Here is a 40,525-nt window from a genome sequence, read left to right as displayed (position 1 = left end):
CACAGGTGGACTGGTAGAGAATACCAAGGCGCTTGAGAGAACCACATTTAAGGAACTCGGCAAAATACCTCCGTAAGTTCGCGAGAAGGAGGCCCGGTTTTTACGCAAGTGAAGGCCGGGGGCACAAACCAGGGGGTGGCGACTGTTTACTAAAAACACAGGGCTCTGCGAAGCCGTAAGGCGACGTATAGGGTCTGACGCCTGCCCGGTGCCGGAAGGTTAAAAGGAGATGTGCAAGCATTGAATTGAAGCCCCGGTAAACGGCGGCCGTAACTATAACGGTCCTAAGGTAGCGAAATTCCTTGTCGGGTAAGTTCCGACCTGCACGAATGGCGTAACGACTTCCCCGCTGTCTCAAATGTGGACTCAGCGAAATTGAATTGTCTGTGAAGATGCAGACTTCCCGCGGTTAGACGGAAAGACCCCATGCACCTTTACTACAACTTCGCACTGGCATCAGGATTGCGATGTGCAGGATAGGCGGTAGGCTTTGAAGCGGGGACGCTAGTCCTCGTGGAGCCATCCTTGAGATACCGCCCTTCGCACTCTTGATGTCTAACCGCGGCCCGTTATCCGGGTCCGGGACCCTGCGTGGTGGGTAGTTTGACTGGGGCGGTCGCCTCCCAAACAGTAACGGAGGCGCGCGAAGGTTGGCTCAGACCGGTCGGAAATCGGTCGTTGAGTGCAATGGCAGAAGCCAGCCTGACTGCAAGACTGACAAGTCGAGCAGAGACGAAAGTCGGCCATAGTGATCCGGTGGTCCCGAGTGGAAGGGCCATCGCTCAACGGATAAAAGGTACGCTGGGGATAACAGGCTGATGATGCCCAAGAGTCCATATCGACGGCATCGTTTGGCACCTCGATGTCGGCTCATCTCATCCTGGGGCTGGAGCAGGTCCCAAGGGTATGGCTGTTCGCCATTTAAAGAGGTACGTGAGCTGGGTTTAGAACGTCGTGAGACAGTTCGGTCCCTATCTGCCGTGGGTGTTGGAGACTTGAGAGGAGCTGCCCCTAGTACGAGAGGACCGGGGTGGACGGACCACTGGTGGACCTGTTGTCGTGCCAACGGCAGTGCAGGGTAGCTATGTCCGGACAGGATAAACGCTGAAGGCATCTAAGCGTGAAGCCCCCCTCAAAACAAGGTCTCCCTTGAGAGCCGTGGAAGACCACCACGTCGATAGGCCGGAGATGTAAGTGCAGCAATGCATTCAGTTGACCGGTACTAATGGCTCGATAGGCTTGATTTGATCCGGTAGAAGCAAGATCCGCGTCCTCGAAAGACGACGCAGACCCCTTCTCCAAAAGGCATCCTTGGACAACTTCACCCTGCGCAAGCAGGGCGACGCTGAGCGTTTCTTTCCTGGTCTGGTGGCCCTAGCGCGAGCAAAACACCCGATCCCATCCCGAACTCGGCCGTTAAGTGCCGCTGCGCCGATGGTACTGCGTCTTAAGACGTGGGAGAGTAGGTCACCGCCAGACCTGGTAAGAAACGCAACATCTCTCCGAACGACGCAAACACCCCAACAGGACAAAAATGGCGCGGGGTAGAGCAGCCCGGTAGCTCGTCAGGCTCATAACCTGAAGGTCATAGGTTCAAATCCTATCCCCGCAACCAAAAATACACGTAATAACAATGCCCTACGCCCCGCCCAACAGCGGGGCTTTCGCATGCCCGCAAAACAACTCAACGCCACATCAACGTTTGGGGAGGCCTCCGGAAAAGTATGGGGGCTTTTGAAATGGACCACGCGAAAGAATTTAACGACGTGCAGATTGCATTTATGAGTAAATGCCTGACGTGTTGCTGGCCGCACGGTGTCTAGTCCGATGAGCGTATCGAGTTTGCATGCGGCCAACCCCTGCAGACCACGGCGTGCAGCAAGCTCTGACGTTGTATGCGCATCCTTCCGGGGTGCCGGCACTACAATGGTACTGACTCCGGCGATGCGCCTGTCCATTTCCGAACGATAGAATATCCTGTTCGTGGCGCGGGCTGTGATGGGGACGGCAAGCTGGTTCAAGACTTGCCCTGCATCGCAGCCTGCCGCTACCTTTGACCTTGATATGCCCAATCTTGCCTCCCCATGCGTTTGGTCGATGGTTCAGCGGTTCGGGCTGACTGTCCTCAGCCCAGTCAGGGATGGCCGGTTGAGACTGGAATGTCGTCTTGTGATGCAGGGGGTCTGCAATGCGGGGCGTTTAGCGATTGCAGAGAGGTCGATCCGGACATGACAGTGCCATTCGAACATGTTCAATCCCTCAGACTACATCTCTGTCACTACCTGGGGGTCGCCGTCGTTGCAAGCTTTGCCCTGTTTCCGGCAAGCGCCCGCGCACAGGACGCCGACGATGTCGCGCCGGCGGAGCAGGCGGTTGCCATCGAACCGGTCGCGCGTGATGACGCGATCGAGAACCGCATCGCCCGCATCCTCGGCGCGGCCGGTTGGTACAGTGAGATCGTGATCGACGTGGACGAGGGCATCGTCTTCATCGACGGCATCGCCGGTTCACAGGAGCAGAAAACCTGGGCGCGCGAACTGGCGGCGCGCACGGAAGGCACGGTGGCTGTCGTCAACCGGCTGGAGGTCCGCGAAGAAATCAGCTGGAACTTCGCCCCAGCTTTTGCCGAACTGGAAGCGGTGGCCCGCCGTGCCGTGGTCACCCTGCCCTTGATTATCCTTGCAGTGGTAATCCTGCCGCTGGCCTGGTGGCTATCGAATGCTATTGCCGCCGGCACGCGCATGTTGCTGGCGCCCCGGGTTGAGCACGATTTCCTCCGCGGCGTGATCGCGCGATCGATTGCCATTCCCGTGCTGCTGTTGGGCGTCTATCTGATCTTGCAGGTGGCGGGGTTGACTGGGCTTGCAGTGTCCCTGCTTGGAGGGGCCGGCGTCATCGGCATCGTTCTGGGTTTTGCCTTCCGCGATATTGCCGAGAACTTTCTCGCAAGTCTCATTCTCAGCATCCGACGCCCGTTCCGGCAGGGCGATGTCATCGGGGTCGTGGAGTTTGAAGGGGTGGTGCAAACGATGAACACCCGGTCGACCGTCCTCCTCACCATTGATGGCAACCACGTCCAGATCCCGAATGCCACGATCTTCAAGAGCACCATCGTCAACTACACCGCCGGGGCGGCGCGGCGCGTAACGGCCGATGTGGGCATCGGCTACGAGGCTTCGATCGGCGAAGTGCAACGTCTGATTGTTGAGGTGCTGCGCGACCATGACGCCATTCTGAGCGACCCACCGCCCACGGTGCTGGTGGACGAGCTTGGTTCGTCCACGATCAAGCTTAAGGCGCATTTCTGGATCGACGGCAAGACGGTCTCCTTGAACCGAGTGAAGTCCTTGGCCTTGCGTCTCATCATGCGGGTTCTGGTGGATAACGGCATATCCATGCCGGATGAAGCCAGAGAGGTCATATTCCCGCAGGGCGTTCCGATGGTGCCTTGGAACCAGGACGCGCGACCTGAAATTTTGGCCAACCCGGCGCCAAGGGCGATCCCCACCCGATCGCAGGACAGCTCAGAGGTTGCTGACGCAGAGGCCACATCGGCAGAAGGCGGTCTTGGTAACGAGATCACCGAACTGCCGGATGATGTGACCCAAGCCACGATCCCCGAAGCTGCGTCGCGCAGCCTGTTGTCAGAAAAATAGAAGTGTCTGCAAGTGACCTGTTACCCAAGGGCAATCGGACCGGGCCACGCCGATGAACAGCAGTTCGGATTTTATCCATCAAGCCAACGGAGGAGAGTGGTTATTTGATCCCGGAACATGTTTCCGCTGCGAAAAATTACCGCAATTGTTTCATAATTAGGTGTTCAGTCCCGGCAACACGTTGGTCCTTATCTCGCCCATGCTTTCACCGGCACGCCCGCGCCTGTTCGCGCATGACGGAGTAATTGCTTAGCATCGCTACCACGACCGCGTTGGCGGGCAAAACCTCGACCTCGTCGGCCGCTCGTGTCTGTTTCGCGGGCGAGTATTCCACCATGGGCGGACAGGGCGGCCATGCATCAGAACCGACCGTCGCGCAGCCGCTCAGCGAGAGCGTTGCGATCAGCGGGACGGCGGCTGGCAGCGTCGAGCATCTGACGTTGGACCATAGGTTCTCTCCGATGTTGAAAGGCGCTCGGCCAGCGCCCGGCGCGCTCACCGGCGCGGCGGAGGTTCAGCACAAACAGTGCAATAGTGAAGGCGGCCAGCAGGACACCCGATGCTTTGCTCACTGCGCCACTAGCGAGACGGGCGGTGATCCGGCCCATCACCTCTGGCCCCGCTTCCAGTCATCGATCCGGGCATGGATCGCGACCGCGATACTGATCAGCGCGACGGCAATGAACACCCAGCGCAGGGTGTCGAGATAGGGCACCAGGGGCAGGATGGCAGATTGGGTTTCGGTCAGGACCTCCTGGGCCACGTCCACACCGGCTGCACCGACAGTGGCGATGCCCGCCGCTCCTCCGCCTTTCAGTGAACGGTTCTCAGACAACACCTCTCGAGCCGGCGCGATATCCGGTGCGAGGGCCGTTGCAAGTATAGGGCTTCTCTATTAATGCGTTTCTGTTTTGACCTGATACGTACCCTGCCGCGTGGAAGTGGTTTCAACACTCATGGCGCCGGAATATGCTGCAGATGTCACCAAGGTCCGCAAAGTCGCACAGTGCGTGAGTTGTCTCAAACGGGCGCGGGTGTTGTCGTTAAATGCCGGTGCCGGTGACGGTGCGCTGCCGAAAGTTCAACAAAACGACGGCGCTCAATCGATCCGCCCTAGAGCGTTTCTGCAGAACCCTGAATTATGGGATTTCAAAAGGGGTCTGATTGTGATCCATCCTCCCAATAAGGCTGAATCGCAAAGTCAGATGAACATGAAGATGACACGAGGCTCTGATGCCACCCCGGGCCTCGTTGTGCTTTTCAGTTCAGGGTGAAACCTGATGGTCGTGCTTCGCGCCATTTTCATCAAGGGCCACGGCACGAAGACGGATGAGGCGGTCTCGCAGCTGCGTCCTGGAAAAGGGTTTTTGAAGTCTCGGACAGTCATCGTATGGCGCGTCGATCTCCGCATATCCAGTGGACAGAAGAAGCGGGATGTCCAGCAGGGTTAGTCGGTCGACGATCGGGTAGCTCTTCTCGTGTCCCAGGTTCACATCGAGCACGGCAAGATCGATCTGCTCCATTTCAATCAGAGCGAGTGCCTTTGACACCGTCGCGGCAGGACCGACAACCTTGCAGCCGAGCTCCTGCAGCATGAACTCGATGTCGAGACAGATCAGCATCTCGTCCTCGACCAAGAGGATGCGGGCATCCTGGAGGATGTTGTTCATGCGGTCATCTCCGGAAGGGGCATGCGGATCTCGCAGATCAAGCCGGCGGGGTCGTGGACGATCTTGACGGCGCCGTCCAACTCGTGGGCCAGGCCACGCTCCAACAGGAGTGTCCCGAAGCCTTTGCTATTGGGTGGCGCGACGGCGGGCCCATCTTTCTCGACCCAAGTGATGCAGAGCGTGTTGTCGCCGATGTCGCGCCACCGGATTTCGATTTTCCCGACATCATTCTTCATCGCACCGTATTTAACCGCATTCGTCGCGAGTTCGTGAATGCCCATGCCAAGGGCGAGCGCCAGCTTTGGTGTCAGCTGGATCGCCTCGCCTTCAAGAAGAACTCTGCCGCTCATGGCGATCTCCCCGAGAAAGGGAAGCAGGCCGGTGGACACGACAGCCTCCAGGCTGACGTCCTTCCAGTTCTTCTCCATGATCAGGCTGTGGCTCTTGGAAAGAGCCAGCAGGCGACCCTCGAAGACGTTCCTGGCGGTGTCAGTTGCCTCTCCGCGGAACGTCTGCGTCGCAATGGAGCGTACAGTGGCAAGCATGTTCTTGACGCGGTGGTTGAGTTCCTGGGCCAGCAGCTTCTGGTGAGCCTCTGACCGCTCACGTTCCGCAATCTGCCGCTGCGCTGCGGTGAACAGGTTGGCGTTGTCGATCGCAATGGAGGCTTGCGCGGCGATCGACGTCACGATCCGCTCACTGCGCTTGCTGAAAATGCCTTGTTCCGCATGTCCGAAGATCAGCGCACCATGGATTTCCCCGGTCCGCGAGATAACGGGCACGGCAAGATAGCTGGTCACGGGCAGATGCCCGGACGGCAGGCCATTGAACGGGAGGTTTAACCCGTAACGCGGGTCACTTCTGACATCGTCGAGCCGGATGGCTGTGCCGCCGACGAAGGTGGGCCCGAAGATTGCCGTGTGCCGAGGCTGAGGGAATGCCGAGAAGGCCTCGCGAGGAGCGCCGGAGAGAGTGTAAAGGTGCATCGCTTCGCCCTCCCTCACCGTATTGTAAAAAAACGCGCCGAATTGCGCGCCGGAAAGCTCGGTGGCGGCGTCGGTGACGGCTTGAACGATCTCTTCAAGATCAAGGGTTCCGGCAAGCATCGATCCTGTCCGGTTCAGCGTCTCCAGCGTCCGTGTTTCCTCCTCGAGGGCTCTGTGGGCCGCGAGCTCCGCGCTGATGTCGCGGACCTCAACCACCGTTCCTACAACCACGCCGTCGCGCTCGAGCGGGCTGGCCGTGTATGCGACGTCGTAGAAGTGGCCGTCCCTGTGGATGAAGACGTCGTGCCCGCGTTGCCTGCAAGACTCGGGGAAGGCGCGATCGATCGGGCAGTCTTCTATTGGGTAATGGCTACCGTCAGGATGGGTGTGGTGGATGAAGTCGTGAAGCGGGCGCCCCTGAAGCTCTTCCAGCTTGTACCCCGTGAGCTCGACGGCAGCCGTGTTCATGTAGATGCAGCGCTGCTTTTCGTCGAGAACAAACAGCGCGCCGCTAGCGTTCTCGCACACCGCCTGGAGCAGACCGATATCGGAAGGTCCATTTGACTCGGTTTCTCTGGAGTTGCTTATGCCGTCGTTCGCCATCTTTATTCGATACTGCCTATGGCTGTTTTAAAGAATGCATTTTAATGAAAATACCAGCCTCGTCGACACTGCTCGAGACTTTGACCCTCAGGTTTGTATCTTCGCCAGCTTTACAGAGCTTAATGGACTATCAACGGCGTCCTGGGTAAGTACCCTCGGGAACTGGGAGGTTCGGTCAGCAGCCAATTTGTGCGGTGGGGCCGGATATACTCAGAGGCAGCTGAGAAAGCTGAGCCGTATTTTCAAAGATAGAATATGCGAACGCTGGAGGCTCTGGAAGGGTAGGTTTCAGTTCAGTAGCACTAAAATAGCGCGCTATATCAAAGCTACCGTCTTCCTTAAAAATAGGGCCGAAAAGGCTCAGTTTTTTAAATAGATCAGCGTTGATGAGTGTCATGATATTCGCCTCAACATAATCAATTTTAGGTTGATCACCCACAGATTGTAGTGGGTTACATACCCCTGTTCCTGCCTGTGTAGTACTGATTCTTGCACAAATTATCATTTATTATAGGGCATAGTTTGTAAGTTACTGCGCTCGAGAAATAATTTGCACGATGTGCATCGACGACTTTATTATGTATAACGCAACCATGACGCGAAACGAACCCCCGACGCCGTTCGGATGGATGAGTAAGCCCATTTAAAAAGCGGATCTGGATCAAGTCCTGCAATTAGTGCAAATGAAATCTGTCTGAGGACATGGTTGTTCTAGGCGTTTGAGCCCCGTATTTCGATGGTGCAGATCACGCCGTCGGGTCGATATTCAATCGAGACTGAATCAGGTTTACTGAACAACAGATCCTTTAAAAGGGAAGAACCCATACCGGATCTCTCTGGCGCGCTAACCACAGGGCCGCGCATTTCCTGCCAGACGATGTGCAGAGAGCTGTCTGCCTTATAGCTCCAGCGCACTGATACTTCTCCCTCGGTTACGGACAGGGCGCCATACTTCAACGCATTGGTGCAAAGCTCATGGAATGCCATCGCGAGAGGACGCATGTGTTCGGTCACGGTGACATCGTCGGGCCCCTCGAAATTGAACGGATTGTGGCCTGCCGACTTGTATGGGTCAGTGATCTCGGACAAGAGATGCTTCAGAGTTGCCCTCTCCGGGTCGCTTCCCGCCGAAAACATCAGATCGGTTGCCTTGCCGATCGCGCGGAGCCGGGTCAGAAAGTCATCCTTCGCGTCGCGAGAATTTTTCGGCCAGGACTGGCGCGCTAATGCGCTGATGACAGTAATTGTATTCATCAATCGGTGCCGCAATTCGCTCGCAACCGTCGCAATGCGGGCCTCCTGCTGCTTCACTCGGGTGATGTCGGCTACGACACCGACGACACGTGTCCCAGTATTGGTAGAGTTGCGGCCAACCTGCCCCCGCATCAACAGCCATTTTTCTGTTCCGTTTGGCCAAATATGCCGAATTTCGGATTCCAGATTTGTGTCGCCTTGGGCAATTCTTTCCAAACTCTCTTCTCTGACCCGCTCGAGTTCTCCGGGCGCGTACCGTGATCGAAGCTCGTCCAGATTTGGAGTGCTGTCTTCTGGAAACCCGTAAAGCCTGTTCAACTCCGGCGATCCGATAACGGTGTCGGTCTCGACATCAACTTCCCAAACGGCCAATTGCCCTGCCTCGATCGCGAGTTTCAAACGCGCCTCACTTTCGGCAAGTTCGACTGTGCGCGTGGCGACATCGCTTTCAAGCATGGCGGCGTAAGCCAGTCCCCTTTGCCGGGCGCGGTAAAGCAATGACAGGATCACCGTGCTAGCCAGTCCGATGGCCACGCCGAAAGCGATTGTCCATGCTATCGATGCCGTCCAGCGTGCAACCATCGCGTCGTAAGACACGCCTACAATCATACGGCTGCCGTATAGTGGCGAGTCGCTCCAGAAGTAGAGGCGTTTAGCATCACCTTTCGACACGCCCATGATTGGCGTCTGAACTTGCGTAGTACGGTCAGCTCTCACTTCCGGTCCATGTTGAGGCCAGCTTTCGGATCCAGGCGGCATTCGTTCATCCAGCTCATCCGCCGGTATTGCTGGCTCGCGGATGAGCGCACGGCCGTCCGGCCCGATCCACCACAAGGAGGCGTCGAACCCGAGGTCGACTTGTTGGAACGTTTGGCCGATCGATGCGGGATCAAGTGACACCTGCACGAAACCGCGCATGGACCCATCTGCGTTCGATAGCCTCCGGCTGGTGTTGATCAGCAGCGCCTCTGCTGCATACTGGTTAACGAGCAAGTTTCCGACATATAGGCGATCGGGATCGTCGCGGACGGTCAGATAGTAGTCTCGGCTAGCCCCGCTCAGATCGGGCGCGGGAAACTCGCGCGTTGTCAGCACGGCCTGACCCTCAGCGTCGCCAACCCATATCGAAGCAATCGTCGGGCTGATGTCGATCAGACTTCGCAGATCATCATAAGCAGCACGATCGACATTGAGCGGACCTGAGGTACCTAGAACGCGCTCGGCCTGTTTGCGCACCAGATCCGCAGTAACGAGCAACCCGTCGGACTGTTCCGCCAAGAGGCCAGACACCGTGGTTGATGTCGAGTGCACGCTGCCCATAAGTGCTTTCCAGTCGTCACGGGCAATCAGCGTGAGCAAAGCGCCAATCGCGATCCAGACAGAAAGCCCGATCGCAACGACCACTCTTTGGTCCCGCGTGAGCCGCGAGGAAAAATATCCCGACTTACTCCCGGCTTCCAGACGGTTCTCCGGATCCTCGCTTGCCTCAGCTGCGGTCATGGTCGTTGCTTCGGTTGTGCTTGTAATGAAACGCTGAGAACCATTGGCCCATCTCTGTTGTTCGACACCGCTTTGGACAGGCTATCGTTGGAAAGTCTGTTCAAATCGGTAAAACATTTTTCACCAACATGTCAGCCCCCCTTTGAGCGGTGCATGGCACGCAGATCGGACGTCGGCGGCGCCCTTTCGCGTCGCGCTGTGAAAGGGTCTTCCGGGAACTGGTCACATTCCGCTGGTTGTGGGGGCACTGATAATGCGACTGCCCCCCGACGGCATCGCTGTGGCACGGTGGATCGACGAAGATCCACAAAAGAGGACGGTCATGTTCGAGATCCAAATGAATACGCTTTGCCCCGCACGTGGGGTGGAGCTGAGGGTAGTGTGACCGGTCCAAACGTCCGCTTCGGCCCGGTACTGCGAACGCTGTGCCACCCCCGCATCGGTTCGGTGTTCCGCCCACCACGTCAATCTAGGCTAAGAATGCTAAGTGACGTCCAAGGGTCCGCTCCGGCCAGATACTGAGAGTGCCCTGCCGCGTCTGCATCGGGCGGCTCCCCGCCCAAGGTGTCGGACTTGCCCTCGCCTAGCTGGGTCAGGGCTCCAGGATCGTATAGCAATGTCTCATGCTTTAGCGGCACGTCCGCGCTTGATCGCGCAAGACCGCGTAATCGCTCAGCATGGCCACCACCGCGGCGCTCTCGGGCAAAGTTTCGACCTCGTCGGCCGCTCGCGTCTGCTCCGCGGCTGAATATTCCACCACGGGTGGGCAGGGCTGCCGTGCATCAGAACTGACCGTCGCGCAGCCGCTCAACCAGAGCGTTGCGATTAGCGGGGCGGCGGCTGGCAGCGTCCAGCATCTGACGTTGGACTTCATAGGTTCTCTCCGATGTTGAATGGCGCTCGGCCAGCCGCCCGGCGCGTTCACCGGCGCGGCGGAGGTTCAGCAGGAACAGGGCAATAGTGAAGGCGGCCAGCAGGACACCCAATGTTTTGCTCACTGCTCCACTAGCGAGACGGGCGGTTATCCAGCCCATCATCGCTGGCCCCGCTTCCAGTCGTCGATGCGGGCATGGATCGTCACGGCGATGCCGATCAGCGCGGTGGCGATGAATACCCAGTGCAGGACGTCGAGATAGGGCACCAGGGGCAGGATGGCAGACTGGGTTTCCGCCAGGACCTCCTGGACCACCTCCACACCGGCGGCACCGACAGTGGCGATGCCCGCCGCCCCTCCGCCTTTCAGAGAACGGCTCTCAGACAACACCTCTCTGGCCGGCGCGATATCCGGTGCGAAGGCCGTTGCACGTATAGGGAAGGGCTGGCCCCAGTGGCGCGCCGGTCCGAGATCGATGTGCATGAAGCCAGAGCGGGGATATGTCCCGAACCCGAGAAAGCCGACTTCGCGAGCCGCTTTCGCGAAGGCTGCCGGGTCATGGTTCAACATAGCGATGTCGAACGCTGTCCCCAGCATGTGCTTGGACGCCGGGGCGCCGCCAACGGCGCGGTTGTGGCTCGGGCTGCGATAGGCGGAGCGGACGATCAGCGGCTTACCAAGGCGATCGCGTAGCGCCTGCAGCTTATCCAACGCTTCGGTATTGATCTTGATCGCCCCCGTGCCACGGCATGCGATCTCGGCGGGGGAGAAGTTGGGCCAGCGCCATGCGGCTTTGGGGACATCGCGGAAATGGGCATAGGTTGTGGTCGTCATTCTATCGGTCTCCGGACATGAAAAAGCCCGCCAAGTGGCGGGTTGGGGGTGGTCTGAACGGGGGGCGGCAGCCGTTATGGCCGTTGGAGGAGTTCCCGCAACAAATCGTTGGACTCGCGCCCCTGCTGTTTCAGCTCATTGATCGAAGCGGAAAGCGCATCGAAGCGCACATCCTGGCGGGCGGCGCTATTTTCCAGCGCCCGTATGCGGGCCTCGAGCTGTGCAGAGCTGGCGCGGTCGGCAACGATCACCTCGCGGGTCTCCATGAGGGCTGCGGTGAGGCGCTCGGTCGCGCCCTGCAGCGAAGCGAGGGTTCCGCCGCCCCACCAGATCAGCCCGGTCACGGAGACCAGCATGGTCCAGGCGAGCGCCTTGTTGACGGTGATGCCGCGGTCGGTGTTGTCGATCATGGTTCCTGCCTGACTATTGTCTGTCGGTGTGCGGTCACGCCACGCGCAGCCAGACGGCGGTGGCCGCTGCGGTGTTGATCTCGGAGGTGAGGTGTCCCCACGAGGCGGGTGCGGGGACTGCAAAGGTCAGCCTTCGGCGCAGGATCTTGCGGGCGGTGGTGACCGGGGCGCCGAGATGTCGAAACCACCGGTTTCCAGCAGTAGCCATCCGGCTGGTCGGCTCATCCGCCATGGCTCTGCCCCTCATTTTGTCCTGGCTCGTAATTCAAGCATCTTTCGGATCAGCCGAGGGGACTGCAACTGGCCGGCACTGGAAAGCTGAACTGAGTTGCCAGTGAACGGAGCGTCCCGCCCTCGTTGGGATCACGCCCCTGAACAAACGGATACCAGACACTGCCTGCGCTCGATGCGTAGGTCGGCGCGTCGGTGTCCGGGTGGTTCGCCCAGACACCATCCTTACCGATCCACAGGCCGCGCGTCGCCGGATCGAAGGCAATCATGAGCACGGCGCCCTTTCCGAACGTCGGACGGGACAGCAACTTGCGCGTACCGGTCGCGGAACTGTCGCTTGACCAGATATCGCCGTTGCCCCTCCACCCGATGGAGCCAAACTGGATCGCATTTCCCGCACCCGACTGCGCCACCTGTTCCCCGCTCGCGACCCCCATGTAGCCGTTGTAATTCGCGTTCGCCCCGTATTCCCCGGCGCATTCGACTTCCCAATATCGCCTCCCGGATGAAAACGACTTCTCGGTCGGCACAAAGCCTTGGTAATCGATCCCCCCGACCGAATTGACGACCGTCATCCCCCCGCGCCAGGCCGCATAGCCTGCCTGAGTCCTCGAGGGGTCAAGGCGCCAGGCCCCGGGCGGTAGAGCAACCTCTGCCGGAGGAAACGGCAGGAACTCCACCGACCAGAAGGTCGCGTTCCATGTCCCCGATGCGCCAAAGCGCGCATGCACGCCGCGCTCGAGCGCATTCTCTGCCAGGAAGCCCGCAAAGCGCCTTGCCGTGCTGGAGGGCGTAAGCAGGTGATAGGGCGCGGTCACCGAGATGACGCCTTCTCCGCCGAGCAGGCCCGAAAGCAGGAAGCCCACGCCGGAGGTGTCGAGATCATAGAGCTGAGGCACAGCCCAATTTGATGCAAAAGCGGCAGCCCACAAGGTCCTGGCCACGCGGCCTACGTTCCGCGCCCCTCGCAGGGCGATGAGAAACCCGTAGGCCCCGGTCCAGCTGATGGTTTCACTTGCGGAGGTCGCGAGCTTCGTCTGCACCCGGAACCCGCGCCAGCCGCTCGCCGAGGTGCCCAACGAGACCCCCGACACGGCCTCGGTATAGCCATCAAGAAGGGCCGGCGGGGCATTGAGCTCCCGGTTCGCCGTCACGGCCACGATCATGTCACCAGGCTGGTGGGTATTAAGGGTCAGAGTCTGAACCCCGTTAGCCGCCATGTTGGACAACGCCACGCCATCCACGAAACTCACCGGCGTCTTGGGTGGGTCCGGCGGTGCCGCTCCAGCGCCGCCGCTAAACAACGTGGAAAACAGCAAGGGCATCACGCGAGGCTCCCAGCAATGGTCATGGAAATACCGGCAATGGCGCTATCGGCGACAGAGGGCGCCACGAAGCGCACCACGTCTCCTGCCGCAAGCACCGCGAAGGCGCCGCCTGGTGTCGCGAAGCTGAAGGCGCCGGCGGGACTGATCGTGATGGTGCCGACCGAAAACCCGTTGCGCGTCAGATCGATGGTAAAGGCGTCCGCAGGATTTGCGTCGACATGCCCGACAGACCCCGTCAGGTTGGCTGGCAGGATCATGGCACGCGGAATGATGACCTTCTCGAGTGTTTCCGAGGCCCCGGGCGTGGGGAAGGTCAGCATCCCGAAGTCGTAGACCTGCGCTGCCGGAGCGGTCGATAGCCCTGCCACGGTAACCCCGCTGCCCGAACTGTAGAACACACTCTCGCTGCCAGGCGCGAGGGCCGCCGTCGCGCCGGTCGCGTTTTTGACGCTCACCTGCCGCGATGTGGTGTTCCTGATCAGCAGCAGCCGCGGGACGGTCGGCAGCACCAGGCTGACGTCGGCCGCCGGCGTGCCGGTGAGCATCAGCCGCACATTGCGCCGCGCCTGCTGGGCCGTGACCGAGACCGACCCACCAGCCGAACAGTCGACGCTGAGCGAGGCGGTCATCGCCAGGTCAAGCGCGTCCGTTGCGTCGTTGATGGTCACCTCTTTCTGGTTCTGGGCGGCGGCCACGTGCGGCGCTGCAAGGTTCGGACTGTGTGTTTCGGCGTGCAAAACTGACCCCCTTGGCGGGGTAATCGGCGTCCAATTTTGACCCCCCTCGGGTTTCATCTGACCATCCGTTGCGAGGCAGCGGATGGAGGGGGAGTTGAAGCGAGTGGATACGATAGCGCGGGTGCGTCGGGCGTTTCATGTGCAGGGCTGGTCGATGAAGCGCATCGTCCGGGACCTGCATGTGTCGCGCAACACGGTGCGCAAGATCCTGCGGTCAGACGAGACGGACTTCACCTACGAGCGTGACCATCAGCCGATGCCGCGGGTTGGGCCCTGGCAGTCGGAGGTGGATCGGTTCCTGGTTGCCAATGAAGGCAAGGCGTCGCGAGAACGGCTGACCCTGATCCGGATCTACGAGGAGGTCCGGTCACTCGGCTACGAGGGCAGTTACGATGCAATCCGGCGTTACGCCAAGACTTGGTCGAAGGCGCGCGGATCAGCGGCTGCCGAAGCCTACGTGCCGCTCTACTATGCGCCCGGCGAGGCCTACCAATTCGACTGGAGCCATGAGGTCGTGCTGATCAACGGCGTGACGACGACGGTCAAGGTCGCGCATGTCAGGCTCTGCCACAGCCGCATGATGTTCGCCCGGGCGTATATGCGCGAGAGCCAGGAGCCTCAGCCATCGGGCTCAAACCGATGGCGCCGCGGTGGCTTCGATGTTCGACGCGCATGACCGGGCCTTCGCCTTCTTCAAGGGCACTTGCACGCGCGGGATCTACGACAACATGAAGACGGCGGTCGAGGCGGTCTTTATCGGCAAGGAGCGGCTCTACAATCGGCGCTTTTTGCAGATGTGCAGCCACTATCTGGTTCAGCCGGTTGCCTGCACGCCTGCGTCGGGCTGGGAGAAAGGCCAGGTCGAGAACCAGGTTGGCCTTGTGCGCGAACGGTTCTTCACCCCAAGGCTTCGGGTCAGGAGCCTGGACGAGCTGAACGTCTGGCTGCTCGACAAATGCATCGCCTATGCGAAGGCGCACAAGCACCCTGAGCGCAGCGATCAGATGATCTGGCAGATGTTCGAGACAGAGCGCGCGACCCTCGTCCCCTATGTCGGCTCGTTTGACGGCTTCCATTCCGTTCCGGCCTCCGTCTCCAAGACCTGCCTCGTCCGGTTCGACAACAACAGGTATTCCGTGATCTCGACGGCTGTCGGACGGCCCGTCGAAGTCCACGCTTATGCCGAGAAGATCGTCATCCGGCAGGACGGGGTCATCGTGGCAGAACATTCCCGCTGCTTTGGCAGGAACGAGACGGTCTACGATCCCTGGCACTATGTGCCTGTTCTGGCACGCAAACCCGGCGCCTTACGGAATGGTGCCCCGTTCCAGAACTGGGTGCTGCCGACCGCGATAGCGACGGTGCGCCGCAAGCTCAAGAGCATGAATGACGGCGACCGACAGATGGTGGCAATCCTCGGCTGCGTCGCGACCGATGGCCTCCTTGCTGTGGAAGCCGCGTGCCAGGAGGCCCTCGCACAGGGCGTCTTTTCGGCGCCGGTCATCATCAACATCCTCGCGCGCAGCCGGGACCCGGCACCACCTCCATTGCTTCTCACCCCCACCGCGTTGCGGCTGACCCACGAGCCCGTGGCTGATTGCGCACGCTACGACAGCCTCAGGAGGACAAACTACGATGGAACGCACCCAGGTTCTGGAATTGATGGCCACTCTCAAGCTCTACGGGATGCGCAGCGCCTATGACGAGATCATGGCCACCAGTATCAAGCGCCAGTTCGAACCGCCCCGTATTGTCGGTGATCTGTTGCAGTCAGAGATCGCCGAGAAGCAGGCCCGATCGATCAAGTATCAGCTCACCGTGGCAAAGCTGCCGCTCGCGAAGGATATCGAAGACTTCGACTTTGCCGACACACCGGTCAACGAGGGCCTGGTGCGCGATCTTGCGACTGGCACATTCGTGGCCGACCAGCGCAATGTCGTGCTGATCGGTGGCACTGGCACGGGAAAGTCACATCTCGCCATCGCGATCGCTCGCGCCTTGATACGGAACGGCACCCGAGGCCGCTTCTTCAACGTGGTCGATCTGGTGAACAGGCTCGATACCGAGAGCCGCAGCGGTAAACAGGGGCGCACGGCCGAATACCTGACCCGTCTCGACTTCATCGTACTCGACGAACTGGGATATCTTCCATTCGCTCAGGCAGGCGGCCAGTTGCTGTTCCACCTGATCAGCAAGCTCTACGAGCGCACGTCCATCATCGTCACGACGAACCTTGCCTTCGGCGAATGGCCGGCCGTCTTCGGCGATGCCAAGATGACAACGGCCCTGCTCGACCGCCTCACGCATCACTGCGAGATCCTCGAAACCGGCAACGAGTCCTGGCGCTTCAAGAACCGCGCCTGATCAGGGTCTGTCCCGCCTCCGCAACATGATCAGCTGCGTCGGGACAGACCCTGATCACCACACAGCTAAGGGGTCAAAATTGCACGCCGAAAGGGGGTCAATATTGGGCGCCGATTGACAGAGGGGGCGAGCCCGAGCGGAAGGACCCCTTTCTATAGAGCCGTGGAGGCGCCATCGGCGACCTCGTAGATAATGTTTGGGCCTTCCGCTTGGGATTTAGGATCTCGTCTTAAGGACGGTGAGGGCGGCAACTTGGCCGACCCTGTATTTGCTATGGGAGAGACCATTTCTTGACGGCGGAGCCCGCTTGGGCGAACATCTTCAGGGCATCCGGTCGCTCGGATGCCCCGTGATCTGACGCCCTGAATGGCAAATCCGTCCCAACATAGGCCGTTATCTGTAAGCACCTTGGTGATCCTCATCGGCGCGGCGCGTTCCAGATCGCGCGAGACAAACGGCGGGCGTTGGCAGCGGTTTTGGCTGGGTAGATGCGCACGAAGACCCACCTCGTGGCGCGGTCGATGGCCACGAACAGATACCGGCGGCGGCTCTCGTCGGCCATCTGCGGCAGGTATTTTACGTCGACATGCACATAGCCCGGCTCGTAAGCCTTGAAGGCCCCGTGCGCAGGTCGTGGCAAGGCAGGCTTCAAAGCGCGCAGATTGCCCACGCCATGCCGGCGCAGGCAGCGGTCCAGTCCGGAACGCGAGACATGAGGGTTCAGGAACTCCCGCACCACCGACAGCAGATCATCCAGCGGCAACAGCAGCGACTTGCGCAGGGACACTGCCACAGCTTCCTGTGCCGGCGTGAGCGTCGACTGAAGCCTGTGCGGCGTGTGGGATCGGTCATGGACGCTGTCTCGGCTCCGCCACTTCCAGACGGTCTGCATGGAGATGCCGTAGCGCTCCGCCACCATCCAGGCCGGTTCCGTGCTTGCCTGGATCGCGGCTCGTATCTTCGGTGTCGTCGCTGCCTGTTTGTGAAGAGAGATCAGCATCCTCGCCTCCCGTCCCGAAACTCGCCCAAGATCGATCTTGCCACGAAAAATGCGGTCCGGCGAGGGTCTATGTGATCATCCGGGATGGGACACCTAGGTACGGCAAGCCTTACTATGCTTAAATTTCTTGTAGATCGCGCCTGATTTGGACGTGAGCGGCATCATCGCAGTTATTGATCGCAAACTACCCCGTTTCGTGCAGCAACCAGAATAGGTAGAGCGACACGGTATAGAACAACGTCGGCCAGTTTTGCTGCAATATCGTCTCCCGTGCCCATAGCTCACCAACTACCGGCAAGGACATGAAACAGGCAAATGAGACAAGAAAGATGCCCAAAGCTATTGAGCGGTAAGTTTTTTGAATATTATTATATATAACCGTTGGCATGATAACGGTTATATAGCCAGCCGGATACATTTTTATTCAAGATTGATCTAAAAAATATTGCTCGCCAAGAGTTAGGGCCCTGTCCTCCAAAACTAGCCTCATGTTGCCCGGCGAGATAATTCTGGAAATCCATTTTTGTTGACATGCACTTTGAGTATCCGGCGAGAATATCTCCGGGCCGATCCCTTACCCTAAACCAATTTTTGGAAAAGAAACTCATAAAATTCGTTCTAAGAATAATGTTCTCGACATGATATTTCAGATTCTCGTAGTTTGGATCATGCATGCTTAGTAAGTAATCAATAGTGAATTTGGGAGGGGTCTCACCGGGGTCAAACAGGATGCGAACTAAAGGCCTCAAAAGGCAGTCATCATAATATGGATGTAGGATCCTAGCTCCAGTTGCCTGATTGTATAGCCTTTCGCCTCGGTCCCCATTGCATGCGCAAGCTGGTACCAAATTAAATGCGAGGAGAGCATATTCGGGATATTTTTGCTTCGTCAGGTAGTGATCGAGTGTCGTGGGATTTTCACCTCCGCACATCGGGCAGGTTTCTCCGGATAATGAATCCCTTAGACTATTTAAATAGGGCAGTCCTAAAGGAGGTTTATCGTATAGGTAGAGTATTGCTTCCTTTTCATCTGCCGAAAGCTTTGTCGCTTTGATATCATTTGGATTTCCGCCAAAATTATCATAATGCCGAGCTAGGCGTTCGGTGCGATTGTAAAACTTTATCAATTTTGGATATGTTTTTTTTAGCTTCTTATTTCGGCACGCCACTTGCAGAAGATCTGAATGGCTGCTTTTAGGTCTATCAATTTTCTTCATGAGCGTTAACAATTCTTGAAATAAGATCTTCAGATGCAATGTTTTTTAATGAATCTCTTATTGTCATGGTGTTGTCATCACGGTTGTTGTGAAAGCGCTCTGCGCGCGTCAGAGTTGTCGCCATTTCATCCTCACCAAAAACAAATAGAGATATCATGCCGACATCGGCGCCAAATGTCTTCATTCGTGGCTTCTGTACTTCGGTTGGTTCGGATAATCCACCTCGGAGAATATGTACAAGTTCCTCTTCAACGCATCGCACGATGTAAGCCGAGTGAGTCGCCACTACTGCAACTGATCCAGTGAGTTCAAGAACCTTGTGCAAAGATCCCATAAGAGCGTCGATGAACTGCGGGTGCAAATAGACCTCCGGTTCATCTAGCAGAAGTAGTGAACCATTTTCGGTGTGAGCGGAAGCGAATACGGAAAAACGAATGTAAGCCTCTTCACCAGAACTAAAATCTCCCGGAGATCCCTTAAAGAGACCCTTCTTAGAATCGATAGAGGCCACGAAGTCCCGAGGGAACTGATCGATCCGTTCCCCCAGTGAGGTTGCGAAAGTGATGGTCCCAGATTCAGGGTACGGTCTTGCGATAGTCAGTATATTTATCGGCCCATAGTCATTATGATACACGCAGATCCGCGAACGATTTTCAGCCTCTTTAATAATATCTTGAAAAATTACAAACCTGGAGAGGTTTGCTATCTCAGTATCTTTCTCGATCATACTTAGCAGAACCGAGATTACGCTACTATTCGACGTAGAATCTTCATGCGCGAGGTTGTGAACTTTGTATCCAGATATCCGCCTAGACAGTGTCTGTGGTGGGTAAATTTTTGATACTCTCGATCCGGTATAAAATGCAAGTACTCGACTCGGCGTAAAGTTTCCATGCCAATTCCCTTTGGAGACTGTGAGCGCACTCTTCGCTATGTGTCGGAGTGTTTGACTTTTACCCGACCCATTCTTTCCGATAAGTATTGCTGCTCTTCTTCCTAGATCGGTCGTTTGACCGAAGTTAAATTGGAATTGATACGATTGTCCTGAACAAAGTTGGAAGCCGCAAGAAAATTCTGGTCGAGCATGGTCTATTGCTGCCCGCTCGGTATCGTCAAGAATACTCCTCCCATGGTCTATCAGGAATAATTGCTCTGAGTTAGTGGCAAGGGACTTTAATAAACGTTGCTGTAAACGCTTGTTTCTAATGATTGCCTTGTTGGGTTGGTATTCTTTAGTGGCGAGGATGTCATTTGTTGCTAAGAGAGCTTCAATTCCAGCCTTTACGCCGATCCTTGAAATGATCTGTCTATAACTATCTGAAGTCAAAGCTAAGCTCGCAAACGTGAAGCCTACGGTTTTTTGATCATAGCTTAGCAATTCTTTTTCTTCCGTGGCTTCAACGACAATTTTATAAGCACTCTCGAAGCTCAATAGTGAATTTTTTTCAGCATCGCGCATAAATGCGATATTTATTCTTGTAACGTACTCGTCCTCATTCCAAAACTGCTCCCGTCGACCTTGACGACTTGTGTGAATGTAGCTGCGGCACACCCCATTTTCAGACAGTGAGATCAAGATGAATTTGTCAAGGTTGCGTATTTTTGATCGAACGGCTTCAAGGTTTGAGATTGTGAAAAATACAGGAAAACTAGACATAGAGGCTCCCAAATTCAGCTAGTTCGTTATAAGAAGATCGCCTATGCGCTCGCTAGAAAGTTGGTTTTAGTCATCGTACAGAGATCGCAAATTTTTCATAATGTTTCGAGAACACATTGTTGTATTGATCGGGCCTTACTACTAGTCAGCGATATCATCAAAAGTCAGACTAATTTATTCTTCGATAGTCGTTTCGCGTGACGGACTTTAGGTTAGAACTTTGCGCTTTACTAGTCTATGATAGATAAAGAAGCGATCGGACAAGAGACTTTATTTATATTTTTTAGCGTGGACGAAAAGGAGCTGAATACCTTCCGTTCTCGCAACGATTAAGCTTGCTCTTGCTAGCGGTGCAACTTCATCCGCACCGCCGAAACGCTGTGCCGTTTTTGGACCATGCTGGCGCACCATCGTTCCAGCCGGTCCCATGGCGCTGAGCTGGCCCGCGTTCTTGGCGTGGATGGCAAAACCGTGTGGCCCTATCTCGACCTGCTGGTTGTTCTAATGCTTGTCCGCCGGTTGAAGCCGTGGCGCGCCAATATCGGCAAGCGGCCGGTGAAATTTCCCCGCATCTATGTCCGCGATATCGCATTCTCCAAACTCTTCTGGGGCGGCAAACACTGGAGGACGTTCTGGTGCATCCTGTCGCCGGCGCAGGCTGGGAGGGGCTGGTTATCGATACTGCGCATGCCACAATCCCTGAGGGCACGCAGGCGCAGTTTTAGCGCAGTGGGGCAGGGGCCGAGGTGGATCTGGTGCTGACGCTGCCCCAGGGTGCGCGGTGGGCCATCAAGATCAAACCCAGCCTGTCACCAAAAATCGAACGAGGCTTCCATCACGCCTGCGAGGATCTGGAGCCAATACGACGTATTGTTTCCTATCCCGGCACTGATCCTTTACCGCTGACTAACGGGATAGAGGTCATGTCGCTGCGCCACTTGCTCAGGAACTGGTGACGGAACAATAGCCAGTCACCGCTGTGCCATGACGCGATACATCCTGCCATTGTAGCGCGCGAGATTCGACAAGCCTGCAGCCCGCCACGCGCGGATTTCCTGCCCTTCGGGCACGACAATGAACACTCGATTTTGGCCCTCGACAAGCGTAATACCAAGCCGGTCCCGAAAATGGCTGAACCTTTCCAGCTCAGCCTGAACGGCGTCGCGCTCGGTGGAAAGGGCTGCAAATTCCGCCCCGACATCCTCACTGCTACGCTCGACCTCGGCCTGCTGCGCGGCAAGCTGCTGGTGCAGCTCGGCTATTGCGCGCTGCCCCTCCTCGCGTGCGTCCGTCAGTTCGTCAACATTCGCGGTTCGTATCGCATCCGCTTCCAGCCTCGCAGCGTCAATAAGGCTGGTTGCTGCCCAACCCGCCAGCAAGACAATGACAACGGCGGCAAGACACGCCCCGCCAACTGCCGTCCACGCCCACCGAGCCTGCCGCCGAAGTGCCACTTCGTTGGCTTTCAGCACTCGTCTCATCCCCTCGCTATCCTGCCGCAACCGAGTTGATGCATTGGTGGCGTCGCGGATCTGTGCGCCGACACCGGATTTGAGATCATCAATCCGATCCATCTCGGCAGCCAGAGTGACCTTGATGCCGTCCGCGTGGTCCGAGAGCATTGCTTTCAGCCGAACCAGCTCCTCATCGGCAGCCTGCGCTCTTGCCTGTTGCCGTTGCTGAATTTCGGCCATTCTAGCGCCAAGTATGTCAGTCAAGGCTCAAACCCTCCTTGCGGTCTGGGCGACGGGGGATCGACGCGCTGCACCAGTTCGGATACTCGCGTTCTCTCGTCTACATGTTCGACAGCCGTGAGCCGTCCCTTCAGGCGGTCCCATAGCTTTGCCACCGTCGAAACCACATCGCGCAGAGCGGTTCCGATTTTCAGTGCCTGTGCCCGGTCGCGCAAGGCATCGTCACGGATGTACCAGCCCGCGCCATCGGGCTTCATGCCAACGTCTCCGTTCAAGACTCCTGCAATTAGGCGAACGGCGACAACAGCTGCCTCTTTCGAGATATGCTCTGTGATCGCCGCTTTCTCTGTCTCAAAGGCGCGCCGTGCATTAAGAAGTTCTTGGGTCATCTGTGTCGCCTTGCGCTCTGCCTGTGTCAAAGCGGTGTTGGCCCGGGTGGCGGTTTGCGCGGCGAAATCTTCTGCGATAGCTTTAATTTTCTTCGCCTCCTCCTCCGCAGCGGCCCTGAGAGCTGCCGCCTCAGTAGCCTGCGCCTTTACGAGACGTGCCACACGGGCCCTCTCCTGATCGGCAAACGCCTTGTCAGCTTCCGCTTGAGCGTAAAGTATCTCTGCCGCATCGAGCTTTGCCACGATGTCCTGGGCCTTGATTTCGACCGACTGGTTCAGGGCATCCTCCCGCTCTGCCAGTTCGATCGCCTTTTCTTCGATCTGCTGCATGGTCAGGGCGGTCCGCATCGCATCGCCCTTTCGGGCGCTCCATTGCTGCCGTGACAGCCGCTCACGCTTCGGCCCGGTGCGGGTTAGGCCCGACGCAAGCCCCACTTCGTCATAGTACTGGTCTTGGAGCTCACGAGCCTTCGCACGGTAGGCAAGGTTGCCGAACTTCACGGCAGTCTTGTCATCGTGGCCTGTGTCGCGGGCCGTGGCCTCTGCTTCCGTCTTGATGACCCAACACGGGTTCAGCTCTCTGGCCGAACAGCCGGTGTCGTTCAGTGGCAAAATGTAGGCGTGCAGATGGGGGTGCTCCTCATCGACATGCTCGATCATGCTGACAAGCTGCTCGCCGAAGAGGCCGCGCAAGAAGCGCAAATTCCGATCAACCCACGCGTCGTAATCAGCCTTGGCCGCAGGATCGCTCATGATCTGAGATGTCAGGTTTGGGTGGGACGCAACACAGGTCATCAACGTGTGGCGATCTTTGCGGATGCCTCGCCGCGCTGTCTTGCCGTCCTTCAAGGAAACAGTGACGCCACCAGCCGCGACCATTTCATCGTGGCGCTGGCGCACGCCGCCCGGCGACAGACCAAAGATAACCCGGTGCTCCTTTGGATCATCGACATGGCGCGAATACCTTGGCTCACGCGCAGCCTCAGCAAGCACCTGCTCGACCGACTGCCCGCCCTTGTTGGGGCTGCGCGCAAAGGACTGGATGTGAAAGAACTGGGGACCTGCCATCACGCAGCCCCCGTTGCAAAGAAACGCACTACTGACCGACTATTATGTTGCGAGCAACATGTCGGCGAGGGCGCTGCGCCCCTCGACCCCGCAAGCGGCTGCGCCGCCGATCCGTCCCGGATCGAAGCCGCCTGCAGCGGCTGTGAAACCTTCCCTTCGCCAGCCTCCTGACGGGCGCTGCGGGCAGGTTTCACAAGAGGACGGCGCATGAACCGCTGCCGCGCACTCAAAGACCCGAGCGTCACTGCCGACATGCCTGACCCTCGCCTTTGCTGAACTGCATCAACTCACCCAGCAAGGCGCTCGTGACTGCCTTCCCTCTCGCCTCCGCACGCACCATTCCCGCAAAGGCCGAAGCTGCATCCCGAACCCGGAAGCCCCCAACCCGCTCGGCGTTCCGGTCGGCGATGAGCAAGCAGAGAACACTCTGCGCCTCACCCAGCAAATCGCAGGCGTTCGACCACAGCGCACCAGATATGCCGATCATCGCAGCCCGCTCACGCGCAGCCAGCCCCATCGCCTGCCACGTTAGTGGCCCACCCGGTGACAGGGCATCTGCGTAGAGGCTGATCACCTCGTGGAAGCCGGTGCTGGCAAGCAGAATCACTTGATCCGGTGAAGTGTGCGGCACCTTCCGCTTGACCTGTCGCCTGCTACAGATTTCGGTTTTATTTTCTTCCTTAGTATCTGGTCGGGCCGAATTGTCCGACGCCGCGGCCTCTACTGTCCGACCGGAGCAAACCGAAAAATCGGCCAACACAGCCGAAAGAGCGTCGATAATCTGGACCAGCCTGTCATGGCTCTGCACCTCGGAAGGCCTTAGACGGGGGAAAGCAGCGCGCGCGGCGGCAAGAGCTTCCGGCGCATCGAGTCCATGGATTTTCTTGATCAAGTCATTGGCTTTGTACCGTGCCGCCTGCAGCTCCATCGCATGGGCCGCCTGCCGCGAGATCAAGTCCAGAAGCTCGCCAGCGCGGTCGATCAGCGGCGCGATATTGATACCGCTCGCGGCGGTGATACGTCCATCTGACGCCCGGACGCCGAACCTTCGTCCGTTCCGCATCGTCGTGCGACAAATCAGTGTACGCTCGGATAGTCGCGCTTCGATGCGATTGATCTGGCGCACAGAAAGACCAAGTTCATCTGCCAGTCGCGCCACCGAGGTCCAAATGGCACAGATCCTGCCTGGCTCGAAATCCTCGCGCTGCACCTTCCGTAACGCCCATCGGACGTAGGATATGTCCTCGTCACGAAGTCCCAGCTGCTTCCGCAGTTTCGCAAGGATGTCTGCCAGATCGAAGGGCCGCACATTGGCGAGCAGCCCGCTATGGGTCAGCGTTGTGCTCATGCCTGCCCCCACGAAACGAAGGCTGACGAAAGTGTTGCGGGCGATTCCACGCTCGGGTAACCTGTCCGGGCAGATACTTGCTGAATGCTGTTGTCGGAGTGGGCGGCCACCCCTCCGGCAACGTTCATTTTGGGGCTGGCTTTACTACTAGAGTGCTTCGCCAAGCCGCAGCGCGCATCAAAAAATGCGAAAGATCCCTCCCAGCGCTTCGATGCCGCACGTCCTTGAGTTCTGGACTGTCCCAAATTTCTCGCAAGTTTCAGACGCAGAGCTGATGTTCTATGAACACACTGCGAACCAGTCGAATCTGCCACCGCCGCGGCTAGATTAGAACCAACTGAAATTGAATTAGAAAATTGGTGCACCCGAGTGGATTCGAACCACTGGCCTCTGCCTTCGGAGGGCAGCGCTCTATCCAGCTGAGCTACGGGTGCCTGTGGCGCCTGATTACCGGTCCGGCCGGGGCGGCGCAATGGTGAAAATCGATCAAGCCGCGTCCAGCGCGGCGACGATGGGCAGGAAGTCCGCGGCCTTCAGGCTGGCGCCGCCGACCAGGGCGCCGTCGACATGGGGGATCGCGAAGATCTCGGCCGCATTGGCGCCCTTGACGCTGCCGCCATAAAGGAGGCTCACCTCGGCCCCGTCAGGCAGGCGGTCGGACAGGTCCGCGCGCAGCCGGGCATGCACCTCGGCGATCTGCGGAATCGTGGGCGTGCGGCCGGTGCCGATGGCCCAGACCGGCTCGTAGGCGATGACGGTGTTGGCGGCCGTCGCCCCCTCGGGGACCGAACCTGCCAGCTGGGCGGCGATGACCTGCAGCGTGTGGCCGCCGTCGCGCTGATCTCCGGTCTCGCCCAGGCAGATGATCGCGATCAGCCCGGCCCGGTGGGCCGCCAAGGCCTTGGCGCGGACCGTCTCGTCGGTCTCGTGGTGATCGGCGCGGCGCTCGGAATGGCCCAGGATCACATGGGTGGCGCCCGCATCGTGCAGCATGGCGGCAGAGATGTCGCCGGTATGGGCGCCCGAGGCTGCGGCGTGGCAATCCTGGCCGCCGACCGCCACGACGCCCTTGGCGATCATCGCCGGGATCAGCAGCGAGGGGGGGCAGATAAGCACGTCGCAGGAGGAACCCTTGACCGCTTCGGCCATCGCGTCGATCTGGTCCAGCGCGGCCAGATCCCCGTTCATCTTCCAGTTGCCTGCGGCCAGTTTGCGCGGTGCCATCGAAGCCTCCCTTTTGGGACGGGCTTAGACAGCCCATGGCGGGGGCGCAATATTGGTAGCGCTGCCAGCGGCTCAGCTTTGCGCGCGGCTGCCCTCGATCGGCTCGAAGCGGACGGATTCGCCGCAGCCGCAGCTGTCGGTCACATTGGGATTGCGGAACCGGAAGCCCGATTCCAGCAGCCCGGTCTCGTAGTCGATCTCGGTGCCGAACAGGAACATCTGCGCCATGGGCGCGATCATCACGCGGGCGCCGTCCAGCTCCACCACCTCCTCGTTGGGGGCAGGGGTCGCGGCCAGCTCCATCGTGTATTCCATGCCCGCGCAGCCGCCCTTCTTCAGGCCGATCCGCAGGCCATAGGCGTCCTTGCCCGCCATCAGCCGCACGATCTGGGCGGCGGCAGCAGGCGTGATCGAGACGGGGGAGGTGCCGGGAATGGCGAACATGAGCAGGATCCTTTCGGGGCTGTCCTCAAGATAGGCATGCAGACCCCGGGCATTCAAGCCGCGCCCGCGGGTTCTTCTTCACTCGGATATCCTCAGGGGCCGTTCCGAGGTCCGCCACCGGTTCGAGGACCGATGGACGGCGCGGGCGAGGCCCCCCGCCCTTTGCAAGTCCGTAGCCTCACATGAAGCCCAGTTCCAGACGCGCCTCGTCGGACATCATGTCCATGCCCCATTGCGGCTGGAAGGTCATCTCGACATCGACCTGCTTGACGCCCGGCACCGCCTCGACGGCATCCGCGACCCAGCCCGGCATCTCGCCCGCGACCGGACAGCCCGGGGCGGTCAGCGTCATGATGACCCGAACCTCGGACGCATCGTTGATCTCGACCGTGTAGATCAGGCCCAGATCGTGGATGTTCACCGGGATCTCGGGGTCGTAGACCGTCTTGCAGGCCTCGACGACCGGCTCGTAGAGCGGGTGATCGGTGGTCGAGGGCGCGATCAGCGGGGCGCCTTCCATCAGGGGTTCGGTCATCGCGTCATCCTTCAATTCCGACCAATTATATAGGGCGCCTCGGCGCCGCGGTCCAGTGGTGGCCCGCATTGCGCCGCAGGGGGCGCGGGGCTACAAGCGGCCGGTTCCCTCCCCCGCGTCCCCGATCGCAGGCTTGATGATGACCACGCGCTTTTCCTTTTCCCTGACCGCCACCGACGGGGCCGCGCGCAGCGGCGTCATCGACACGCCGCGCGGGCAGATCCGCACGCCCGCCTTCATGCCGGTGGGCACCGCCGCGACCGTCAAGGCGATGCTGCCCGAAAGCGTGGCGGCCACCGGGGCCGACATCCTGCTGGGCAACACCTATCACCTGATGCTGCGCCCCGGGGCCGAGCGGGTGGCGCGCATGGGCGGGCTGCACCGCTTCATGAACTGGGACCGGCCCATCCTGACCGACTCGGGCGGCTTCCAGGTCATGAGCCTGGCGGGCCTGCGCAAGCTGACCGAGGCGGGGGTCACCTTCTCCAGTCATGTCGACGGGTCCAAGCATTTCCTCAGCCCCGAGACCAGCATGCAGATCCAGGCGCTGCTGGGCAGCGACATCGTGATGGCCTTCGACGAATGCCCCGCGCTGCCCGCGACGGACGAGGCGGTGGCCGCCTCCATGCGCCTGTCGATGCGATGGGCGCAGCGGTCGCGCGACGCCTTCGGCGACCGGCCCGGCCATGCGCTGTTCGGGATCATGCAGGGCGGCGTGACGCCCGAGCTGCGCGCGGAATCGGCCGAGGCGCTGACCGGCATCGGCTTTGACGGCTATGCCGTGGGGGGCCTTGCCGTGGGCGAGGGGCAGGAGGCGATGTTCGGGGTCCTCGACTATGCCCCGGGCCTGCTGCCGGTGGACAAGCCGCGCTACCTGATGGGCGTGGGCAAGCCCGACGACATCGTGGGGGCGGTGCAGCGCGGCATCGACATGATGGATTGCGTGCTGCCCTCGCGTTCGGGGCGCACCGGGCAGGCCTGGACGCCGCGGGGCCAGGTCAACATCAAGAACGCCCGCCACCAGGACGACCCGCGCCCGCTGGACGAGGACTGCACCTGCCCCTGCTGCACCGGCTATTCCCGCGCCTATCTGCACCACGTCTTCCGCGCGAAGGAGATGATCAGCGGCATGCTGCTGACCTGGCACAACCTGCATTACTACCAGCAGCTCATGGCGGGCCTGCGGGACGCGATCGCGGCGGGCCGGCTGGACGCCTTCGTGGCCGGGTTCCATGCGCAGCGGGCCCAGGGCGACATCGACCCGCTCTAGGGCCGCGATTTCCGCAGCGCCCCTCTTGGCGCGGGGACGGGCAGGGGCTATCGTCGCGCTGTTCTCAGGGCGGGGTGCAATTCCCCACCGGCGGTCACAGCCCGCGAGCGCCCGTCCGCAAGGCCGGGGTCAGCAGATCCGGTGGAACTCCGGGGCCGACGGTATAGTCCGGATGGAAGAGAACCGCGACCGAGGCGCCCCCAAGCGCCCGGGCGTGGTGCATGCCTTGGGACCTGACGCAATTCACACGTAAGGTTCCTGACCGATGACCACATTCCCCCGTATCGCCTTCATCAGGGCCCGCTGGCACGCCGATGTCGTGGACCGCGCGCATGAGGGCTTCCTGGCCGAGGCCGCCCGCCTGATGCCCGGTGCACAGATTGATCCCTGGGACGTGCCCGGCGCGTTCGAGATGCCGCTGCTGGCCAAGCAGCTGGCGCAGACCGGCCGCTATGACGCCGTGGTCGCCGCCGCCCTGGTGGTCGATGGCGGCATCTATCGCCACGACTTCGTGGCGCAGGCCGTGGTGTCGGGCCTGATGCAGGCGGGGCTGGAGACCGGCGTGCCCGTCTTCTCGGTCTCGCTGACGCCGCACAACTATCAGGAAACCGACCTGCTGACGGCCTTCTACCGCGACCATTTCCTGGCCAAGGGGGCCGAGGCCGCCCGCGCCGTGACGCAGATGCGGGCCGTGGGCGCGCGGATCGCCGGTCTGGGTCGCGCCGACGCGGCCTGAGGCCCCGAATGGGACCGGGGCGCGGTGATCCGCGCCCCGGTCGTTTTTTACCCCGCCTTGGCGGTCAGGGGTCTTACTGGTCCAGAACGAAGGGCGCGCTATAGGCGTCCACGTTCTCGGGGGTGATCAGCAGGCAGTCGAACAGCTGCTTTTCGGCATCCGCCCCGGTCTCTCCGGTCTTGATGAAGTTGTCGGCCTGACGCACGGCTTCCTCGGCAAAGATCGCGACGGGCTGCAGGACGGTATAGGCCATCTCTCCGGCGCGCACGGCTTCGACCGCATCGGGGCTGCCGTCGAAGCCGCCGACGATGACGCCCTCCAGCTGGCCGGATTCCTTCAGCGCGGCGATGGCGCCCAGGGCCATCTCGTCATTGCCCGAGATCACCCCGGTCACGTCCGGGTTCGCCTGCAGCAGCGACTGCATGCGCTGATAGCCTTGGGTGCGGTCCCAGTTGGCGACCTCCTGGCCCACTTTCTCGAATTCCGGATACTGGCTCAGCACCGTCTCGAACCCGTTCGAGCGGGTCTGGGCGTTGTTGTCGGACGGCGCGCCGAACAGTTCGACGAACTGGCCGCCCTCCTCGCCCATCGCCTCGACCCAGGCCTGCGCGCCAAGGGCCGCGCCCTGGGCGTTGTTCGACACCAGCTGCGCCTTGGCCAGGCCTTCCTGGTTGATCTCGGCATTCACCAGGAACACCGGGATGCCCGCATCGACGGCCTTCTGCACGGCGCCGACCGAGCCGTCGGCATTGGCCGGGTCCAGGATGATCGCGACCGACTGGTTGGTGATCGCGGTGTCGATCAGCGTGCTTTCGGTATTCGTGTCGCCGCGATGGGCGGCCACGTTGGCGGTATAGCCCAGCTCCTCGGCGGTGGCCTTGGCGACCTCGCCCTCGGTGAACCAATAGGGGTTGGCCGGATCGTTCACGATCACGGTGATCAGCCCCTCGGCCCAAGCGGATCCGGCCATCAGCGGCACGGCGGCCACGGCGGCCATCAGCATCCGGCGCGTCATCTTCATCATGTCTCTCTCTCCCTTGTGGTGGTGGTCCTGCCCGGCCCCGCGCGGGGTCCGGGGAAGGTCGGTCCGGGGTCAGCCCTTGCGCGGGCCGCCGCCGTATTGCAGCGAGTTCATCAGCACGGCCAGCACGATCACGGCACCCGTGAACACGGTCTGCCAGTAGGAACTGACCCCGATGATCACCAGACCCGCCGACAGAAAGCCGATGACGAAGGCGCCCAGCATGGTGCCGCGCACATTGCCGCGCCCGCCGGTCAGGGCGGCGCCGCCGATGACGACGGCGGCGATGGCCGTCAGCTCGTAGGTCGTGCCCGCCGTGGGACCTGCCGAGGTCAGCTGAGAGGCGAGGACCAGCCCCGCCACCGCCGCAAGCGCGCCCGACACCGCATAGACGGTGATCTTGACCCGCTTGACCGGCACGCCGGACAGCTCCGCCGCACGCTCGTTCCCGCCCGAGGCATAGAGCCAGCGCCCGAAGGCCGACCGCGCCAGCATCAGCCCGGCGGCCAGGGCCACGACGGCCAGCACGATCACGCTGATCGGCACGCCGCCGATGCGGTAGAAGCCCAGCCAGTTGAAGCCGGTGTTGCCCAGGGCCTCGGAGCCGCGCAGGTTGTTGTAGGTCAGCCCGTTCGTCATCAGCAGCGCGACGCCGCGCGCCACATACATCACCCCAAGCGTGGCCACGAAGGGCGGCACCTTGAAGATCGCGACCAGCACGCCGTTGACCGCGCCCACGGCGGCGCCAACGCACAGCGTCAGCACCACGACCGCCCAGACCGGCGGGTACAGGATCACGCCAAGCGCGTCGATCTCGACCCCCTGCATCAGCGCGCCCGCGACCACGCCCGACAGCGCCAGGATGGACCCCACCGACAGGTCGATCCCGCCGTTCAGGATCACCAGCAGCATGCCCACGGACAGGATGCCATAGATCGCCACCTGGCTGGACATGATCAGCAGGTTGCCGACCGTGAAGTAGTTGGGCGACAGGATCGAGAAGACCGCGATGATGGCGATCAGCGCGAAGAAGGCGCGCCCCTCCAGCAGCAGGCGGCCGATGTTCAGGGACCGGGGCTTGGCGGGGGCGGTCGTGGTGGTGGCGGACATGGGTTCCTCCCTCTCGCGCGTCATGCGGCCACGGACTCGCCCGAGGCGGCCATGATCTTTTCCTTGGACACGCTGCTGTCGAATTCGGCCGAGATGCGGCCCTTGTGCATGACGATGATGCGATGCGCGATGGACAGGCATTCGCTGACTTCCGAGGTCGAATAGACCACCGCCAGCCCCGATTGCGCGCCCTCCGCCAGCAGGCGGAACACCTCGGCCTTGGCGCCGATGTCGATCCCGCGCGAGGGTTCGTCCAGCAGGATCACCCGGGGCTGGGTGGCCAGCATCTTTCCGATGACCACCTTCTGCTGGTTGCCCCCCGACAGCGACCCGATGGCGGCATGCCCGCCCGAGGTCTTGACGGTCACCCGCCGGATGCTGTCATCGACGAGCGCGCGTTCGGTCCGGGCGCTGGTGAACAGCCCGCGCGTGAAGCGGCGGATCGAGGCCAGCGACAGGTTCTGCCCCACGCTCATCGTCTGGACCAGACCGTCGCGCTGGCGATCCTCGGGGACCAGCGCCAGCCCGCGCGCGATGCGCTCGGCGATGCTCAGATGGCTGATCTCGTGTCCTTCCAGGACGACCTGACCGGCGGTGGCGCGCAGACGCCCCGCGACGGTCTCCAGAAGTTCGGTGCGGCCCGCACCCATCAGGCCATAGATGCAGACGATCTCTCCGGCGCGGACATCGAGGTCCAGGCTCTGGACCAGATCCTGCCCCGTGGCATCGGGCACCGACAGGCCCCGGATCGACAGGGCGACATCGCCCCGTTCCGTGACGGGGGGCGATCCCAGATCGTAGTTCTCGCCCACCATGTTGCGCACGATCCATTTCAGGTCGATCTCGGCGCGCGGCGCATAGGCGGTCATCACCCCGTCGCGCAGCACCACGGCATGGTCGGTGATGGTCAGCGCCTCTTCCAGATGGTGCGAGATATAGACAATGCTGACGCCCTTGGCCGTCAGGTCGCGGATGACCTTGAACAGCACCTCGACCTCGCTGGCCGACAGGGCGCTGGTGGGTTCGTCCATGATCAGGATGCGGCTGTCCACCGACAGGGCGCGGGCGATCTCGACGATCTGCTGCTGGCCGAGGCGCAGGTTCTCGACCGGGGTCAGCGGGTCGATCTCCTCCTCCAGCTCGGTCAGCAGGGCGCGGACCTGGCGCTCCTCCTCGGCGAAATCGACGCCGGTGGGGCCGGTGATCTCGCGCCCCATGAAGATGTTGTCACGGACCGACAGGTTCGGCGCGAGGCTCAGCTCCTGATGGATGATCGAGATGCCCCGGTCGCGCGCCTCGTTGGCATTGGCGAAGCTGACCGGCCGGCCGTCCAGCTCGATCTCTCCGGATGTGGGCTGGATGACGCCCGACAGGATCTTCATCAGCGTGGACTTGCCCGCGCCGTTCTCGCCGAACAGCGTCGTGACCTGCCCGCGATGGATGTCGAAGTTCACGCCCTTCAGCGCATGGACCTGGCCATAGGACTTGGCGACGTTGCGGGCGGCCAGGACCGCCTCGGGGGCCGTTGCTGCCGGGGCGGTCATTCGACCTCCAGCGCGACGGGGGTGATCAGCCAGTTCGCGGGGTTGATCAGCCGGAAGGCGCCGGTGACGGTCACCTGCCGCCCCGCCAGCGCGGTGGTGTCGACGGGGGCCAGAACCTCGGCCGCCATGGCGCGGTTGATGCCCGATCCGGCGTCCTGATATTCGATTTGGTTGGTGAAATCGCCGAAGGCGATGTCGCCCGGCGCGTCGCGCAGCTCGGTCCCGTTGATCGCGGGGCCGGTCTGGACGCGGATGCGCAGGTCCTCGGGCAGGCCCTCGACGGTGACGGGATAGACGCCGGCGCGCGGCTCGCCGGCCGTGCCGGTCAGGGTGACCATCAGGATCGCCCCGGTCGAGGCCGGGGTGCCGTATTCGGCCGCCGCCGCCGCCTGATCCGCCGCGATCGCCGCCGCCAGATCGGGGGCGGGGACGGCGCGGTCGATCACCGTGTCGCGGATGCGGGGGAATTCGGCGGTGCCATAGGCATCGGCGGAAAAGGCCTGCTGGCGGGTGTCGGTCTCGGACCCGACGCGGACGACCGTCGTGTCCAGCGCGATGGCGGCCAGCACCGCCACCCCCAGGGCCAGCGAGAGGATCAGGCCCCGGCGCGGGGGCGAGGGCGCCTTGGGCGCGGTCTGCAGACTGTCGGTCATGGGCATACCTCGGGCCCGGGCCGGGCCGGGCCGGACGGGCAGGGGGCCGGAGCGATCCTGCGCCGGCGCATGTCTGTGCTGATGGGTGTCCTCATCCGTCCCGGCCTCCCCTCCGGTCGATCCGCCGTCCCGGTGCAGCCGGTTGCGGCGAATCCGCGCATGGTGACATGTCGCGTTCCTCAAAGCGTAACTGAAATAAATTGCGCTGTCCGTAAAAAAATACGTGTCCGGCGGTCGCATCGTGATATAAGCTGACGTCGGAGGATCAGGGGTCACGCCCCTGACGGGAGGATCCATGAACAGCAGCCAGGGCGACATCCTGATCGGGATCGACGCGGGCACCTCGGTCATCAAGGCCGTGGGCTTCGATCTGTCGGGACGCCAGCTGGGCGCGGCCTCGGTTCCCAACAGCTATGACGCCGGGCCGCAGGGGGCCGCCACGCAGGACATGGCGCGGACCTGGGCCGATTGCGCCGCGGCGCTGCGGGGCCTGGCCGAGCGGATCCCCGATCTGGCGGCGCGCACGGCGGCGCTGGCGGTGACGGGGCAGGGCGACGGCACCTGGCTGGTCGGGCGCGACGGGCCGGTGGGCGACGCCTGGCTGTGGCTGGACGCCCGCGCCGCCCCCACCGTCGCGCGGCTGGCGGCGGGGCCGCAGGACCGCGCGCGGTTCGAAGCCACCGGCACCGGGCTGAACACCTGCCAGCAGGGCGCGCAGATGGCGCATATGGAGGCCCATGCCCCCGACCTGCTGGACCGGGCCGAGGTCGCGCTGCATTGCAAGGACTGGCTCTATCTGAACCTGACCGGCATTCGCGCCACCGACCCGTCCGAGGCCAGCTTCACCTTCGGCAACTTCCGCAGCCGCCGCTATGACGCCACCGTGGTGGCGGCACTGGGCCTGACCCATCGCCGCGGCCTGCTGCCCGAGATCGTCGACGGCACGCAGATCACCCATCCCCTGACCGCCGAGGCCGCGCGCCAGACCGGGCTGCGGGCGGGCACGCCGGTGTCGCTGGGCTATGTGGACATGGTGATGACCGCGCTGGGCGCGGGCGTGGTGGGCAGCCTGGAAGGCGGGACGGGCGACGTGGCCTGTTCGACCGTGGGCTCGACCGGGGTGCATCTGCGGGCGGTGGGCGCGGAGCGGGTGCATCTGAACGACCAGGGCACCGGCTATGTGATCTGCCTGCCGATCCCGGGCGTCGTCACGCAGGTGCAGACCAACATGGCGGCGACGCTGAACCTGGACTGGGTGCTGTCGCTGGCCGCGGGGATCCTGTCGGACATGGGCGCGGCGGTCAGCCACCGCGATCTGGTCGGCCATCTGGACGGCTGGCTGGCGGCCGCCATGCCGGGGCAGATCCTTTATCACCCCTACATTTCGGACGCGGGCGAACGCGGTCCCTTCGTCGATGCCAGCGCCCGGGCGGGCTTCGCGGGCCTGTCGGCGGGGCACCGCTATCCCGACCTGGTCCGCGCCGTGGCCGAGGGGCTGGGGATGGCCATGCGCGACTGCTATGCCGCGATGGGCCCGCTGCCGTCCGAGCTGCGCCTGACCGGGGGCGCGGCCAGGTCGCCCGCGCTGCGTTCCATCCTGTCGGCCAGCCTGGGCGCGCCGGTCCGCGTCTCGGCCCGCGACGAGGCGGGGGCGGCGGGCGCCGCGATGATGGCCGCCGTGGCCATCGGCGCCTATCCCGACATGCGCGCCTGCATCGCCGAATGGGTCACCCCCCTGCTGGGCCCCGCCGAGGCGCCGGACCCGGCGCTGGTGGCCACCTACGACCGCCTCTATCCCGCCTTCGCCGCCACGCGCCGGGTCATGCCCCTGACCTGGCAGGTGCTGGCCCGCCTGCGCGAGGCGCAGTCCGATCCCGTCCCGTCTTCGAAAGGACCCCGACATGACCACTGAACTGACCAGTGATGGCGCGACCATCGACCTCTTCGTGATCGGCGGCGGCATCAACGGGGCCGGCGTCGCCCGCGATGCGGCGGGGCGCGGCCTGTCGGTCGTCCTGTGCGAAAAGGACGACCTGGCGCAGGGCACGTCCTCGCGGTCGGGCAAGCTGGTCCACGGGGGCCTGCGCTATCTGGAATATTACGAATTTCGGCTGGTCCGCGAGGCGCTGATCGAGCGCGAGGTGCTGCTGGCCGCCGCCCCGCACATCATCTGGCCGATGCGCTTCGTGCTGCCCCACAGCCCCGAGGACCGCCCCGCCTGGCTGGTCCGTCTGGGGCTGTTCCTCTACGACAATCTGGGCGGTCGCAGGAAGCTGCCCGGCACCCGCACGCTGGACCTGCGCCGCGACCCCGAGGGGGCGCCGTTGCTGGATGTCTATCACAAGGGCTTCGAATACAGCGACTGCTGGGTGGACGATGCCCGCCTGGTCGTGCTGAACGCCGTCGATGCGGCGGAACGGGGCGCGACCGTCCTGACTCGCACCGCCTGCGTCTCGGCCCGGCGCGAGGGCGACCTGTGGGCCGTCACCACCCGCGACACCGTTACCGGAGAGGAGCGCCGGTTCCGCGCCCGCTGCCTGGTCAATTGCGCGGGTCCCTGGGTCAGCGACGTCATCACCCGCGTCGCGGGCTCGAACTCGGCGCGCAACGTGCGCCTGGTCAAGGGCAGCCACATCATCGTCCCGAAATGGTGGGCGGGCGAACAGGCCTATCTGGTTCAGAACCATGACAAGCGGGTGATCTTCATCAATCCCTACGAGGGCGACAAGGCGCTGATCGGCACCACCGACGTCGCCTACGAGGGCCGGGCCGAGGACGTGTCCCCCGACGAGGCCGAGATCGCCTATCTGCTGGCCGCCGTGAACCGCTATTTCAAGGAGAAGCTGCGCCGCCAGGACGTGCTGCACAGCTTTTCCGGGGTCAGGCCGCTGTTCGATGACGGGCAGGGCAACCCCTCGGCGGTGACGCGCGACTATGTCTTCGATCTGGACCGGACCGGGGGGGCGCCGCTCCTGAACATCTTCGGCGGCAAGATCACCACCTTCCGCGAACTGGCCGAGCGCGGCCTGCACCGTCTGGCCGAGGTCTTTCCCGCGATGGGCCCCGACTGGACACAGACCGCGCCCCTGCCGGGCGGCGAGATCCCCAATGCCGATTACGAAAGCTTCGCCAACCTGCTGCGCGAGTTGCACCCCTGGATGCCGCGCGATCTGGTCCGCCATTACGGCCGCCTCTATGGCGCACGCACGAAAAATGTCGTGGCGGGCGCCATGAGCCTGTCGGGGCTGGGGCGCCATTTCGGCGGCCAGCTGTACGAGGCCGAGGTCCGCTATCTGGTCGCCACCGAATGGGCGCAGACGCCCCAGGACATCCTGACCCGCCGCACCAAACATTACCTGCACCTGACGCCCGAGGAACAGGCGGCCTTCGCCGCCTGGTTCGACGGCTCGGACTTGGCGCAGGCCGCCTGAGAGGATCCCATGCCCCTGACCCTGTCGCTGAACACCAACCCGCTGGTCAACCGCTTCGCGGAGCCGGACGATCTGATCGACACCGTGGCGCGCGACCTGCGCATCCGCGACCTGCAGCTGACGCACGAGTTCATCAACCCCGGCTGGCCCGCCCCGGTGATCCGCCGCCTGACCCGCCAGATGCAGGCCGCGCTGGACCGCACCGGGGTCCGCGTCACCAGCGGCATGACCGGCCCCTATGGGCGGCTGAACCATTTCGGCCATCCCGATGCCGATGTGCGGCGCTATTACATCGACTGGTTCAAGACCTTTGCGGACATCACCGCCGATCTGGGCGGGCGCTCGGTGGGCACGCAGTTCGCAATCTTCACCTATCGCGATTACGACGACCCCGCCCGGCGCGAGGACCTGACCCTGACCGCCATCGATGCCTGGGCCGAGGTGGCCGAGCATGGCCGCGCGGCGGGCCTCGACCATGTCTTCTGGGAACCGATGAGCGTGGGCCGCGAATTCGGCGAGACGATCGCCGAGGCCTTGGCCCTGCAGGACCGGCTGACGGCGGCGGACATGGCGATCCCCATGTGGATGATGGCCGACATCGACCATGGCGACGTGACCAGCCCCGATCCCGACGACGTGGACCCCTATGCCTGGGCCCGCGCGGTGCCCCGCGTCAGCCCGATCATCCATATCAAGCAGTCGCTGATGGACAAGGGCGGCCACCGCCCCTTCACCGCCGAGTTCAACGCCAAGGGCCGTGTGCAGCCCGAACCCCTGCTGGCGGCGCTGGCCGAGGGGGGCGCGCAGGACAACGAGATCTGCCTGGAGCTCAGCTTCAAGGAACGCGAGCCGAGCGACCGGCAGGTGATCCAGCAGATCGCAGAAAGCATCGCCTTCTGGGCGCCGCATATCGACACGGGCGCGGAGACGCTGAATATCTGAACCCAGACCGCCCGCAGCCGCCACAGGATCTTCGACATGCCCGATGCCTTCGCCTTTGCCACCGCGACTGAGATCCTGTTCGGGCGCGGGCACGCGGCCTTCGCCCCGGCCCGCGTGGCGGCGCTCGGGCGGCGGGTGCTGCTGGTCCATGGGCGCAATCCGTCGCGCAGCGCGCCGCTGGCCGGGGCGCTGCGGGCCTTGGGCTGCGAGGTGACGGCCTTCGCCGTGCCGTCCGAGCCGGACATGGCGCGGATCGCCTCGGGGCTGACGGTGGCGGCGGGCACGCAGGTCGTGGTCGCAATGGGCGGCGGCGCGGTGATCGACGCGGGCAAGGCCATCGCGGCGCTGGTCCCGGCGACGCGTCCGATGCTGGACCATCTGGAGGTCGTGGGGCAGGGCCTGCCGCTGGACCACCCGCCCTTGCCCTTCGTGGCCATTCCCACCACCGCCGGCACCGGGGCCGAAGTCACCCGCAACGCGGTGATCGGCGTGCCCGACCACGCCCGCAAGGTCAGCCTGCGCGATGCCCGGATGCTGCCGCGCCTGGCCATCGTGGACCCAGGCCTGACCGATGGCTGCCCGAGGGCGGTGACGCTGGCCTCGGGGCTGGACGCCATCACCCAGGTGATCGAGCCTTATGTCTGCACCCGCGCCAATCCCCTGACCGACGCGCTGTGCCGCGACGCGATCGCGCGCGGGCTGGCGGCTCTCTTGCGCCTGATGCAGGCCGAGGATCCGATGGCGCGGGACGAGATGGCCTGGGTCAGCCTGTGTGGCGGGCTGGCGCTGGCCAATGCGGGACTGGGTGCGGTGCATGGGCTGGCGGGGCCCCTGGGTGGGCTGACCGGCGCGGGGCACGGTGCGATCTGCGGCGCACTGCTGCCGCACGTGCTGGTGGCGAACCGGCGCGCGGTGACGGACCCGGCGCGGGCGGCGCGGCTGGATCAGGTCGGGCGCTGGATCGGCGCGGCCTTCGGGCAGCCGGAGGCCCCGGTCGATCGGGCGGCCGGGCTGCTGGACGCATGGTCCCGCGCGGCAGGCCTGCCAGGGCTTCTGGCGCAGGGCATCGACGAGGCCGCGCAGGGGGCTGCGGCGCAGGCGGCGGCCAGCTCGTCCTCGATGAAGGCCAATCCGGCGCCTCTGGAGGCCGATAATCTGCTGGCCCTCATACGAGCGGCGGGCTGATGGCGCGGCGCGGTCCGGTCGATCCGGAACAGAGCCTCGCGATCCGCGCCGCCTGGCTGCACTACGCGGGCGGGCTGACGCAGGCGGCGGTCGCCAAGCGGCTTGGCCTGCCAAGCGTCAAGGCGCATCGGCTGATCGCGCGCGCGGTGGCCGAGGGCGTGGTCAAGGTCACCATCGACGGCGAGATCGTCGAATGCGCGAGGCTGGAGGATCAGCTCTGCGCCCGCTTCGGCCTGGACAGCTGCGAGGTCGCCCCCGATCTGGGCGAGGACGGCATGCCCCTGCGCGCCCTGGGCCTGGCGGGCGCGGCCTTCCTGAGGCGCGAGATCGAGCAGGGCGCGCATCCGGTCATCGGCCTGGGCCATGGCCGCACGCTGGCGGCGGCGGTGGCGCAGCTGCCGCGCTTCGCCGCCCACGCCACGCGCTTCGTGTCGCTGCTGGGCGGGCTCACGCGCAACTACGCGGCCAATCCGCATGACGTGATGCACAATCTGGCCGCCAAGACCGGCGCGCAGGCCTATGTGCTGCCGGTGCCCTTCTTCGCCAATTCCGAGGAGGACCGCGCGGTCCTGCTGGCCCAGCCCGGCGTGCGCGAGATCTTCGACCTGTCCAATGCCGCGACGCTGAAATTCGCGGGCACGGGGACGGCGGATGCGGGCGCGCAGCTGGTCGCCTCGGGCATGATCGAGCCGCGCGAGATCGCCGAGATCGCGGCCGCGGGCGGCATGGGCGAGATGATGGGGCATTTCTTCGACGCCGAGGGCCGGGTGCTGCACACCACGCTGAGCGCGCGGACCCTGTCAGTGGACCTGCAGCGGGCCGAGGGGCACCGCATCGTCGTCATCGCCGGCGGGGTCGAGAAGCTGCCCGCGATCCGCGCCGTGCTGAACAGCGGCTACCTGTCCGGCCTGATCACCGACGAGGCGACCGCGCGCGGCCTGGTCGGCTGATCGGCGGCACTTGAAACGGGTCGGGCCGGGGAAACCCCGGCCCGGACGCTGCCGCTTGGCCCCCCGCGCGCGCAAGGCGCGCGCGGGGGGATCGCGTCGAGGCCGCCTGCGGCCTCGTCCGCAAGGTTTCGATCAGCGGTCGGTCAGCGCCTTGGCGCGGGCCACGATCGCATCGGCGGTGATGCCGAACTCGGCATAGAGCCGGTCGATGGGCGCCGAGGCGCCAAAGCCGGTCATGCCGATCACGTCATCCTCGGAGGCGACATAGCGTGTCCAGCCGAACTTGCCCGCCGCCTCGATGGCGATGCGCGGGGCGGTGCCCAGGACCTCGGCCCGGTATTCGGCGGGCTGGGCGTCGAACAGCTCCCAGCTGGGCATGGAGACGACGGCGACGGACATGCCCTGAGCCTGCAGGGCCTCGGCGGCCTGGACGGCGATGGCGACCTCGGTGCCGGTGGCGATCAGGGTCACGTCCCGGCCGCCATCATCCTTGGCTCCGAACTGGCGGATCACGTAGGCGCCCTTGGCGGTCAGGTTCTCGGTTCCTGCCTCCAGCCGCAACTGCGGCACGTCCTGGCGCGACAGTGCCAGCAGCGACGGCACGTCGCGGGTGCGGATGGCGATGTCCCAGGCCTCCAGCGTCTCGATCACGTCGGCGGG

General features: G+C 62.5%; 35 protein-coding genes, 2 tRNA genes, 2 rRNA genes, 3 pseudogenes and 1 riboswitch (2 of these 43 cut by a window edge). Of the genes and pseudogenes, 16 read left to right on the top strand and 26 right to left on the bottom strand.

What is annotated here, in order from left to right; genetic code table 11:
- The 4 genes from E4191_RS10205 to E4191_RS10190 all read left to right on the top strand — a co-directional run.
- Positions 1 to 1,247: ribosomal RNA gene (locus tag E4191_RS10205) — 23S ribosomal RNA — on the top strand; it begins 1,590 nt to the left of the window's first position.
- Positions 1,248 to 1,364: 117 nt separating this feature from the next.
- Positions 1,365 to 1,479, top strand: a 5S ribosomal RNA gene (gene rrf, locus E4191_RS10200).
- Between the two features lie 59 nt (positions 1,480 to 1,538).
- Positions 1,539 to 1,615, top strand: a tRNA-Met gene (locus E4191_RS10195).
- A 613-nt stretch (positions 1,616 to 2,228) separates the two neighbouring features.
- Complete coding sequence (locus E4191_RS10190) at positions 2,229 to 3,656, top strand: mechanosensitive ion channel family protein (protein WP_135313318.1); 1,428 nt, start codon at positions 2,229 to 2,231, stop codon at positions 3,654 to 3,656.
- Positions 3,657 to 4,263: 607 nt separating this feature from the next.
- Here the strand turns inward: E4191_RS10190 and E4191_RS10175 are convergent.
- Positions 4,264 to 4,542, bottom strand: a pseudogene (locus tag E4191_RS10175) (YcbK family protein); the annotation flags it as partial.
- Between the two features lie 70 nt (positions 4,543 to 4,612).
- On the opposite strand from E4191_RS10175, the gene E4191_RS10170 reads away from it, so the two are divergent.
- Positions 4,613 to 4,930: a hypothetical protein gene (locus tag E4191_RS10170; RefSeq protein ID WP_135313316.1), complete on the top strand. Its 318-nt coding sequence runs from the start codon at positions 4,613 to 4,615 to the stop codon at positions 4,928 to 4,930.
- On the opposite strand, the gene E4191_RS10165 is transcribed toward E4191_RS10170, so the two are convergent.
- The 10 genes from E4191_RS10165 to E4191_RS10115 form a co-directional block, all read right to left on the bottom strand.
- On the bottom strand, positions 4,922 to 5,326 hold the full coding sequence (locus tag E4191_RS10165; protein ID WP_135313315.1) for a response regulator: 405 nt from the start codon (positions 5,324 to 5,326) through the stop codon (positions 4,922 to 4,924). The two genes, E4191_RS10170 and E4191_RS10165, sit on opposite strands and share 9 nt — an antisense overlap.
- Entirely contained in the window at positions 5,323 to 6,915 is a 1,593-nt protein-coding gene (locus E4191_RS10160; protein WP_135313314.1) for a sensor histidine kinase, read from the bottom strand. The genes E4191_RS10165 and E4191_RS10160 overlap by 4 nt, the downstream gene beginning before the upstream one ends.
- A 175-nt stretch (positions 6,916 to 7,090) precedes the next feature.
- Positions 7,091 to 7,312: a hypothetical protein gene (locus tag E4191_RS10155; protein ID WP_135313313.1), complete on the bottom strand. Its 222-nt coding sequence runs from the start codon at positions 7,310 to 7,312 to the stop codon at positions 7,091 to 7,093.
- A 314-nt stretch (positions 7,313 to 7,626) separates the two neighbouring features.
- Positions 7,627 to 9,669, bottom strand: a complete 2,043-nt coding sequence (locus E4191_RS10150; RefSeq protein WP_135313312.1) for a sensor histidine kinase — start codon at positions 9,667 to 9,669, stop codon at positions 7,627 to 7,629.
- A 782-nt stretch (positions 9,670 to 10,451) separates the two neighbouring features.
- Complete coding sequence (locus E4191_RS10140) at positions 10,452 to 10,706, bottom strand: hypothetical protein (RefSeq protein ID WP_407947016.1); 255 nt, start codon at positions 10,704 to 10,706, stop codon at positions 10,452 to 10,454.
- Entirely contained in the window at positions 10,703 to 11,377 is a 675-nt protein-coding gene (locus tag E4191_RS10135) for a YcbK family protein (RefSeq protein ID WP_135313310.1), read from the bottom strand. Before E4191_RS10135 ends, E4191_RS10140 begins: the two co-directional genes overlap by 4 nt.
- A 74-nt stretch (positions 11,378 to 11,451) precedes the next feature.
- Positions 11,452 to 11,787, bottom strand: coding sequence for a hypothetical protein (locus E4191_RS10130; protein ID WP_135313309.1), 336 nt, complete (start codon positions 11,785 to 11,787; stop codon positions 11,452 to 11,454).
- Positions 11,788 to 11,821: 34 nt separating this feature from the next.
- Positions 11,822 to 12,034 (bottom strand): hypothetical protein, encoded by a 213-nt coding sequence (locus E4191_RS10125; RefSeq protein ID WP_139615473.1) that lies wholly within the window; start codon positions 12,032 to 12,034, stop codon positions 11,822 to 11,824.
- A gap of 34 nt (positions 12,035 to 12,068) precedes the next feature.
- The gene (locus E4191_RS10120) at positions 12,069 to 13,346 is read right to left on the bottom strand and encodes an SPRY domain-containing protein (RefSeq protein ID WP_139615472.1); all 1,278 of its coding nucleotides are present in this window, start codon (positions 13,344 to 13,346) and stop codon (positions 12,069 to 12,071) included.
- The gene (locus E4191_RS10115) at positions 13,343 to 14,083 is read right to left on the bottom strand and encodes a hypothetical protein (RefSeq protein ID WP_139615471.1); all 741 of its coding nucleotides are present in this window, start codon (positions 14,081 to 14,083) and stop codon (positions 13,343 to 13,345) included. The genes E4191_RS10120 and E4191_RS10115 overlap by 4 nt, the downstream gene beginning before the upstream one ends.
- A 94-nt stretch (positions 14,084 to 14,177) precedes the next feature.
- On the opposite strand from E4191_RS10115, the pseudogene istA reads away from it, so the two are divergent.
- A pseudogene (gene istA / locus E4191_RS10110) lies at positions 14,178 to 15,786 on the top strand (IS21 family transposase).
- The gene (istB, locus tag E4191_RS10105) at positions 15,719 to 16,447 is read left to right on the top strand and encodes an IS21-like element helper ATPase IstB (protein ID WP_135312210.1); all 729 of its coding nucleotides are present in this window, start codon (positions 15,719 to 15,721) and stop codon (positions 16,445 to 16,447) included. Before istA ends, istB begins: the two are co-directional and overlap by 68 nt.
- 389 nt (positions 16,448 to 16,836) lie before the next feature.
- Here istB and E4191_RS10100 read toward each other — a convergent pair.
- The 3 genes and pseudogenes from E4191_RS10100 to E4191_RS10090 form a co-directional block, all read right to left on the bottom strand.
- Positions 16,837 to 17,447: pseudogene (locus E4191_RS10100) on the bottom strand (IS481 family transposase); the annotation flags it as partial.
- A 368-nt stretch (positions 17,448 to 17,815) separates the two neighbouring features.
- Positions 17,816 to 18,664, bottom strand: coding sequence for a hypothetical protein (locus tag E4191_RS10095; RefSeq protein ID WP_135313305.1), 849 nt, complete (start codon positions 18,662 to 18,664; stop codon positions 17,816 to 17,818).
- Positions 18,651 to 20,321, bottom strand: coding sequence for an AAA family ATPase (locus tag E4191_RS10090; protein ID WP_135313304.1), 1,671 nt, complete (start codon positions 20,319 to 20,321; stop codon positions 18,651 to 18,653). The genes E4191_RS10095 and E4191_RS10090 overlap by 14 nt, the downstream gene beginning before the upstream one ends.
- Before the next feature lie 396 nt (positions 20,322 to 20,717).
- On the opposite strand from E4191_RS10090, the gene E4191_RS24825 reads away from it, so the two are divergent.
- Positions 20,718 to 21,083, top strand: a complete 366-nt coding sequence (locus E4191_RS24825; protein WP_407947015.1) for a DUF4143 domain-containing protein — start codon at positions 20,718 to 20,720, stop codon at positions 21,081 to 21,083.
- Complete coding sequence (locus E4191_RS24150) at positions 21,068 to 21,277, top strand: hypothetical protein (RefSeq protein ID WP_228461225.1); 210 nt, start codon at positions 21,068 to 21,070, stop codon at positions 21,275 to 21,277. The genes E4191_RS24825 and E4191_RS24150 overlap by 16 nt, the downstream gene beginning before the upstream one ends.
- A gap of 15 nt (positions 21,278 to 21,292) precedes the next feature.
- On the opposite strand, the gene E4191_RS10080 is transcribed toward E4191_RS24150, so the two are convergent.
- From E4191_RS10080 to E4191_RS10050, 7 genes are all read right to left on the bottom strand, one after another.
- The gene (locus E4191_RS10080) at positions 21,293 to 22,015 is read right to left on the bottom strand and encodes a hypothetical protein (protein WP_135313303.1); all 723 of its coding nucleotides are present in this window, start codon (positions 22,013 to 22,015) and stop codon (positions 21,293 to 21,295) included.
- Positions 22,016 to 22,035: 20 nt separating this feature from the next.
- Entirely contained in the window at positions 22,036 to 23,472 is a 1,437-nt protein-coding gene (locus tag E4191_RS10075) for a plasmid recombination protein (RefSeq protein WP_135313302.1), read from the bottom strand.
- 241 nt (positions 23,473 to 23,713) lie between these two features.
- Complete coding sequence (locus E4191_RS10070; RefSeq protein ID WP_135313301.1) at positions 23,714 to 24,820, bottom strand: helix-turn-helix domain-containing protein; 1,107 nt, start codon at positions 24,818 to 24,820, stop codon at positions 23,714 to 23,716.
- Positions 24,821 to 25,177: 357 nt separating this feature from the next.
- A tRNA-Arg gene (locus E4191_RS10065) sits at positions 25,178 to 25,254 on the bottom strand.
- Between the two features lie 52 nt (positions 25,255 to 25,306).
- Positions 25,307 to 26,044: a triose-phosphate isomerase gene (gene tpiA, locus E4191_RS10060; protein ID WP_135313300.1), complete on the bottom strand. Its 738-nt coding sequence runs from the start codon at positions 26,042 to 26,044 to the stop codon at positions 25,307 to 25,309.
- A gap of 72 nt (positions 26,045 to 26,116) precedes the next feature.
- Positions 26,117 to 26,488: a HesB/IscA family protein gene (locus E4191_RS10055; RefSeq protein WP_135313299.1), complete on the bottom strand. Its 372-nt coding sequence runs from the start codon at positions 26,486 to 26,488 to the stop codon at positions 26,117 to 26,119.
- Positions 26,489 to 26,666: 178 nt separating this feature from the next.
- A complete protein-coding gene (locus E4191_RS10050) occupies positions 26,667 to 27,023 on the bottom strand; it encodes an SUF system Fe-S cluster assembly protein (protein ID WP_135313298.1) in 357 nt (118 codons plus the stop codon).
- Positions 27,024 to 27,162: 139 nt separating this feature from the next.
- On the opposite strand from E4191_RS10050, the gene tgt reads away from it, so the two are divergent.
- A complete protein-coding gene (gene tgt, locus E4191_RS10045; protein ID WP_135314426.1) occupies positions 27,163 to 28,293 on the top strand; it encodes a tRNA guanosine(34) transglycosylase Tgt in 1,131 nt (376 codons plus the stop codon).
- A 56-nt stretch (positions 28,294 to 28,349) separates the two neighbouring features.
- A riboswitch (FMN riboswitch) is annotated at positions 28,350 to 28,481 on the top strand.
- A 77-nt stretch (positions 28,482 to 28,558) separates the two neighbouring features.
- The gene (locus E4191_RS10040) at positions 28,559 to 29,029 is read left to right on the top strand and encodes a 6,7-dimethyl-8-ribityllumazine synthase (RefSeq protein ID WP_135313297.1); all 471 of its coding nucleotides are present in this window, start codon (positions 28,559 to 28,561) and stop codon (positions 29,027 to 29,029) included.
- A gap of 73 nt (positions 29,030 to 29,102) precedes the next feature.
- Here the strand turns inward: E4191_RS10040 and E4191_RS10035 are convergent, their stop codons facing one another.
- The 4 genes from E4191_RS10035 to E4191_RS10020 all read right to left on the bottom strand — a co-directional run bounded on the left by E4191_RS10035 (position 29,103) and on the right by E4191_RS10020 (position 33,357).
- Positions 29,103 to 30,053 carry a D-ribose ABC transporter substrate-binding protein gene (locus E4191_RS10035; RefSeq protein WP_228461224.1) on the bottom strand — a complete coding sequence of 317 codons (951 nt, stop codon included), beginning with the start codon at positions 30,051 to 30,053 and terminating at the stop codon, positions 29,103 to 29,105.
- 69 nt (positions 30,054 to 30,122) lie between these two features.
- Positions 30,123 to 31,160, bottom strand: a complete 1,038-nt coding sequence (locus E4191_RS10030; RefSeq protein WP_135313296.1) for an ABC transporter permease — start codon at positions 31,158 to 31,160, stop codon at positions 30,123 to 30,125.
- A gap of 20 nt (positions 31,161 to 31,180) precedes the next feature.
- The gene (locus tag E4191_RS10025) at positions 31,181 to 32,704 is read right to left on the bottom strand and encodes a sugar ABC transporter ATP-binding protein (protein WP_135313295.1); all 1,524 of its coding nucleotides are present in this window, start codon (positions 32,702 to 32,704) and stop codon (positions 31,181 to 31,183) included.
- Entirely contained in the window at positions 32,701 to 33,357 is a 657-nt protein-coding gene (locus E4191_RS10020; protein ID WP_135313294.1) for a DUF2291 family protein, read from the bottom strand. Before E4191_RS10020 ends, E4191_RS10025 begins: the two co-directional genes overlap by 4 nt.
- Before the next feature lie 295 nt (positions 33,358 to 33,652).
- On the opposite strand from E4191_RS10020, the gene E4191_RS10015 reads away from it, so the two are divergent.
- Genes E4191_RS10015 through E4191_RS09995 form a run of 5 tightly spaced genes read left to right on the top strand, consistent with a single transcriptional unit; the run spans position 33,653 to position 39,865 of the window.
- On the top strand, positions 33,653 to 35,269 hold the full coding sequence (locus E4191_RS10015; RefSeq protein ID WP_135313293.1) for an FGGY-family carbohydrate kinase: 1,617 nt from the start codon (positions 33,653 to 33,655) through the stop codon (positions 35,267 to 35,269).
- A complete protein-coding gene (locus E4191_RS10010) occupies positions 35,259 to 36,788 on the top strand; it encodes a glycerol-3-phosphate dehydrogenase (protein WP_135313292.1) in 1,530 nt (509 codons plus the stop codon). The genes E4191_RS10015 and E4191_RS10010 overlap by 11 nt, the downstream gene beginning before the upstream one ends.
- A gap of 9 nt (positions 36,789 to 36,797) precedes the next feature.
- Positions 36,798 to 37,730, top strand: coding sequence for a sugar phosphate isomerase/epimerase family protein (locus E4191_RS10005; protein ID WP_135313291.1), 933 nt, complete (start codon positions 36,798 to 36,800; stop codon positions 37,728 to 37,730).
- Positions 37,731 to 37,766: 36 nt separating this feature from the next.
- Entirely contained in the window at positions 37,767 to 38,915 is a 1,149-nt protein-coding gene (locus tag E4191_RS10000; protein WP_135313290.1) for an iron-containing alcohol dehydrogenase, read from the top strand.
- Positions 38,915 to 39,865: a sugar-binding transcriptional regulator gene (locus tag E4191_RS09995; RefSeq protein WP_135313289.1), complete on the top strand. Its 951-nt coding sequence runs from the start codon at positions 38,915 to 38,917 to the stop codon at positions 39,863 to 39,865. The genes E4191_RS10000 and E4191_RS09995 overlap by 1 nt, the downstream gene beginning before the upstream one ends.
- A gap of 132 nt (positions 39,866 to 39,997) precedes the next feature.
- On the opposite strand, the gene tkt is transcribed toward E4191_RS09995, so the two are convergent.
- Positions 39,998 to 40,525, bottom strand: partial view of a transketolase gene (tkt, locus tag E4191_RS09990; protein WP_135313288.1) — the final stretch only. Its footprint extends 1,509 nt past the window's final position; 528 of the gene's 2,037 nt are visible here — the last part of the coding sequence; its start codon lies off the right edge, out of view — the gene reads right to left on this strand; the stop codon is at positions 39,998 to 40,000.

Origin of the sequence: Paracoccus liaowanqingii, assembly GCF_004683865.2 — a bacterium.
Lineage (GTDB): Bacteria > Pseudomonadota > Alphaproteobacteria > Rhodobacterales > Rhodobacteraceae > Paracoccus > Paracoccus liaowanqingii.
Note: the sequence above shows the minus strand (reverse complement) of the source record. Positions and strands in the feature narration are given on the sequence as shown.

Excerpts from the sequence above, each read along its gene's own strand:
- E4191_RS10190 (WP_135313318.1), top strand. The coding sequence starts at position 2,229 with ATGACAGTGCCATTCGAACATGTTCAATCCCTCAGACTACATCTCTGT.
- E4191_RS10170 (WP_135313316.1), top strand. The coding sequence starts at position 4,613 with ATGGCGCCGGAATATGCTGCAGATGTCACCAAGGTCCGCAAAGTCGCA.
- E4191_RS10165 (WP_135313315.1), bottom strand. The coding sequence starts at position 5,326 with ATGAACAACATCCTCCAGGATGCCCGCATCCTCTTGGTCGAGGACGAG.
- E4191_RS10160 (WP_135313314.1), bottom strand. The coding sequence starts at position 6,915 with ATGGCGAACGACGGCATAAGCAACTCCAGAGAAACCGAGTCAAATGGA.
- E4191_RS10155 (WP_135313313.1), bottom strand. The coding sequence starts at position 7,312 with ATGACACTCATCAACGCTGATCTATTTAAAAAACTGAGCCTTTTCGGC.
- E4191_RS10150 (WP_135313312.1), bottom strand. The coding sequence starts at position 9,669 with ATGACCGCAGCTGAGGCAAGCGAGGATCCGGAGAACCGTCTGGAAGCC.
- E4191_RS10140 (WP_407947016.1), bottom strand. The coding sequence starts at position 10,706 with ATGATGGGCTGGATAACCGCCCGTCTCGCTAGTGGAGCAGTGAGCAAA.
- E4191_RS10135 (WP_135313310.1), bottom strand. The coding sequence starts at position 11,377 with ATGACGACCACAACCTATGCCCATTTCCGCGATGTCCCCAAAGCCGCA.
- E4191_RS10130 (WP_135313309.1), bottom strand. The coding sequence starts at position 11,787 with ATGATCGACAACACCGACCGCGGCATCACCGTCAACAAGGCGCTCGCC.
- E4191_RS10125 (WP_139615473.1), bottom strand. The coding sequence starts at position 12,034 with ATGAGGGGCAGAGCCATGGCGGATGAGCCGACCAGCCGGATGGCTACT.
- istB (WP_135312210.1), top strand. The coding sequence starts at position 15,719 with ATGGAACGCACCCAGGTTCTGGAATTGATGGCCACTCTCAAGCTCTAC.
- E4191_RS10095 (WP_135313305.1), bottom strand. The coding sequence starts at position 18,664 with ATGAAGAAAATTGATAGACCTAAAAGCAGCCATTCAGATCTTCTGCAA.
- E4191_RS10090 (WP_135313304.1), bottom strand. The coding sequence starts at position 20,321 with ATGTCTAGTTTTCCTGTATTTTTCACAATCTCAAACCTTGAAGCCGTT.
- E4191_RS24825 (WP_407947015.1), top strand. The coding sequence starts at position 20,718 with ATGCTGGCGCACCATCGTTCCAGCCGGTCCCATGGCGCTGAGCTGGCC.
- E4191_RS10080 (WP_135313303.1), bottom strand. The coding sequence starts at position 22,015 with ATGGCCGAAATTCAGCAACGGCAACAGGCAAGAGCGCAGGCTGCCGAT.
- E4191_RS10075 (WP_135313302.1), bottom strand. The coding sequence starts at position 23,472 with ATGGCAGGTCCCCAGTTCTTTCACATCCAGTCCTTTGCGCGCAGCCCC.
- E4191_RS10070 (WP_135313301.1), bottom strand. The coding sequence starts at position 24,820 with ATGAGCACAACGCTGACCCATAGCGGGCTGCTCGCCAATGTGCGGCCC.
- tpiA (WP_135313300.1), bottom strand. The coding sequence starts at position 26,044 with ATGGCACCGCGCAAACTGGCCGCAGGCAACTGGAAGATGAACGGGGAT.
- E4191_RS10055 (WP_135313299.1), bottom strand. The coding sequence starts at position 26,488 with ATGTTCGCCATTCCCGGCACCTCCCCCGTCTCGATCACGCCTGCTGCC.
- E4191_RS10050 (WP_135313298.1), bottom strand. The coding sequence starts at position 27,023 with ATGACCGAACCCCTGATGGAAGGCGCCCCGCTGATCGCGCCCTCGACC.
- tgt (WP_135314426.1), top strand. The coding sequence starts at position 27,163 with ATGACCACGCGCTTTTCCTTTTCCCTGACCGCCACCGACGGGGCCGCG.
- E4191_RS10040 (WP_135313297.1), top strand. The coding sequence starts at position 28,559 with ATGACCACATTCCCCCGTATCGCCTTCATCAGGGCCCGCTGGCACGCC.
- E4191_RS10035 (WP_228461224.1), bottom strand. The coding sequence starts at position 30,053 with ATGATGAAGATGACGCGCCGGATGCTGATGGCCGCCGTGGCCGCCGTG.
- E4191_RS10030 (WP_135313296.1), bottom strand. The coding sequence starts at position 31,160 with ATGTCCGCCACCACCACGACCGCCCCCGCCAAGCCCCGGTCCCTGAAC.
- E4191_RS10025 (WP_135313295.1), bottom strand. The coding sequence starts at position 32,704 with ATGACCGCCCCGGCAGCAACGGCCCCCGAGGCGGTCCTGGCCGCCCGC.
- E4191_RS10020 (WP_135313294.1), bottom strand. The coding sequence starts at position 33,357 with ATGACCGACAGTCTGCAGACCGCGCCCAAGGCGCCCTCGCCCCCGCGC.
- E4191_RS10015 (WP_135313293.1), top strand. The coding sequence starts at position 33,653 with ATGAACAGCAGCCAGGGCGACATCCTGATCGGGATCGACGCGGGCACC.
- E4191_RS10010 (WP_135313292.1), top strand. The coding sequence starts at position 35,259 with ATGACCACTGAACTGACCAGTGATGGCGCGACCATCGACCTCTTCGTG.
- E4191_RS10005 (WP_135313291.1), top strand. The coding sequence starts at position 36,798 with ATGCCCCTGACCCTGTCGCTGAACACCAACCCGCTGGTCAACCGCTTC.
- E4191_RS10000 (WP_135313290.1), top strand. The coding sequence starts at position 37,767 with ATGCCCGATGCCTTCGCCTTTGCCACCGCGACTGAGATCCTGTTCGGG.
- E4191_RS09995 (WP_135313289.1), top strand. The coding sequence starts at position 38,915 with ATGGCGCGGCGCGGTCCGGTCGATCCGGAACAGAGCCTCGCGATCCGC.